The sequence below is a fragment of the Fuscovulum sp. genome (genome assembly GCA_035192965.1).
Taxonomy (GTDB): Bacteria; Pseudomonadota; Alphaproteobacteria; order Rhodobacterales; family Rhodobacteraceae; genus Paragemmobacter.
In genome coordinates this window covers 1555124-1611121 of sequence record CP136571.1, presented here as the reverse complement: position 1 = coordinate 1611121, position 55998 = coordinate 1555124, and the positions used below count along the sequence as shown (strand labels likewise).

Here is a 55998-nt window from a genome sequence, read left to right as displayed (position 1 = left end):
AATGATGACGCTCAGCGCCTCCACCACGAACAGCCCGCCCACGATGGCCAGCACGATTTCATGCTTGGTGCAGACCGCAATCGCGCCCAAAGCCCCGCCCAGCGCGAGCGATCCGGTATCGCCCATGAACACCGCCGCAGGTGGCGCGTTGTACCACAGGAACCCCATCCCGCCCCCGAACAGCGCCGCGCAGAAGATCAAGAGTTCCCCCGTGCCGGGCACGAAATGCACGCCCAGATATTCGGTGTAATTGGCATTTCCCACCACGTAGGCGATCACGCCAAAGGTGCCCGCCGCGATCATCACCGGCATGATGGCCAGCCCGTCCAGACCATCGGTCAGGTTCACCGCATTGGCCGCCCCCACGATCACCACCATGCCAAAGGGGATGAAGAACAGCCACATGTTCAACAGCAGGTCCTTGAAGAACGGAAAGGCCAGTTGGTTGGTCAGCGGCCCGGGATGAAAGCTCGCCGCCGCATAGGTGGCCAGCGCCGCGATTACCAGCCCCGCGCCGAACCGCACCCGCCCCGACACGCCCTTGGTGTTCTGCTTGGTCACCTTCGCATAGTCATCGGCAAAACCGATCAGGCCAAAGGCCAACGTCACCAGCAGCACGATCCAGACATAGGGATTGTCCCACCGCGCCCAAAGCAGCGTCGATACCATCAGCGCCGACAGGATCAGCAATCCCCCCATCGTGGGAGTCCCTGCCTTGGCGAAATGGCTTTGCGGGCCGTCATCGCGGATCGGCTGGCCCTTCTTCTGCTTGCGGCGCAACAGGTCGATCAGCGGCCGCCCGAAGACGAAGCCGAACACCAGCGCCGTCAGGAACGCGCCCCCCGCCCGCACCGTCTGATAGCGGAACAGGTTGAAGAAATCGCCGCCATCCGAAAAGGCCGTCAGCCAATAAAACATCTCACTCAGTCCCCGCGTTCTTTGGCGCCACCGCCTGCCCCAGTTTCCTCAGCGCGTCAACGACAAGACTGACCTTGGATCCCTTTGATCCCTTCACCAGCACGATATCCCCGGCATCGATGATCGACCGCGCCCGCGCTGCAAGGTCGCCCGCCGTCTCTGCCCAATCCCCCCGCTGACCGCGCGGCAAGGCCTGCCACAACGCGCGCATCCGGGGACCCACGCAATGAATTACTGTCACCGTCTCCAGCCCGGGATGGCGCGCAATGGCGGCGTGCAGTTCGCCTTCGGTCGGCCCCAATTCCAGCATGTCGCCCAGCACGGCAATCCGCCGCCCCGTCGCCAGCCGCCCGATCCCGTTCTCTGGCACGGCGGCAATCAGCACATCCAACGCTGCCGCCATACTGGCCGGATTGGCGTTGAAGGCATCGTCGATCAGGTCGAACCCGGTCTCTTCCAGCGTGTCCATCATGATCCGCTCGCGCGTCCCGCGCCCGACGGGCGGCGACCATTGCCCGATATCGCAGGCCGTGATTGCCGGATCGCAGCCCATCGCCTCGGCCACGGCCAGCGCGCCGGTCGCATTTGCCGCGAAATGCCGCCCGGGGGATCGCACCTTGAACAGCAGCGCCTCGCCCCTGCGCGTGGCGCGCACCACCGTCGTCTCGCCCGCAATCTCGACCGACAGAATGCGCCAATCCGCATCCGCCGCAGTCCCGAACATCACCGCCTTTGCCCCCACCGCCGCCGCCTTGGCGCGCAGGATCGGGGTCGTGGCGATATCGGCATTCAGCACCGCCACCCCACCGGGCCGCAGGCCGTCCAGGATCGACGCCTTCTCATGCGCGATCCCCTCGATGCTCTCGAATGCTTCCAGATGCGCAGGCGCGACGGTCGTGATCATCGCCACGTCAAGGTCGGCCATCCGCGCCAAAGGCGCGATCTCGCCGGGATGGTTCATCCCGATCTCGATCACCGCGAATTCCGTCTCTTCCGGCATCCGCGCCAGCGTCAGCGGCACGCCCCAGTGGTTGTTGTAACTCGCCTCAGCCGCATGCACCCGGCCCTGCCCGCCCAGAATGGCGCGCAGCATTTCCTTGGTCGATGTCTTGCCCACCGACCCGGTGATCCCGACCACCTTGGCCTTCGTGCGCGCCCGTGCCGCGCGGCCCAGATCCTCCAGCGCACGCAGCACATCCGGCACGATCAGCAGCGGCGCATCCGCCGCCACGCCCTCGGGGATATGCGACACCAGCGCCGCCGCGGCGCCCTTGTCCAGCGCGGCCTTCACGAAATCATGCCCGTCGCGCACATCTTTCAGCGCAACAAACAACTCCCCCGGCCGCAGCGTCCGCGTGTCGATCGACACGCCCGTCGCGGCCCAGCGCTTCGTCACGCGCCCGCCCGTGGCCGCCACCGCCGCATCCGAAGTCCACAACACCATCAGATCACCCCATCCAGCGCCGCCACAGCGATGCTCGCCTGTTCCACATCGTCAAAGGGATAGACATCGCCCTTGATGATCTGCCCCGTCTCATGCCCCTTGCCCGCGATCAGCAGCGCATCGCCCGGCCCCAGCGCATCCACCCCGCGCAAGATCGCCTCGGCCCGGTCTCCCACCTCATTGGCCTCGGGGCAGGCCGCCATGATCTCGGCCCGGATCGCAGCAGGCTCCTCGCTTCTCGGATTGTCGTCGGTCACGAACAGCACGTCGGCAAATTCCCGCGCCGCCGCCCCCATCAGGGGGCGCTTGGTCCGGTCCCGGTCACCGCCCGCTCCAAAGACGATCACGATCCGCCCCATCACATGCGGCCGCAGCGCGCGCAGCGCGGTCGCCACCGCATCCGGCGTATGGGCATAATCCACAAACACCGCCGCCCCGTTCCGGCGCGTGGCGGCCAACTGCATCCGCCCGCGCACACCCTGCAAGGATGGCAGCACCCGGAACACCGCCGCAGGCTCCTCACCCGCCGCGATCACCAGCCCCGCCGCCAGCGCCACATTCTCCGCCTGAAATCCGCCGATCAGATCAAGTCGCACCTGATGCGGCTGTCCCTGCCACTGAAACCGCACCTCCTGCCCCGTCGCATCATAGCGCTGGCCAAGCAGTCGCAGGTCACAGCCCGCGCCATGCCCCACGGTCAGCACGCGCTGCCCACGCGTCTGCGCCACCTCGGCCACCTGCGCGCCATGGGCATCATTCAGGTTCACCACCGCCACGCCCTCGGGCGGCAACACGCGCGCGAACAGCGCCGCCTTGGCCGCGAAATAGGCCTCCATCGTGCCGTGATAGTCCAGATGATCTTGCGTGAAATTCGTGAACCCCGCCGCCGCCAGCCGCACGCCATCCATCCGCCGCTGATCGAGCCCGTGCGACGATGCCTCCATCGCCGCATGGGTCACCCCCGCCCCCGCCGCCTGCGCCAGCATGGAATGCAGCGTCAGCGCGTCCGGCGTCGTGTGGCTCGACGGTGCCGCCCAGGCCCCCTCTACACCGGTGGTCCCGATATTGATCGCCGCATGGCCCAGCGCCATCCAGATCTGGCGCGTGAAGGTCGCGACCGATGTCTTGCCATTGGTCCCGGTCACCGCAACCATGGTGTCGGGCTGCGCCCCGAACCACAGCGCCGCCGCACCCGACAGGGCCGCCCGCGCATCCTCGGCCACCACCAGCGCCACGCTGCTGCCCGCCAAAGCCTCTGCCGCGATCCGTGCGCCCTCGGCATCGGTCAGCACTGCCGCCGCGCCCATCCGCAATGCGGGGCCGATGAACTCGGCCCCATGCAGCACCGCCCCTGGCAGGGCTGCGAACAGAAACCCATCCTTCACCGCCCGGCTGTCCGCCGTGACACCGGTCAGCACCGGGTCGCGCCCGCCCCGCGCCGCCAGACCGAGTTCCGACAGTTTCTTCGCCCCGGCCATGTCCCGCGCTCCTGCCTGCTTCAGTTCGCGACGGCTGTTAGCTCATCCACCGGCGGGGGTTCAACCACCGGCCGCAGTCCCAGAAGCGGCGCCGCCCGGCGGATGATCTCGCCCGCCACCGGCACCGCGGTCCAGCCCGCCGTGCGGCGCGGCTCGCTGCCCGATGTCTCCACCGGCTCATCCAACGTCACCACCAGCACATATTTCGGGTCATCTGCGGGGAACATGCTGGCAAAGGTGTTCACCACCTTGTCCTCGTCATAGCCGCCTTGCGCATTGGGCTTTTCCGCGGTCCCGGTCTTGCCGGCCACCTGATAGCCCGGCACATCACCCAGCGTCGCCGTCCCATGCTCCACCACACCGCGCAGCATATGCACCGACGCCCGCGCCGTTTCCTGCGTCATCACGCGCGGCCCGTTCTGCGGCACGCCCCCGCGCAACAGCGTGGGCGTCACCCGCACCCCGCCATTGGCAATCGCCGCATAGGCCACCGCCAGATGCATCGGGCTTGCGGAAATGCCATGCCCATAAGACGTTGTAATCGTCGTGATATCCGGCCACCGCTTCGGCACGATGGGCTTCGCTCCCGGTGCCTCGACCAGTTCCACCACCGTCGGATCAAAGAACCCGAGCGACTGGAAGAACGCCGCCTGCCGCTCTGCCCCGATCATCAGCGCCAGATTGGCCGTGCCGACGTTCGACGATTTCACGATCACATTCTCAACCGAAAGCAGCGGCCCATAGTTCTTGCCCTGAAATTCCTTGATCGTGAACCGGCCCCAGCGGCGCGGCGCATTGGCATCGACCATCGTATCCGGCGCCACCAGCCCAAGGTTCAACGCATTGGCCACGGTGAATATCTTGAAGGTCGACCCCAGTTCATACACCCCCTGCACCGCACGGTTGAACAGCGGGCTGTCGCCCGGATCGCCCTTCACCAAAGGGTTGGGCCGGTCATTCGGATCAAATGCCGGCAGCGACGCCAGCGACAGGATCTCCCCGGTCCGCACATCCATCAGGATCGCCGCCGCACCCTTGGCATTCAGCATGGTCATGCCGGTGCCCAGAATTTCTTCCACCGCCGCCTGCAATGTCAGGTCGATCGACAGTTCCAGCGGTGCCCCCGCCTGCGCCGGATCGCGCAGCCGCGCATCCAGCGCCTTCTCGATCCCCGCCGTCCCGATCACCTCGGCCGACGACACGCCCTCGGCCCCGAACGATGCCCCGCCCAGCACATGCGCGGCCAAGGTTCCGTTCGGATACAACCGCATCTCGCGCGGCCCGAACAGCAGGCCCGGATCACCAATCTCATGCACGCGCTGCATCTGTTCCGGGCTCATCACCCGCCGGATCCACAGGAAAGACCGCCCGTCCGTCAGCCGCCGCTCCATCGCCACCGGGTCAATCTCGGGGAAAATCTTCGCCAGTTCCCGCGACACCCGGCCCGGATCGACCATATCCTTGGGCTGCGCATAAAGCGCATAGGTCTGCATATTCGTCGCCAGAATGCGCCCGTTGCGGTCGGTGATATCCGCCCGCGTCGCAAGTATTTGCGCCCCCGCCGCGGCTGAACGCGGCTCGACCGGCTCGGTCGCCGCCAACAGGCCCATCCGCGCCCCGATGGTGGAAAACGCCGCCAGAAACCCCAGGCTCAGGAACAACAGCCGCACCTCGGCCCGCGCCCGCGTGCGGTCGCGAATTTCCTCATGCCGCAGGCGCAGGTTTTCGCGCTCGATCGTGTCGGGGTTCTCGCCCTTCTGACGGGCAAGCAGAATACGGGCAAGCGGGCGCAGGGGAGTGCGGATCATGGGAATTGTCCGTCAGCAGGAGGCGGAGCCATTTCATTGGAAATCTGCCCGGTCACATCCACCGGGTTCGAGATGTCGGGGAACATGTCATCCCCCGGCAGGATCATCGGCGCAGGATAGGACACTTGCGCCGCCGCCCCGAATTGCGTCGGCTCCAGCGGCAACAGCCCCAGCCGGTCAAAGTTCAGCGTCGCCAGTTCCCGCAGCCGCTCGGGCCGGTTCAAATAGGCCCATTCCGCCCGCTGCAACGCCAGCGCCTCGCGCAAACTTGCAATCTCATCCTGCAACCGCCCCATCTCGCGCAGCGCGCTCTGCGTCGCGTAATTCTCGCGATAGGCCCAAAAGGCCAATCCCATCACGGCGATGAAGGACAGAACGAAAAACACCGGGCGCATCAGCGGCGTCCTTTCTTCGGTTGTATCACAGGCAGGCCCAGCAGATCGGGCGCAATCGGGGCCGAGGGCGCATGGGTGCGCCGCGCTACGCGCAGCTTGGCACTGCGCGCACGCGGGTTCTCAGCCAATTCGTCATCATCCGGGGCAACGGCCTTGCGGGTAATCATCTCGAACCGCGCCGTGGTGTCGGCCTTGGCCGGGGCATAGCGGTTGGCATTGGATTCCGTCCCGCTGGCAATCTGGAAGAACCGCTTCACGATCCGGTCCTCAAGGCTGTGGAACGTCACCACCGCCAGCCGCCCGCCGGGCTTCAAGGCCCGTTCGGCGGCCTGCAGCCCGTCGGCCAGTTCCTGAAATTCGGTGTTCACCGCAATCCGGATGGCCTGAAAGCTGCGCGTCGCCGGATGGCTCTGGCCGGGCTTGGGGCGCGGCAGGCATTTGGCCACGATCTCGGCCAGCCGCAGCGTCCGCGTGATCGGCTCCACCGCCCGCGCCTCGACAATCGCCTTGGCAATCCGGCGCGAGGCGCGCTCTTCACCGTAATGATACAGGATATCGGCCAGCACGCCCTCATCTGCGCCATTCACCAGATCGGCGGCGCTCTCACCGTCCTGGCTCATCCGCATGTCCAAAGGCCCGTCCTTCTGGAACGAAAACCCGCGCTCGGCCCGGTCCAACTGCATCGACGACACGCCCAGATCCAGCACGACCCCGTCCAGCAAGCCGCCCGCATGGTTATCCAACTCGGAAAACGTCCCCGCCACCAGCCGCAGCCGGTCGCCATAGTCCCCCGCCCACCCTGCAGCCATCTCCAGCGCCAGCGGATCGCGGTCCACACCCGTCACCCGCGCCGCACCGGCCTCCAGCAACCCGCGCGCATAGCCGCCCGCACCAAAGGTGCCGTCCAGCCAATCCCCCTCGACCGGGGCCACCGCCGCCAGCAACGGGCGCAGCAGCACCGGGATATGGGGTTTGCGACCGATCTCCTGATCGCCGGGGGCCAAGGCTCAGGTCTCCTGAAGTTCGCCGCCCAGCAGCGACAGGATGTCCATATCGGCGGGCAAAGCCGCCAGTTCATCGCTCGCCGCGCGCAGGATCTCGGCCTGATAGGTCTCGGGGTTCCAGATCTGGAACGTGTCCAGCGCACCGGCAAAGACCGCCTCGCCCGCGTCCGAGCTGGACAGACCGGCCTTTTCGCGCACCTTCTGCGGCAGCACGATCCGGCCATCGTCATCAATGTCCAGCGTCACCGACAGGGTGATCATGTTGCGCTCCAGCAAACGGCGCTGCATCGATCCCAGCGGCAACCGCCGGATCATAGCCTCAAGCCGCTGTGCGCCTGCAATGGTGTAGCATTCGGCAAACTTGCGCCGCTCATCGCCATAGACGATCACGATACGCTTGCGGGTGCTGTCAGGGTCTCCGGCCTCCAGAACACGGCGAAAGTGCGCCGGGATAGACACCCGCGCCTTACCGTCCACCTTCTGGGTGAACTCGCCTCTGAACGCCTCCGACATGGGCCTTCCGGCCTCCTTTAACGCAGCTATTGCCCTGCTCCGTCAGGCCCCTGCCCGAGTATCGGGCCCTGAAACCAAGACCCGGATATCCGGGCCCTGAAAACGGAAACGGCGGATCGAGCTGCTGCCACTGCTCGATCCGCCGCCTGTCCCATCGCTGGGCGTCCAGCTACGCGCGCCACCTGGGGGAGATGTCTGCTCGCTCGCGCGCCGGATCTCTGGTTTCGATGAAGGCGGGTGCCTGTATGAAGCCTGCTATCGCCTGTTCGGGGTCTTGAGCCGCCCCTGCTTTCTCGTTGCCCGTCCTCATCTTCGTGAGACATGTATGCTCTGGGAATTTGCCCCATGCAACGGAAATTTTTGGGATAAAGCGGGCATATCTTGTTCAGGCAACCCGCCCGACACAGCATTTTGTGGGGTTATCCACAGCCTAAATCCCACAAATACGCAGAATAGCCTCACTCAATCACAATATGTAGTGATCGAAAGTGAGCGGGGGCTTTTCCCACAATTTCCCAACTTTTTTCGCACACTCCGGCATGGCCACTGCCTGGGGCCGCGAAAGCCCCCGCAGACAGCCCGAAACAGGCCCCATCAGGCCCATTTTCTCCGCCTTACCCATGATTTCCCGGCAAAGTGATTCGCGCCGAACCGGCCCAATCCGCCCCGGCAAAGGCCCGCAATCGCGGCCCCTGCCCGCCGCACAGTTGCAACGCCTAAGCAGCCAAAGGCCAACCCCGCCCGGGCCGGACCCGGGGCATCCCCAAACACGGGACAGTGCAAAATCTAAAGGAAGGTCAGTTCTGAACCGGATGGCAAAGCGGATTTCCCTGCGCATCAAAGGCCGCGACCACGCATTCCGATCCATCCGACAAGATCAGCACCGTACCGATCGCAATCGCCGTGTTGCGCCCACCGCGACTTTTCTTCTTCTCGGTCTCCTGCGGCGCAAGGAAAGGCGCAAGATCGGGGATCGGCGGCAGGTCGATGCTCATGGTCTTACCTCTTACAAAATCGGGATCAGAAACTGTCACCTCTATATGGTCACGCAAAGCGCCCGCGCCCAGCCCCCTCCGGCCCCTGCATCCGCGCACCATTAACCACTAATCCCGCGCCCACCCTGCCGGAATTTGTATGCACAGCCGTCTGCACCGGCATCTGCACCGGGCGCTGCACAGCCAAAATCAGCCAACCCCTTGCGGCAAAGCCAGAATTTACGCCATCCCCCCCGCAATCAACCGATGCGCCAACCGCGCATAAGCCTCTGAAATCGGCCCTTCGCCCGCCGCGATCGGCGTGCCGCTGTCCCCCGCAACCCGCACATCCAGGCTCAACGGGATTTCGCCCAGAAACGGCAAATCCAGCTTGGCCGCCTCCGCGGCCACCCCGCCATGGCCAAAGATATGCGCCTCATGTCCGCAGTTGGGGCAGATATAAGTAGACATGTTCTCGATCAGCCCCAGCACCGGCACCTTCAGCTTCACGAACATGTCCAGCGCCTTGCGCGCATCCAGCAGCGCCACATCCTGCGGCGTCGATACCACCAGCGCCCCCGTCAATTGCGTCCGCTGCGCCAGCGACAACTGAATATCCCCCGTCCCCGGCGGCAGGTCGATGATCAGCACATCCAGCTTGCCCCAGGCCACCTGACCCAGCAATTGCTGCAACGCCCCCATAATCATCGGCCCGCGCCAGATCACCGCCTCATCTTCCTTCAGCATCAAGCCGATGGACATCATGGTCACGCCATGTGCATGCAACGGCTCGATAATCTTGCCATCCGGGCTGGCCGGGCGCTTGTTCACGCCCATCATCCGGGGCTGGCTTGGGCCATAAATATCGGCATCCAGCAGCCCTACCCGCCGTCCCTGACGCGCCAGCGCGACCGCAAGGTTCGACGAAACCGTTGATTTCCCCACGCCCCCCTTGCCGCTGCCCACCGCGATGATCCGGTCCACACCAGAAACCTTCTGCGGCCCGCCCTGCTGCGGTGTCGGGTGCTGGCCGATCTTCAACGTGGGCGGCGCGGCAGGCTTGGCCGCCGGTCCATGCGCCGTCATCACCACCTGAACGCTGTCCACCCCGTCCAACTGCCGCACCGCTGCCTCGGCCGCGGCCTGCACCGGCCCCAGCGCCCGCGCCGCCTCGGGGCTTTCTGCCTCGATGACAAAGCGCACCGTTCCGCCGTCAACCGTGACCGCACGAATCAGGTCGCGCGACACCAGATCCCCCCCGCCCGGCAATCCGACACCGGCCAAAGCCCGCATGATTAACTCTCGCGAAACCGCCATCTGTTCTTCTCCTGCTCAAGGTTTCGGCAAACCTCGTTATCTTTGCGGCACTCGGCAAGTCCGAGTTGACCATTTGCTCAGGTTTTCAGCGAAACCCATGAAATTAATGACGTTTTCGTGACGGTTAGCCATGCGATTGCTGCATGGCAGCATTGCAGACCCGCGCTATTGTGCAACTGCAGCATATGCCCCATGTTTCCGGTAACAGCGCGACAGAACGTTGTTCAGATACGATGGTGTAACAAACTGAGGCTGATCGAAATGGCTTATATCAATTCCTCCCGCGCTGCGTCCTTCTCGCTGGCTGATCGCATCTCGGGCTTTGTGGCCCTGACGAAAGCGAACCTGGCCCGCCGCGCCGTGTTTAATCAAACTGTCCGCGAACTCAACACGCTGACGGATCGGGAGCTGGCCGATCTCGGCATCGCCCGCGTCGACATTCTTTCCGTGGCCCGCGAAGCGGCCTACGGCAAATAAGTTTCTTGCTGAACCCCACCTCCTCCCGGGGTTCTTGGCAAAAGCGGCGGCGCTTCTCCTCCTCCCTGGCGTCGCCGCACTTTGATCCGGAAGCCGCGCTCGTGCGTAGACTTCCATAATTGATCCGACGTCCCCCTCCTCCTCCCTGGGGACATACGGAAAAGCGGCGGTTCCGCTCCTCCTCCCAGGAACCGCCGCATCCGAATTCCGGGGCACACCTGCCCCACCGATGTACGAAGGGCCCGCTCCTCCTCCCTAGGGCCCGACGGACCAGCGGCGGCCTCTACCTCCTCCCAGAGGTCGCCGCGCAAAATTCAGGGGCACAGCTGCCCCACCGAAGTACGAAGGGCCCGCTCCTCCTCCCTAGGGCCCATCGGACCAGCGGCGGCCTCTACCTCCTCCCAGAGGTCGCCGCGCAAAATTCAGGGGCACACCTGCCCCACCGATGTACGAAGGGCCCGCTCCTCCTCCCTAGGGCCCATCGGACCAGCGGCGACCTCTACCTCCTCCCAGAGGTCGCCGCGCAAAATTCAGGGGTTAAGAAACCCTTAACGGCGTACGAAGGGCCCGCTCCTCCTCCCAGGGCCCGACGCACCAGCGGCGACCTCACCTCCTCCCGGGGTCGCCGCATCCCATTCGCGCCTGGCCTCTCCTCCTCCCTGGCCGGGTCGAACCTGCGGTCGGCCTCTCCTCCTCCCTGGCCGGACCGTCCGACAGCGGCGGCGCCCTCCTCCCTCGGGTGCCGCCGTTTTCATTTCTCCCCCCACCCGCCTTGCATCCCGCCACCGCCCCGCCGATAGTCGCGCCCGACCCGACCCAACGGCAGGCCCGATGCGCCCTTCCCTTCTTTCCGCCGCCTTCGTCGCCGCCCTTGTGGGCTATGGCTCCACCATTGCGCTGGTCCTCGCCGCCGCTCAGGCGCTCGGGGCAAGCCCGCCTGAGACCGCAAGCTGGGTCATGGCGATCTGCTTCGCCAAAGCCGCAGGCAGCGCCCTTCTCTCCACCTGGCACCGGGTTCCGGTCGTGCTGGCCTGGTCCACCCCGGGCGCGGCGCTCATTGCCGCATCAGCGGGCTACACCATGGCCGAAGGCGTGGCCGCCTTCCTGCTCGCGGGCCTGTTGATCGCAGCGACCGGCCTGATCAAGCCGCTGGGCGCACTCGTGGCCCGCATCCCCGATGCCATCGCCGCCGCGATGCTGGCGGGTGTCTTGCTCCCATTCGTCCTGAAAGGCGCCAGCGCGCTGGAAGCCGCGCCCCTGCTCGTCGCCCCGATGGTCGGCCTATTCGCCCTCGTCCGCCTCAAGAATCCCGCCGTCGCCGTGCTTGCCGCCCTTGCCGCAGGCCTCGCCACAGCCTTCCTGAGTGGAACCACCACCCTGCCGCCCCTGCCACCCCTGCCGCCGACACCCGTGCTGATCTGGCCCGAATGGCACTGGTCCGCCCTGATCGGCCTTGGCCTGCCGCTTTACCTGGTGACCATGGCCTCGCAGAACCTGCCGGGCTTTGCCACCATGCGCGCGGCGGGGTATGAGCCGCCCGTCGCCTCGGCCCTTACGGTGACAGGCGGCATCTCGGCCATCGCCGCATTGTTTGGCGCGCATACGGTGAACATGGCCGCCATCACTGCTGCCATCTGCATGGGTGACGATGTCCACCCCGACCGCAGCCAGCGCTGGAAGGTGGGGCTTGCCTATGCGGGGGTTTGGGTGATGCTGGGCCTGACCGGCCCGGTCGTCATTGCCATTCTGAACGCCTTGCCCCCCGCCCTGATGACCGCCCTTGTGGCGCTGGCCTTGCTCGGCCCGCTCATGGGCGCGCTGACCGGGGCCTTCGCCACACCAGACCAGCGCTTCGCCGCCACGATCACGCTGGCCGTCACTGGCGCGGGTGTAGCCTTCGCAGGCATCGGCGCGGCCTTCTGGGGGCTCTTGGCGGGGCTTGCGATCTGGGGGCTGGACCGTGCCGCGAGGTAGCGATTTCTAACGCAGAAATCGCGCCGTTTTCTGCACGCAGAAAACGCCAACCACCGGCATCGCCCCATCCGATTTCTGCGTGCAGAAATCGTCGCGTTTCCTGCGTCAGGAAACGCTTTCCTTAGAACGGTACCTCATCGGCATCATCCGCATCGACGATGAACCCCGCCACCACCTTCTTGATCCCGGCCTTGGAAAAATCGATCTCCAGCTTATCGCCCTCGATCCCGATCACGATCCCATAGCCGAACTTGCGGTGGAACACCCGGTCCCCTTCGCTATGCGCCGATACCACGGTCGCATCAATCACCATCCCCCGCGCCTCGCGCGGTTGCGACACGCCCCGCGACTGCACGCGGTCCTGCATCCGCTTCCAGCCGGGTGAGGCATAGACATCCGCCTTTGACACCCGGTCTTCCATCGCCGACACCGCATAAGGCGCCGCCGCGCCAAAGCCCCCGCCATACAATCCCGGCGGCGTCTGCACCTCCACATGGTCGGACGGCAATTCATCGATGAACCGGCTGGGCAACTGGCTTTGCCATTGCCCATAAACCCGACGGTTCGACGCGAAGGAAATGGTGCACAGCTCCTCGGCCCGTGTGATCCCCACATAGGCCAGCCGCCGCTCTTCCTCCAATCCCTTCAACCCGCTCTCATCCATGCTGCGCTGGCTGGGGAACAATCCATCCTCCCAGCCCGGCAGAAAGACGACCGGAAACTCCAAACCCTTCGCCGCGTGCAGGGTCATGATGGAAACCTTCTCGCCGCCCTCCTCCGTCTCATTGTCCATGATAAGCGAGACGTGTTCGAGGAAGCCTTGCAGATTGTCGAACTGTTCCAGCGCCTTGACCAGTTCCTTCAGGTTCTCCAGCCGCCCCGGCGCCTCGGGCGTCTTGTCGTTCTGCCACATCTCGGTATAGCCGGATTCTTCAAGGATGGTCTCGGCCAGCCGCACATGGTCGTAATCCACCACCCGCGTGGCGCGGTGCCAGCGATCAATCCCCTCGACAAAAGCCCGCAACTGCCCCGCGCCCTTGCCGCCGATGCCGCCATGCGCCACCAACTCCCGCGCGCCCTCGTGCAGCGAAACACCCGCCCCCCGCGCCGTGCGCTGGATGTCGGCCTGCGCCTTGTCACCCAGCCCCCGCTTGGGCAGGTTCACCACCCGCTCGAACGCCAGATCATCCTCAGGCGAAACCGACAGCCGGAAATAGGCCATCGCGTCCCGGATCTCCTGCCGCTCATAGAACCTTGGCCCCCCGATCACGCGGTATGGCAGCCCGATGGTCAGAAACCGGTCCTCGAACGCCCGCATCTGATGGCTGGCGCGCACAAGGATCGCCTGCCCGTCCAGCCCCACAGGGTGCAACCCACGGCGGCCTTGCTGCAAAGCCTCGACCTCTTCACCGATCCAACGCGCCTCTTCCTCGCCATCCCAATGGCCGATCAGACGCACCTTCTCGCCGTCCTGCGCCTCGGTCCACAGCGTCTTGCCCAGACGCCCGGCATTGCCCGCGATCACCCCTGACGCCGCAGCAAGGATATGCGGCGTCGATCGGTAATTCTGCTCCAGCCGCACCACATGCGCGCCGGGGAAATCCTTTTCAAACCGCAGGATGTTGCCCACCTCGGCCCCGCGCCAGCCATAGATCGACTGGTCGTCATCCCCCACGCAGCAGATGTTCCGATGCGCCTGCGCAAGCAGCCGCAGCCACAGATATTGGCAGACGTTGGTATCCTGATACTCGTCCACCAGAATGTAACGGAACCACCGCTGGTACTGCGCCAGAACATCGGGATTGGCCTGAAAGATCGCCACGCAATGCAGCAGCAGATCGCCGAAATCGCAGGCGTTCAGCGTGCGCAGACGTTCCTGATACTGGGCGTACAACTCTGTCCCGCGGTTGTTGTATCCGCTCGCCTCGCTTGACGGCACGCGCTCCGGCGTCAGCGCGCGGTTCTTCCAGCCGTCGATCATCCCTGCCAGCATCCGCGCAGGCCAGCGCTTTTCGTCGATATTGGCGGCGAGGATCAACTGCTTCAGCAGCCGCACCTGATCATCCGTGTCCAGAATGGTGAAGTTCGACTTCAACTCCACCAGTTCCGCATGCCGCCGCAGGATCTTGACCGAAAGCGAATGGAACGTGCCCATCCAGGGCATCCCCTCGGCCACCTCGCCCAGCAACCGACCCACGCGCAATTTCATCTCGCGCGCGGCCTTGTTGGTAAAGGTCACCGCCAGAATCTCGTTCGGGCGCGCCTTGCCCATGCGCAGCAGATGCACGATCCGCGCCGTCAGCGCCTTGGTCTTGCCCGTTCCGGCCCCGGCCAGCATCAGCACCGGGCCATCCAACGCCTCAACCGCAGCACGCTGCGCGGGGTTCAGATCATCCAGATAGGCCGCAGGCCGCGCTGCCTGCAAGGCGCGCTGCGACAGCGGCACCGCCGCCGCCTCAAAGGCTTCATTCTCATCCCAGCCATTCATGCGGGCGACCCTAGCGCGATCGGCGGCAAAGGAAAAGGTTCTTCAAATGTTCCACCCGCATTTTCCGCCCAACGCCCCAAACCGACTTCGCAACTGCAAATCCACGCCTGCATATTTCGCAAAATTTGCATCCCACGCCGGTTCCCGCACTTGCGCTGCATCGCAGCGCCCCTAGAGTGACGCGCTGATCGCACAATCGCGAAACCGTGAGTAGCCCGCCTGACCGCCCGTCTGACCGCCCGTCTGACCCAAGCCTGACCTGCCGCCATCCGGAGAGACCGATGCCCGAATTCCGCAAGATCCTCGTTGCAAACCGGGGCGAGATCGCCATCCGCGTCATGCGCGCCGCCAATGAGATGGGCAAGAAGACCGTCGCCGTCTTTGCCGAGGAAGACAAACTGTCGCTGCACCGCTTCAAGGCGGATGAAGCCTATCGCATCGGCGAAGGCCTCTCCCCGGTCGGCGCCTATCTGTCGATTCAGGAAATCATCCGCGTGGCCAAGATGGCCGGGGCCGATGCCATCCATCCCGGCTATGGCCTGCTGTCGGAAAACCCCGATTTCGTCGAGGCCTGCGATCAGGCTGGCATCACCTTCATCGGCCCGCGCGCCGAAACCATGCGCGCGCTTGGCGACAAGGCCTCTGCCCGCCGTGTGGCGATCGAGGCGGGCGTCCCCGTCATCCCCGCCACCGAAGTGCTGGCCGATGACATGGCGCTGATCAAGAAACAGGCGGCCGAGGTGGGCTATCCCCTGATGCTCAAGGCCTCATGGGGCGGCGGCGGGCGCGGGATGCGGCCGATCCTGTCGGAAGACGAGCTTGAAACCAAGGTCCGCGAAGGCCGGCGCGAGGCCGAGGCCGCCTTTGGCAATGGCGAAGGTTATCTGGAAAAGATGATCCAGCGCGCCCGCCATGTCGAGGTGCAGATCCTTGGCGACAAGCAGGGCAACTGCTGGCACCTGTGGGAACGTGACTGCACCGTGCAGCGCCGAAACCAAAAGGTGGTTGAACGCGCCCCCGCCCCTTACCTCACGCAGGCCCAGCGCGAAGAGGTTTGCGAGATGGCGCGCAGGATCTGCGCCCATGTCGAATACGAATGTGCAGGCACCGTCGAATTCCTGATGGATATGGATGACGGCAAGTTCTACTTCATCGAAGTGAACCCTCGCGTGCAGGTCGAACACACCGTGACCGAAGAGGTGACGGGCATTGACATCGTGCAGGCCCAGATCCTGATCGAAGAAGGCAAATCGCTGGCCGAGGCGACAGGTCTTCCCTCACAGGCGGATGTCAAACTCAACGGCCACGCCCTGCAATGCCGGGTCACCACCGAAGACCCGCTGAACAATTTCATCCCCGATTACGGCCGCCTGACCGCCTATCGTTCCGCCACCGGCAACGGCATCCGGCTGGATGGCGGCACGGCCTATGCGGGGGGCGTCATCACCCGCTATTACGATTCGCTTCTGGTCAAGGTCACGGCGCACGCCCAGACCCCGGAAAAGGCCATCGCACGGATGGACCGCGCCCTGCGCGAGTTCCGCATCCGGGGTGTGGCGACGAATATCGAATTCGTCATCAACCTGCTTAAACACCCCACCTTCCTGAACGATACCTACACCACCAAATTCATCGACACGACGCCCGAGCTGTTCGCCTTCAAGAAACGCCGCGACCGGGCGACCAAGATCCTCACCTATATCGCCGACATCACGGTGAACGGGCATCCCGAAACCGTCGGCCGCCCCAAACCCCCGGCCGAGGCAAAGATGCCCAAGCCGCCGAAACTGCACACCGAAACGCCCGCCACCGGCACCCGCAACCTGCTGGAACAAAAAGGCCCGCAGGCCGTGGCCGATTGGATGAAGGCCCAGAAAAAGGTGCTGATCACCGACACCACCATGCGTGACGGGCATCAGTCGCTGCTGGCCACGCGGATGCGGTCAATCGACATGGTCCGCGTCGCGCCCGCCTATGCCGCCAACCTGCCGCAGCTGTTCAGCGTCGAATGCTGGGGCGGCGCCACCTTCGACGTGGCCTACCGCTTCCTTCAGGAATGCCCTTGGCAGCGTCTGCGCGACCTGCGCGCGGCCATGCCCAACCTAATGACCCAGATGCTTTTGCGCGCCTCCAACGGCGTGGGCTATACCAACTACCCCGACAACGTTGTCCGGTCCTTCGTGTTGCAGGCTGCCGAGACGGGCGTCGATGTGTTCCGCGTGTTCGACAGCCTCAACTGGGTGGAAAACATGCGCGTCGCCATGGACGCGGTGATCGAGGCGAACAAGATCTGCGAAGGCACCATCTGCTATACCGGCGACATGCTCGATCCGGCGCGCAGCAAGTATGACCTGAAATACTATGTCGACCGCGCCAAGGAACTGAAATCCGCAGGCGCGCATGTCCTGGGGCTCAAGGATATGGCGGGGCTTCTGAAACCCGCCTCCGCCCGCATCCTCGTGAAGGCCCTGAAACAGGAAGTGGGCCTGCCCGTCCATTTCCACACGCATGATACCTCGGGTGCCGCCGCGGCGACGATCCTTGCCGCCTGTGACGCAGGCGTCGATGCGGTGGATGCCGCGATGGATGCCTTCTCGGGCGGCACCTCGCAGCCCTGCCTCGGCTCTATCGTCGAAGCGCTGCGCCATACCGAACGCGACACCGGGCTGGATATCGCCGCGATCCGCGACATCTCCAACTATTGGGAACATGTCCGCACCCAGTATGCCGCCTTTGAATCCGGCATCCCCGCCCCCGCGTCCGAGGTCTATCTCCACGAAATGCCGGGGGGCCAGTTCACCAACCTCAAAGGTCAGGCCCGTTCCCTGGGGCTTGAGGAGCGTTGGCCCGAAATCGCCCAGGCCTATGCCGATGCCAACCAGATGTTCGGCGACATCGTCAAGGTGACGCCGTCCTCCAAGGTGGTGGGTGACATGGCGCTGATGATGGTGGCCCAGGGCCTGACCCGCGCGCAGGTCGAAGACCCCGCCGTTGACGTGGCCTTCCCGGAATCGGTCATCGACATGCTCAAGGGCAATCTCGGCCAACCCCATGGCGGCTGGCCCGACGGCATCCTGAAAAAGGTGCTCAAGGGCGATGCGCCTCTGACCGACCGCCCCGGCAAGACCCTGCCTCCCGTCGATTTCGCCGCCACCCGCGCCTATCTCGAAAAGGAACTGACGGGCTACAAGGTGGATAATGAGGATATCAACGGCTACCTCATGTATCCCAAGGTCTTCCTTGATTACATGGGCCGCCATCGCCTCTACGGCCCGGTCCGCGCGCTGCCCACGAAAACCTTCTTCTACGGCATGCAGCCGGGCGAAGAGATCACAGCCGAAATCGACCCCGGCAAGAACCTCGAAATCCGTCTGCAAGCCGTGGGCGAAACGACCGAGGATGGCGAAGTTCGCGTGTTCTTTGAACTCAACGGCCAGCCCCGCGTCGTGCGTATCGCTAACCGGGCCATCAAGGCGAAAACCGCCGCGCGGCCAAAAGCACAGGACGGCAACCCTGCCCATGTCGGCGCACCCATGCCCGGCTCCATCGCCTCTGTCGCGGTGACCGTCGGCCAAAAGGTCCGCGCAGGTGACCAGCTGCTCACGATCGAAGCGATGAAGATGGAAACCGGTTTGCACGCCGACCGCGAAGCCACGGTCAAGGCGCTGCATGTGCACGCAGGCAGCCAGATCGAGGCGAAGGATCTGCTGATCGAATTCGAATGAACAGCGCGCCCCCCGGCCTAGGTCCGATCGGGGGGCGTCACGCCTAGAATTCGCCCAGCATGACGACCGCGCCGCGCATCAACCCGAAATTCGCGTTCGGCACCACGCCCAACCGCAGAGTCTTTCCGCGCAACTGGCCCTCCCAAGCCGCCGGCACCCCGCGAGCGGTCAGGTCAATCTGTTTCACGCCCTCAAGTCGTGTCGCGATCTCGGTGGCAAAGGCTGTCGCCGCCGCCGCGGTCAACCGCGATGATGACACAGCGCATCGGCTGGCGGTCTGTCTGCTCCCTTGCGTGGCAGCGACTGCGCGATAGCCATTTATTGTGTGGATCCGAAGCCCGTCTTGGTTCCCTTCATAGCGCCACCCATCGGCGGCAAGAGTCTCATGAATCGCGCCCACATCCGGAAACCGGGCAAGGCAAACCTCAAATGCCGCCTTCGCTGCGGTCCAATTTTCATCTGCATGGGCAATACCCGCAGGCGTGACCAGCACGATCAGCACCGCCAGTCGGCAGGCCACAATCCCTGCCACCACCCGCTTCCAAAGCCCCGAAACTATACGACGCAAAGTCATCACTCGCACTCCAATCACCTTTACGGCCCACGCGGCCAATCTTCCCAAACCGTAGCAAGACTGCCCATCGCAGACAACCCACGGGGGCAAAACGTCGCTGGCTGCACGCCTTGGATGCGTCAGTCAAAATTCCGATGTCTGCTGCACTTTCCCCTTGAACCCTGCGCAGGCCTTCAATAGATGAGCGACGTCCAACCGGCGCGGGCGTAGCTCAGGGGTAGAGCATAACCTTGCCAAGGTTAGGGTCGTGAGTTCGAATCTCATCGCCCGCTCCAGTCGGACCAGCGATAAGGCCGCCCACCGGGCGGCCTTTTGCTTTGTGCAACTCTGCTATCTTTGCAGAAATACGCGCAGCATCGCCCCCTACTCACCGTGTCCAACACCGCAAAGCAACCCGATGTTTCGCCGAAAAATCGCGCTTGGCGCACGACGCAACTTTCCCCTTGCGTGACCGCCCGCCCCGCACTATCACCCGGCCACGGAGTGCGGGCGTAGCTCAGGGGTAGAGCATAACCTTGCCAAGGTTAGGGTCGTGAGTTCGAATCTCATCGCCCGCTCCAGTTTACCAAAAAGCAGTTGTGTCTATGCTCGGGCCTTCCCGGCAGCAGGCATGCCGTGGGCAAAGTCTATCAACTGATCGCCCTACGCGGCAGCAGCCGTTGCCCCCACGAGGCACCTTACGCCTATTGTCGAAAGATCGCGTTGCGCCCGGCGCCGCCGCCAACTCCTCCGGATCGCGGGGCAGGCATGACGGCGTCGCCCGCCACCACCTGCATCCGTGCCGCCCGCAGCAGGCGCAGCGGCACCGCGCCCAGTATAGGCGCCTGCACTGGCGTACCCACCGCGATATCAGGTGCTGGAATGTCCAACTCACGATAGGCCGCCCACATCGGCCCCCGCGCGCTCTGCAGCGCAGTTTGCAATTCAACAGGGTCCGGCTTGGTGCCCCGATCCAGCACAGCGACGAAGTCCCCCGATCCGGCATAGGCCATCCGGTACTGCGCCGCTGGCAGCACGTCCAGGATCTGTTCCGCCGCCTCGGACAGGAAATCATAGTAATCCAGCCGCTCCAGATGCCCAAAGGCCCAAAGCGCATTGCGCAGCCGGAAACAGATCACTGCCGTGCCGGGCAGACCCGACCATCCCAGCGACACCAGATGTGTTTCCAGCACCAGATAATCGACCACGCCATCCTCGGCATTGGGCAGGACCGCATCCTCGAAGCCAAAGCCGAAGCCCTGCTGCGCGCGCAGTGTGCCGATCTCATCCTGCAAGGCGGCTGTCTGCCGTCGCTCCTGCAAGATACGCTCTACCATCGAAAGCCGTGCGCCCAGTTCCACGCTTTCCAGCGGCTTGTGCAGGAAATCATTCGCCCCCGCCTCCAGCGCCGCCTTCACCCGGTCCCGCTCGGTGACCGAGGAAATCATGATGATCGGCGTTGCCTTATGCGCCGCCGTCGCCCGCAACCCGGCGCAAAGCTCCGCCCCGGTCATTCCCGGCATCTCCAGATCCAGCAGGAACAGATCTGTCACGATCCGCCCCGCCTCGGCCTCGCGCAGCGCCTGTGTCGGATCGCCGAAGGTGGCCACCACCTCCATGTCCAGCGCGCGCAGGTATTCCGTCACGATGGCCAGAAAGATCGGGTCGTCATCGACACAGACAATGCGCATGGGAACTCCTTGATCCGTTCAGACAACGACCCGATGAGCCAAGGGGTCAACCTTTCAACCAGAACGGCAGCAGGCTGCGCCATTAAAGGGCCGCGTCGGCGCTTTCGGTAAGATTCATTTCCAATACAACCCAGACGAGAGCCACAATCGACCGCACAGCCGATGGTCACAAACTTGCGAACGCTTCTCATTACCATTGACTTTTGCGAACTATTCTCACATATGGGAAGCATTAGGTTTTCCCTGTCCCGCACGGTACAAGACCCAATGGAAAAAGGCCGACACCACATGATCGACCGCCGCTCTCTGCTTCTGACCCTGTCCCTTGCACCACTTCTTGGCAGCCGCGCGCTGGCACAGACGGGCCCCGCCGCCATCACCGCGACCACAGGCATGATCGCCGACATCGCCCGCCGCCTGACCGGGGGCGAAGTGGCCGCGCTGATGAGCGCGGGCATGGACCCGCACAGCTATCGCCCCACACGGTCCGATATCCTCGCCCTTTCGCGCGCCGACATCATCCTCTGGCACGGCTTGCACCTTGAGGCGCAATTCGCTGATGTCATGGCCGACCTCGCCCGTCAGCGCACAGTGGTGGCCCTTGCCGATAGCCTGCCCCGCGCCGACCTTCTCTCTGATCCCGCATATCCTGACCGCCCCGACCCCCATGTCTGGTTCGATCCGAAACTCTGGTCCGAAGTCGTGCGCAGCGCCGCCGATGTGCTGGCCACCGCCGGCTTCGATACCGCCGCCCCGGCCGAGGCTCTGCTTGCCGACATTGCCGCGCTTGATACCTACGCCCAGCAGGTTCTGGCCACGGTCCCCGATCCGTCGCGCATTCTTGTCACTGCGCATGACGCCTTCGCCTATTTCGGCCGCGCCTATGGCTGGCAAGTCGAAGGCATTCAGGGCATCTCGACGGAATCCGAGGCAGGCCTCGCCCGCATCACCGAACTGGTCGATCTGCTGGTCGCCCGCAACATCGCCGCAGTCTTTGTCGAAAGCTCAGTCTCTGACCGCGCCATCCGCGCCCTGATCGAAGGCGCGGCCGCCCAAGGCCACACCATCACTATCGGAGGCGAGTTGTACTCCGATGCGATGGGTCCGGACGGCACCTATGAAGGCACCTATATCGGCATGATCGACCACAACATCACCACCATCGCCCGCGCCCTTGGCGGCGATGCGCCCGAACGCGGCATGGTCGGCAAATTGAACGCAGGCACCTGATGGTAGACCCCACCCCGATCCCGGTTGCAGAAGCGGCGCTTGCTGTCACGGGGCTGACCGTGTCCTACGCGGCCCTGCCCGTGGTCGAAGGGATCGCCGCCCGCTTTCCCAAAGGGTCGATGACCGCCATCATTGGCCCCAACGGGGCGGGCAAATCCACCCTGCTGAAAGCCACGCTCGGCCTTGTTCCCGCCGTGACGGGCGATGTGCGCGCCTTCGGCCAACCGGTCGCCAAGGCTATGCCCCGCATCGCCTATGTCCCGCAACGCGCCGCGGTGGATTGGGAATTTCCGGCCCGCGTGATCGACGTCGTCCAGATGGGGCTATATCGCAAGACCGGCCTTCTGGGCCGCATCACCCCAGCACTGAAGGCGCAGGCGATGGATTGCCTCTCGCGCCTCGGCATGGCCGATTTTGCGCAACGTCAGATCGGTGCTCTTTCGGGTGGCCAGCAGCAGCGCGTCTTCCTTGCCCGCGCCTTGGCGCAAGAGGCGGACCTCATGATCCTTGATGAACCCTTCGCAGGCGTCGATGCCGCGACGGAATCCGCCATCATCGCCGTCCTTCACGGCCTGCGGGCCGAGGGCAAGACGGTGATCGCCGTGCATCACGACCTTGCGACGGTCGCCGCCTATTTCGACCGCGTGCTGCTTCTGAACCGCCGCGTCATCGCCGAAGGTCCCACTGCCACAACCTTCCGCCGCGCCACCGTGGCCGAGGCTTATGGAAACACCCTTCTCACCTCAATCCCGGCCTGACCCCCTGACCCAACCAGTCCCCTCAAGATGACCGCCGAACTCCTTCAGGCCCTGCTGTTTCAGGGGGGCTACAACGCCGCCCTCGTCAGCCTGGGCGCGGCGCTGCTTGGCCTTGCGGCGGGGTCGGTGGGGGCCTTCACCACCCTGCGCCGCCGCGCGCTGACCTCTGATGCCATGGCACATGCCACCCTGCCCGGCATCGGGCTTGCCTTCCTTGCCATGGCGGCCTTTGGCGGTGACGGGCGCAACCTCGCAGGCCTGCTCATCGGGGCCGGGCTGTCGGCAGCACTGGGCCTGTACTGGCTGCAACGCCTGACCGACATCACCCGCCTGCCCGAAGATGCCGCAACCGGTGCCATCCTTTCCACCTTCTACGGCGCGGGCATCGTGATCCTGACCGTGATCCAGAACCTGTCGCTGGGACGCCCCGCAGGGCTGGAGGGGTTTCTTCTCGGCTCCACTGCCGGGATGCTGAAATCCGACGCCATCCTGATTGCCGGGGGCGGGGCGATGATCCTGACCCTGCTCCTTATCCTGCGCCGCGTGCTGGCGATGACGGCGTTTGATCCGGGGCATGCCCGCCTCATGGGAATCAACACCCGCGCCGCCGACGTGGCGCTGCTGCTCTTGACGCTGGCCTGCGTCTTGTTGGGCCTGCGCGTGGTGGGTCTGATCCTGATCGTGGCGCTTCTGATCACCCCCGCCCTGACCGCGCGCCTCTGGTCAGACAGGATCGGCGTTGTGGCCTTGCTGGCGGGTGGGATAGGCGCTGTCGCGGGCCATCTCGGGGCTTCGTTGTCTCTGGTGCTGCCCGACTTGCCCACCGGCCCCGCCATCGTGCTGATCACCTTCACCGCCTTTATCCTGTCAGCTCTCTTCGCCCCCGGACGCGGCCTCATCGCCCGCGCATTGGCCCGCGCGCGACAGGCAAGTTTGGTGCGCACATGACCTTTGGCGCAGAGTTCGTCCCCCTCACCCTGCCGCCGCTCGTCATTGCGATGCTGGCCGCACTGGCCTGCGCGGCACCGGGCAATTTCCTGCTGCTGCGCGGCCAGTCGATGCTGGGCGATGCCATGTCACATGTCGTTCTGCCGGGTATCGTTGCAGCCTTCTTGCTGACAGGGTCCGCCTCCCAACCCGTCATGCTGGCGGGCGCATTGGCCGCCGCCGCCCTGTCTTCGGCCCTGATCGAAGGCATCCGGCGCGCCACCGGGGCCGATCCGGGGGCCGCCATGGGCGTGACCTTCACCGCCATGTTTGCCCTTGGCGTGCTGCTTTTGGAAACCTCCGGCGCGGGCGCGGTTCATCTTGATGTGGAACACGCGCTTTACGGCAATCTCGAAGGCCTGATCTGGATCGACGCCACAGGTTGGGCCTCGCTCGCCGATCCCGCAGCACTTGCCACCCTGCCCTCGGAACTGCCCGCGCTGGCCATCGCCACCGCCGCCATCCTTGCCGCCCTCACCCTGTTCTGGCGCCCGCTGACCATCGCCACCTTCGACGAAGGCTTTGCCACCAGCGCGGGCATCCCCACCCGATGGATTTCTGCCGGGCTGACCGGCCTTACCGCGCTGGCCGCAGTGGCGGCCTTCTCTGCCGTGGGATCGATCCTGACCATCGCCATGCTGATCTGCCCCCCCGCCACCGCGCGCCTGCTGACCGACAGCCTGCCGCGCCAGATGGCCCTGTCGCTTATCATCGCCGCCCTCGCCGCCGCCCTCGGCACCCTGATTGCGGGCTACCTGCCGCTGGCGCTGGGTCTTGGCTTTTCCGTGTCAGCCTCCGGCAGCATCGCCGTGCTGGCAGGCGTCTTCCTCGGCCTTGCCGCCACCTTCGGCCCGCGCCGCCGCAGGCTCGCCGCCTCTGCCTGACAGCTTTCCAAACCGCGCCCCAGCGCCTATAAGGCCGCAAAGCAAGGGGAAACCGCGATGCGTCAGGCCAAGATCCACCGCAAGACCGCCGAAACCGATGTCGCCATCAGCCTGAACCTTGATGGCACCGGGCAGTATGACTGCCACAGCGGCGTGGGCTTTTTCGACCACATGCTGGATCAACTGGCCCGCCACTCGCTCATCGACCTTAACGTCAAGGCCAAGGGCGATCTGCATATCGACGATCACCACACCGTCGAAGATTGCGGCATCGCGATCGGTCAGGCCCTGACACAGGCGCTGGGCGACAAGCGCGGCATCCGCCGCTATGGCCATTTCAACCTCGCCATGGATGACGCGCAGGTCGCCTGCGCGCTGGACCTGTCGGCGCGGCCGTTCCTCGTCTGGAACCTGCCCTTCCCGACGGCGAAGATCGGTACTTTTGACACCGAACTGGTGCGTGAATTCTTTCAGGCGCTCGCCACCCATGGCGGCATCACCCTGCATGTCGACCTGATCCACGGGGTCAACAGCCACCACATCGCGGAAGCCGCCTTCAAGGCCGTGGCCCGCGCGCTGCGGATGGCCGTTGAACATGACCCCCGGCTTGGCAACGCGCTGCCCTCGACCAAAGGCGCGCTTTAACCCAAGGCGCTGAAGAATTTTCCCGAAAATTCTTCAGCCGCCCCGCATGGTAAGAATTTTCCAGAAAATTCTTACCACCCTGTTTCCGAAAGATTTTCACTGAAAATTTTTCGTCACCCCCGCAATGAGGCCCCCATGCCCCTGACCGTTCTCGTCGATTATGACAGCGGCAATCTCCACTCCGCCGAAAAGGCGTTTCAGCGCATGGCGGCCGAGGTGGGCGGCGGCGATGTCCTTGTGACCTCGCATCCGGAAGATGTTGCCCGCGCCGACAGGATCGTTCTGCCCGGCGACGGGGCCTTTCCCGCCTGCCGCCGCGCCTTGGGCAATCTGGGCGGGTTGTTCGAGGCGATCTCCGAAGGCGTGGCGCGGGGCAAGCCCTTTTTCGGTATCTGCGTTGGCATGCAGATGCTGGCAACATGGGGCCGTGAATACGAAGACACACAGGGGTTTGACTGGATCGGTGGCGAAGTCACCCGCATCACCCCCGCCGACCCCGCGCTCAAGGTGCCGCATATGGGCTGGAACGATCTGGTGATCGACCGCCCGCATCCGGTTCTGCAAGGAGTATCAACCGGCGATCACGCCTATTTCGTGCACAGCTACCAGTTCCGCGTGGCCGATCCCGCGCATCTTCTGGCGCATGTGGATTATGCCGGTCCCGTCACTGCCATCATCGGCCGCGACACGATCATCGGCACCCAGTTCCACCCGGAAAAGTCCCAGGCCACCGGCCTGCGGATGATTGCCAACTTCCTGCGCTGGAAACCCTGATCTGCAGGCTTGCTTCCGGGCGCATCCCGGATCACCATCAATACATCCTGTGGTTGTTCATGGTGCCTTGATGTTCCCCCGGCTTCTGCCTGCGCTCGCGCTTCTTTGCGCCTGCGCCTCGCCCTCCCCGCAATTCCTCAACGCCTCCCGCCAGGACGTTGTGATCGACGGGCGCAGCTTCACCGTCTTTCGCAAAGACACCCGCGTGCAGGTCATCCGCCACGGCTATGCCCGCAGCGCCGAACGCCCGGACATCCCCGCGCAAATGCTGCGCGCCGTTGCGCAGGCCACCGGCTGCACCCCGATCGAGACCAGCTTTCAGGGTGACAGCGGCGAACGCCGCGGCCGCATCAGGTGCTGATGCGCCGCCACAGCCATGCCCCGGCCCGCCCGTCAATCGCCACCAGCCCCAATGCGATCAACCCAGCCCCCGCAATCTGCGCCGCCGCCAGCCGTTCGCCCAGAAAGACCACACCCAGCGCCACCGCGCTGACCGGCACCAGAAACGTGACCAAACCCACGTTCAACGACCCGACCGTTGCCAGCAGCCGAAAGAAGATGACATAGGCCAGCGCTGTCGACAGCACCGCCAATCCCGCAACGGCCAGCCAGACCTCAACCCCGCCGCTGCCGGTCTGCACGCCCCCTGTCATCATCATCGGCAGGATCAGCAGGCCGGTCGCACAAAGGCATTGCCCAAAGGCCACGCTCAAAGGGGCCACGCCCAGCACACGAAAGCGCCGCCCCCAGACCGATGCCAGCGCATAGCTGCACGCCGCCCCCAGACAGGCCAGCTTGGCCCAGATGGCCCCTTCCGTGGCCCCGCCGCCCATCATCACCAGAACCCCGGCAAAGCCGCAGACCACCCCCGCGATTCGCCCGAAACCCGGCCGCCGCTCATCGGCAAAGACCGCCAGCACCACCACTGTCAGGATCGGGGTCATCGCGTTCAAAATCGCGGCCAGCCCGCCGCCGATCTGCCCCTGCGCCAATGCAAACAGCGTAAAGGGCAGCGCGTTGTTCAACAGACCCATCACCACCAGCGCCCGCCAAACCGCCGCCCCGCGCGGCACGGGCAGGCCGGTCGCGGCCAGCGTCAGCGCCAGCACCCCCGCCCCCAACCCGACCCGCAACCAGACCACCGTCAAAGGGGCCATCCCTGCGGCCAAAACCAACTCCACGAAAAAGAACGACCCGCCCCACAGCACCGACAGGAGCAAAAGCAATCCCCAATCTCGTTGTCCCAATTTGGCCTCCGGTCATGGCAAGGGGGTGCAAGGTCACCCCTGCACCCCCTTTAATCCGTATCAGGGCCGAAGAACGACCCGAAATCTGCGCTTACTGTACCCGCGTCCAGGTGCCACCGTCGCGGCAGATTCCCAGAACGCAGCCCTTCACGCTCAGCCCGTTGCCCTGCAGGATCATGTAGGAGTTATAGGTCTTGTCCCGATCCGGCGACCAGACCTTGCCATCCTCGTAATTCCCGTCGCCCTTGGCCATCATGTCCCAGATGATCTGCCGCCCCACATTCGGGCTTTCGATTTGCGCGCCCGACCCATCAAAGGCCTTGACCAGCGTGCCGCAAAAAGCCGGGCCGCAGGGCTTTACATCGATATGGCCAAAATTGCCGTTGTCATCCGGCGCGGTCTTCCAGACCCCCTCGACCGGGTCCGCCGCCATGGCAGCCCCTGCAAAGGCAAGGCTTGCCAGCACCGTCATCATCATCCGCTTCATAGGGCCGATCCTCCCTGATTTGCCACCGTCTTGCGACATCTTGTCCAACCCCGCCCGCCGATCAAGCCTGACGTTAGGTCGCGCGCCGCGCGCCTCCCCCTTGCCCTGCCGCCCGCCCCATGCCAAAGCCCCGAAAACCCCTGCTGCGAAGGTGCGCGCGATGATCCTTTACCCCGCCATCGACCTGAAAGACGGCCAATGCGTCCGCCTCCTGCGCGGGGAAATGTCTGCCGCCACCGTCTTTGGCGACGATCCTGCCGCGCAGGCCGCCAAGTTTCAGGCGGCAGGCTGCGAATGGCTCCACCTTGTCGATCTGAACGGCGCTTTCGCCGGAACCCCCGTCAATGCCGCGGCGGTTGAGGCGATCCTCGCCCGGATCACCGTGCCCGCCCAACTCGGCGGCGGGATCCGCGACATGGCGACCATCGCGCTCTGGCTGGAAAAGGGTCTCGCCCGCGTCATCCTCGGCACCGTCGCCGTGGAAAACCCCGCCCTCGTGCGCGAGGCGGCCAAGGCCTTCCCCGGCAAGGTCGCCGTCGGCATCGACGCACGCCAAGGCCGCGTCGCCACCAAAGGCTGGGCGACCGAGACAAACGTCATGGCCACCGACCTCGCCCGCAGCTTTGAAGATGCCGGCGTCACCGCCCTCATCTACACCGATATCGACCGCGACGGCGCAATGGGCGGCCCGAACATCGAAGCGACTGAGGCACTGGCCCGCGCCGTCACCATCCCCGTCATCGCCTCGGGTGGAGTGTCCAGCATGGCAGACCTCATCGCTTTGCGCGACACCGGCATCATCGCCGGCGCCATCTCCGGCCGCGCCCTCTATGACGGCGCCATCGACCTCACCGCCGCGCTGAAGGCGCTGAAGGGCTGAAACCAACCAAACCGGAATGTGACTTGTGCGCTCATCAGCAATCAGCACATCTGCTGTTGCGCTGGGCCCCTCCAATCCTTGATCCACTCTTGCGACCCGGCTCGACGCAGGCTACCCTTCAGATTGTTGTGTTTTTTCAGTTTTGACCAACGTGGCACTTGGTCAGTAGGAGCGTGTTATGTCCATGATCGTCGTGGAAGTAGAAGGCCAGAACCAACGTATGAGTGGTTCCTACTTCAGAGGTGAAAAGCCTCAGTTCTATCCTGAAGACAAAACGCTTGAGCGCGACTATGTGATCGACCGCTTCTTCATGAAGGGGTGGGCCCCCCCGCAACCTTTCATAGATCACTCTACGCCGATCGTTGCTTTCGGATCGTGCTTCGCAAAGAACATTTCAAACTACCTTCATGCCAAAGGTTATAATGTTCTGACCAAAAAGGCCAACAAGGCTTACGTCACCTCAATGGGTGACGGCATGGTTCACACACATGCCATCCGGCAACAATTTGAATGGGCTTGGGAGAATCGTGTTCCGAAAGCAGATCTTTGGATCGGCTACAATCAGGAAGACTTCGGCTATGATGAAGAAGCAAGGCTTCAAACTAAGGAATTGTTTGATGAAGCGCGTGTGTTCATTATCACGCTCGGGCTCAGTGAAATTTGGTATGACGAAATAACAGGTGAGGTCTTCTGGCGCCAACCTCCCGAATCCAAACGCGACCCAGAGCGGCACAAGTTCCGCGTCGCATCTTACACAGAGACGCTTGAAAACCTTCGTGCGATTGTTGCGCTGATCCGCAAGTATCGACCTGAGGCCACAATCCTCTTTACAGTGTCGCCTATTCCACTCCGCGCAACCTTTCGCAATGTGTCCTGCCTTTCCGCAAACGCTGTCTCAAAGAGCATTCTGCGCGCCGCTGTAGATCAGGTTTATCGTGAGCTTGCGCATCACGATGGCAATCTGTTCTATTTCCCAAGTTATGACATCGTCATGTACGGTTTCGATAATCAATGGACCGCGGATCGACGTCATGTCTATCCCCATGTGCTCACGTTCAACATGATGACTTTCGAGCATTTCTTCTGCCTCGGCGATGTTGACGCCCAAGCCCTGCTAAAGAATTTCCGCCATGCACGTGCCTTGGACCAGAAGATTGCTCGGCTGGGGCACGAAGCTGTGGCAAAACTGAGCGGCGCTGTTAGAGAGGCACGTGTGGCCGATCGGCGACTTGCAGCTGAACAGGCGGCGGCGGCCCGCAAAGCCGCGCGGATTGCAGCACGACTTGCGGCGAGGCGAAAAGTGAACGACGGCTAACCAATGAACGCCGTGGATAGGGCAGATTGAGCCCTCTCGCATTCCTACCCCGGCCGCCAAGGCTAACTTAACCTATCTTGTTCATTGGACGACCCACCACCAACCACAGCCACAGCCCCAATCCCGCCGCCCCCGTCACCAGCGCGACAGGCACGTTCACTGCGACCCCGCCCAGCACTGCCCAGCCCGGCAATACCAGCAGCACCGTCACCACAGGGGCCAGCACAACCACGCTGCAGCGCGCCCAGGGCAACGGTGGCCCAAAACCAAAGCCTGCCCCCCGCCGCCCCAACCGCGCCATCGCCCAGACCGTTGCCCCCACCATCACCAGCCAGACCAGGCGCACCGGATCGGGCGACAGCACGCCACCGAGCATCCAAAGCGCCACCATCGCCACGGGTGCCAGCCAAAGCCACCATTTCCCCCAACGCAGCCTTGGCAACCGCGACAGCAGCCCCAACGCCACCCCGACCCCTGCGCCCGTCACCCCCAGATAGACCGCCAGCCCTGCCATTCCGGCCAGCACCTTCCCCTCCAGCGGCCAGTAAAGCCCCCAGACCGCCCCAAACACCCCTAGCGCCGCCATGCCCGCCACCTGCCGCCACACCGGCCCCCGCGCCAGCGCCATCCCACCGCCCAGCACCGCCAGCCCACTGATCAGCGCGTGCCAGGCCAGCGGCGTCCAGACCAGTTGCGCGGGAAGGGCTTCATACATCGTCCCCACGACCGCGCCCTCGATCTGAAACCCCAACAGCGCCCCGCCCAGAAAGGCCGCCCGCCATCCCTCCAGCCCCGACCAGATCACCGCCGAAAGGGCCGCTCCTGCCGCCACGGAATAGGCCGCCCAGGTCAAGGCCAGATCGACGAGGCGCAGGTCGGGGGCGGGCGTCGTCCAGAACAGGTTCTCCCCCGCCCAGACCGCGATCCACCCCAGACAGAGCGCCGCCAGACCATAGCCCACTCCTTCGCGCATCACGCCGCCCCCTCGCTACCCACTGGCCCTTTCTGCCGTCCACGGCTAGAAGGCCGCAAGCTTCTTGGTGACGCCATGCTGAAAACCCGCATCATCCCCTGCCTCGACGTGGCCGATGGCCGCGTGGTCAAGGGCGTGAACTTCGTCGATCTGCGCGATGCCGGCGACCCGGTCGAGGCCGCCCGCGCCTATGATGCGGCCGGCGCGGATGAGCTGTGCTTTCTCGACATTCACGCCACGCATGAAAACCGTGGCACGATGTTCGACCTCGTCACCCGGACGGCGGAACAATGCTTCATGCCGCTGACCGTGGGTGGCGGCGTCCGCACGCCCGACGATGTCCGCGCGCTGCTGCTGGCAGGGGCTGACAAGGTCAGCTTCAATTCCGCCGCCGTGGCCGACCCCGATGTCGTGGCGCGGGCCGCCGATCGGTTTGGCAGCCAGTGCATCGTCGTGGCCATTGACGCCAAGACTGTGGCACCGGGAAAATGGGAAATCTTCACCCATGGCGGCCGCAAACCCACCGGCATCGACGCGGTGGATTTCGCCCGCACTGTCGCGGCGAAAGGCGCAGGGGAAATCCTGCTCACCAGCATGGACCGCGACGGCACGCGGGCAGGTTTCAACCTGCCGCTGACCCGCGCCATCGTCGATGCCGTGGGTATCCCGGTCATCGCATCCGGCGGCGTCGGCACGCTGGACCATCTTGTTGAAGGTGTCACCGTCGGCGGCGCTTCCGCCGTCCTTGCCGCCTCTATCTTTCACTTCGGCGATTACACCATCCGGCAGGCCAAGGATCACATGGCCGCCGCCGGTATTCCGATGAGGCTTTCATGACCGCCCTCACCCGCCTCGCCGCGACCATCGCCGCCCGCAAGGGGGCCGATCCCGAAACAAGCTGGACCGCAAAACTGCTGTCCAAAGGCCCCGAGAAATGCGCCGAGAAATTCGGCGAAGAGGCTGTCGAGGCCATCATCGAGGCGGTCAAAGGCGACCGCGACCGCCTCACCTCCGAGGCAGCCGATGTGCTCTATCACCTCCTCGTCATGCTCGCTGCCCGCGACGTGACGCTGGATGAGGTTCTGGCCGAGCTTGACCGCCGCGAGGGCGTTTCAGGGATCACAGAGAAAGCCACCCGCCGCTAAGCCCAAAAGTTTTCCAGAAAACTTTTGGGCGGTTTCCGCCAAAATCTTTCACGGAAAGATTTTGGCGCGGACGGGCGAAAATCCTTCCTGAAGGATTTTCGCCGCTACGGAACCGCCGGGCGGATAAAGATCACATCCCCAATCTTGGAATCTCGATCGCCGGGCAACGGTCCATCACGGCTGTCACGCCCGCTGCTTCCGCCCGCGCCGCCGCCGCTGCATCCACCACGCCCAACTGCATCCATACGGCCTTCAGCCCCGGCAGCACCGCCAGCGCCTCATCCACCACCGCGCCCGCTTCTTCACTGCGGCGAAAGATGTCCACCATATCCACCGTATCCCCGATTTCGGCCAGCGAGGCGCGGACCGTCTCGCCCAGCGCGATCTGCCCCGCCTGCCCCGGATTGACCGGGATCACCCGATACCCCTGCGCCTTCAGGAAAGCCGCCACCCGGTGGCTGGGCCGGTCCGGCTTCGGCGACCAGCCGACAAGGGCAATGGTGCGCGTTTCGGTCAGCACGCGGCGGATCGTGGCGTCATCGGTCATGGCTCACCCCAAAAGAAAAAGGCGCCCGGGCCTCTGCGGCCGGGCGCCAAGTCGCGGAACGAGGGACAGTGAATGAGAGGCGGGTGTTCCGTTCCCGCTTCCTGCTATGTGACATAGAAGCCGCGTTTGGCATTTGAAGTTCCGTTCCCGCAAATGTGATCCGGTCACAGACGCCAAGCCCGCTCAGCGCTGCGCCGCCGCGTAAAGCCCCACTGCCGCCGCATTGGACACGTTCAGCGATCCGAACCCACCGGCAAAAGGCACGCGGGCGATCACGTCGCAGGTCTCGCGCGTCTTGTCGCGCAGCCCCGGCCCCTCGGCCCCCAGCACCAGCCCGACCGGGCGATTGCCCAGACCCGCCATCGCCTCGGCCAGAGTGACCGTACCATCGCCGTCGAGCCCCACCAGCACATAGCCCATGGATTTCAGCTCAACCATCGCATCGGCCAGGTTCGTCACCCGCAGATAGGGCTGACGCTCCAGCGCACCGCTCGCCGTCTTGGCAAGCGCCCCCGTCTCAGGCGCGGAATGGTGGCGCGGCGCGATCACCGCCCGCGCGCCGAACACCTCGGCAGACCGCAGCACGGCGCCCACATTATGCGGGTCCGTCACCCGGTCCAGCAGCACGACCAAGGGCGAACCCGCCCCCGAAATCGCCACATCTGCCAGCTTGCCCCAGTTCAGCGGCCGCGCCTCCAGCGCCGCCCCCTGATGGACCGACCCTTCGTCGATGGGCACGTCGAACCGGCGCGGATCCACCACCTCGGGTTCCATCCCGCTGGTCGCGATCGCCTCTTCCAGCCGGTCAAAGGCGTTCTTCGTTACCACCAGCCGCAGCTTTTCCCGCGCCGGATTGACCAGCGCGTCGCGCACGGCATGGATGCCGAACAGCCAGACCGTTTCTTTGGCCTCGGCCCGCTTGCCGCGTTCCTTGTCGATCACCCAGGTGGGTTTCTTGCTTCCCGGCTTCATCGCCACACCTCATGCATTTCCCCATCCATGGCCCCGGATCGCCCCCCGATGCAAGCCACATTTCCCCGCTTTTGCGCCCCCTACTTTTGCAACTTGACGCCCCTCCCCCCCTCGGCTATCCCCCGCATCGCGTCGGGCGACGTGCTGCAAGGTGCGGCAGCGGACTGTAACTCCGCCGGGGAGACCCATGCCTGGTTCGATTCCAGGGTCGCCCACCATCCTTTCCTCTGCTAAAGGATGGGGACCATGACAAAAGACGCTTCCTTCCGCTTCACCCATGCCATCACCCGCCGCCCTGCCGCGTCGATCATCGACGGGCTGCGCGCCGTCGATACTGGCAGCCCCGATCTCACTACGATGCAGGCGCACCACGCAGCCTATATCGCCGCCCTTCGCGCCACTGGCGCGACGGTGGTGGAACTCCCCGCGCTGGACGCCTTCCCCGATTCCGTCTTCGTCGAAGACACCGCCCTTTGCCTGCCGCAAGGCGCGATCATCATGCGCCCCGGCGCGCCGACGCGCCTTGGTGAAGCGGCCGAGATGGAACCCCATCTCCGCGCCCTCTACACCAGCATCGAACGGATCGAAGGCCCAGGCACCATCGAAGGCGGCGATATCCTTGTGACGGGTCGCGAAATCCTTGTGGGCCAATCGGCCCGCACCGATGCCGCCGGCATTGCGGAACTGCGCGCCATCACCACCCGTTGGGGCCACGCCCTGCGTGAGGTTCACACCCCCCCCGGCGTGCTGCATTTCAAGACCGACTGCTCGCTTCTGGATGCCGATACGATCCTGTCCACCGAACGCCTCTCCGCCTCAGGCTGCTTTGATGGCTACAAGATCATCCACACCGCCCCCGGCGAGGAAGCCGCCGCCAACACCATCCGCTTCAACGATGTGGTGCTGATGCCCGCAGGCTTTCCCGGCACAAAGGCCCGCATCGAACAGGCAGGCTTCACCGTGGTGGAAATCGGCAATTCTGAATGTGCGAAACTCGACGGCGGCATGTCCTGCCTGTCGCTCCGCTTCACCCCATCCTGAACCCATCCCGGGCCCGTCACCAGTGTCTGTGTTCAACATCCTCTGCATCGGCCAATCCGGACGGCTTCAGTATGAAGCCATCCTCCTTGCCGCCTCGCTGCGCGCACAATCCCCCGGCTTTCAGGGCCGCCTGCTGATCGCCACCCCGCGCCCAGGCCCGCTCTGGCCCGGCCAGAACCCGCAGCTTACCGATCCCGCCACCCTCGCCCTTCTCGCGGAACTCGGGGCCGAGGTCATCCCCTTCGACAGCCGCGCCTTCGGGGCCGCCTACCCCCATGGCAACAAGATCGAGGCGCTGGGTCAGATCCCCGACGAACCGTTCCTGTTCCTGGACACTGACACGATCATCACCGGTGATCTCTCCACCCTGACCCCCGATTTTGCCAAACCTTCCGCATCCATGAAGCGCGAGGGGACATGGCCGCAGATCGAGCTTTACGGCCCCGGCTACACTGCCATCTGGCAAAGCCTCTACACCCGCTTCGGGCTGGACTTCGCCTCCAGCCTCGACACCACCCAGCCCGATGAATACTGGCAGCGCTACCTCTATTTCAATGCAGGCTGGTTCCTGCACGAAAGCCCCCGCCGCTTTGGCGAATTGTTCCTGAAATATGCGTCCGAGATTGCCGCCAACCCCGGCCCCGCGCTGGCCTGCCAGCCTCTCAACCCCTGGCTCGATCAGGTGGCCTTGCCCTTGGTGATCCATGCGCTTGGCGGTGGCCGCCCCGGCCCGGAACTGGCAGGGCTGGACGGCACGCTTACCTGCCATTGGCGCATCCTGCCGCTGTTTTTCGCCCGCGAAAGCGATCGTGCGGTCGCGGTCATGGAACAGGTTGCCGCTGACCCGCGCGTCGAACGCGTGCTGCGCCACTACGCCCCGTTCAAGAAAATGCTTTATCGCGGCGAAGGTCAGCAGGTCCGCGCCCTGTTCGACCGTGCAGACCTGCCCCGCAAGGAACAGGCCATCCGCAACGCCATCAAGCGCGCGGGGTTGTGGACGCGGTAGACGCCACTCAGCGGTCCCACGGCGGCGGTCAAGGGCCGAACCGTCACAGTTCCAGCATCACCACCGGCCAAAGCGACGCCACCAGCAGCCCCGCCATCGTCCAGTTGAACACCCGCAGCCGCCCCGGCGCCTCCAGCCACCGCCGCAGCCCCTGCCCCGCCGCCGCCCAAACGGAAACCGACGGCAGGTTCACCAGCGCAAACACCCCCGCCACCGCCGCATAGGCTCCGACCGAAGGCTCCGGCACATAGGCCGCCACGGCGCCCAGCGCCATGGCCCATGCCTTGGGGTTCACCCATTGAAACGCCGCCGCCTGCAAGAACGTCATCGGTCGCCCCCCGGCCTTCCCCTCGCCCGGCGCACCAGAGCGGGCAATCTTCCATGCCAGCCACAGCATGTAGGCCACCGCCGCGACCTTCAGCACCGTCAGCGCCCATGGCACCGCCACAAACACCCCGGCCACCCCCAGCCCCACCAGAAACACCATCACCGAATGGCCGACCGAGATTCCGATCATATGCGGCACCGTCCGCCGCAGCCCGAAATTCACACCTGACGCCAACAGCATCATGTTGTTCGGCCCCGGCGTGACCGAGGTGACAAAGGCAAAGCCCAGCAGAGCAAGGAAAAGATCATGGGTCATGGCACAACTCCTAACACCCGAACCGCGCTTGAGGATTGCAAATTCAGCGTCAGACACGCATTATTCACAACAAATGACGAAGATTGATGACATAAACGCCCGCATATTGCGAGAACTGCGCCGTGATGGCCGGATCAGCAACCTGATCCTGGCCGAACGCGTCGGCCTCTCCCCCTCCGCCTGCCTGCGCCGCGTCCAGGAAATGGAACGCTCCGGCCTGATCAAGGGCTACCGCGCCGTGCTTGATCCCGCCCAGCTTGGCATCGGCTTTACGGCCTATGTGACTGTGGGCCTGAACACCCACACCAAGGCCAGCCAAGAGGCGTTTGAACGCGCCGTCGCCCGCGCCCCGCAGGTTACCGAATGCCACAACATCACCGGCACGGTGGAATATCTGCTGCGCGTCGAATGTGCCGACCTTGCGGCCTACAAGCATTGGCACACCGATGTGCTGGGCACCCTGCCGCAGGTGCAATCCATCACAACCTTTGTCGTGATGGGCAGCCCCAAGGACGACCGCGCCTGAACGCAAGGGTCTGGTAACCTCCGCGCCGGATTCTAGACGCTGCCGCAGCCCGCCGCCGGACAGGAGCCAGTTCCCTATTGTGCAACCACGCACCCTTAACCACGATTCTGCGCCACGCCCTGCGCAAATTTGTATGCACGTTTTGCTGCACAGCCATCTGCACAGGAAGCTGCACGCCGAAATCCACGCATCCAATTGAAATTAATGGGAAAACACCCCATCCATCGTCGGAAACCCCTTCACCTCAATCGGATTCCCCGCCGGGTCGCGAAAGAACATCGTCCATTGCTCCCCCGGTTCGCCCTCGAATCGCACTTGTGGCTCCAGCACAAAATCCACCCCCGCCGCCCGCAGCCGCCCCGCCAGCTGCTGCCACTCGGGCAGATGCAGCACCAACCCGAAATGCGGCATCGGCACCATCTTCTCGCCCACCCGTCCGGTCGCGGCATTGGCAAAGGGCGCGCCCAGATGCAGGCTCAGTTGATGGCCAAAGAAATCGAAATCCACCCAGGTCGGCGCTGACCGCCCCTCGGCACAGCCCAGCACCCCGCCATAAAAGCCCCGCGCCGCCTCAAGATCATCGACATGGATCGCCAGATGAAAGGGCGTCAGCATGGTCTTTCCTCCCGTCATTCCCCGTTGTCAGAGATTATCTTTCCCCCCGCCCCCGGCAAGGCGCAAAAGCGCATTCGCCAAACCCTTGAAAAACGGGCGAATCCTCTCTTCTTCCTTGGCCCCCTTCACAGCCCGCCCCCCATCCCCTAACCTCCGCGCATCTTATTCCTTGGGAGGGGATCGCCATGTCAGAAGACCGCAAACTCGCTTTTGAGACGCTCCAGATTCACGCCGGCGCCGAGCCGGACCCCGCCACGGGCGCGCGGCAGGTGCCGATCTACCAGACCACCGCCTATGTCTTCCGCGACGCCGACCACGCGGCGAAACTCTTCAACCTGCAAGAGGTGGGCTATATCTACTCCCGCCTGACCAACCCCACCGTCTCGGCGCTGGCCAACCGGGTCTGCGCGCTGGAAGGCGGGGCCGGGGCGATCTGCTGCTCTTCGGGCCATGCCGCACAGATCATGGCGCTGTTCCCGCTGATGGGGCCGGGTCTGAACATCATCGCCTCCACCCGCCTGTACGGCGGCACGATGACCCAGTTCAGCCAGACCATCAAACGCTTCGGCTGGTCGGCCAAGTTCGTCGATTTCGACGATCTCGCCGCGCTTGAGGCCGCAGTGGACGACAACACCCGCGCCATCTTCTGCGAATCCATCGCCAATCCGGGCGGCTACATCACCGACCTCGATGCCGTGGCCAAGGTGGCCGACAAGGTCGGTTTGCCGCTCATCGTCGACAACACCTCTGCCACCCCCTACCTCTGCCGCCCCATCGAACATGGCGCGACCTTGGTGGTCCATTCCGCCACCAAATACCTCACCGGCAACGGCACGGTGACGGGCGGCGTGGTGGTGGATTCCGGCAAATTCGACTGGACCAAATCCGGCAAATTCCCCTCTCTGTCTGAACCCGAACCCGCCTATCACGGGTTGGCCTTCCACCCGGCGCTGGGGGCCATGGCCTTCACCTTCCACTCCATCGCCGTGGGCCTGCGCGACCTTGGCATGACGATGAACCCGCAAGGCGCGCATTACACGCTGATGGGGATCGAAACCCTGTCGCTGCGGATGGATCGGCACGTCGAGAACGCCCGCAAGGTGGCCGAATGGCTGGAGAAAGACCCCCGCATCGACTATGTCACCTATGCGGGCCTGCCGTCTTCGCCCTACAACCACCGCGTCGCGCGCATCTGCCCAAAGGGGGCGGGGGCGCTGTTCACCTTCGCGGTCAAGGGCGGCTATGACGCCTGCGTCAAGCTGATCGACAATGTGAAACTGTTCAGCCACGTCGCCAACCTTGGCGATACCCGGTCGCTGATCATCCATTCGGCCAGCACCACTCACCGGCAACTGACGGAAGAACAGCAGATCAAATCCGGTGCCGCGCCGAATGTGGTGCGTGTCTCCATCGGCATCGAACATGCCGATGACATCATCGCCGATCTCGATCAGGCACTGGCCAAGGCAACGGCCTGATCCCCAACAAAAAAGGGGCGCCCTCGGCGCCCCTTTCCACCCGTGCCCCCCGATCAGGGCTGCACTATCTCCCAGGTGATGGTGACATTCGCCGTCACCCCAACCTCGCCACCCGCCACAGGCACCGGCGCATCGGCCATTGCGGCCTCCATCCGATACATCGGCATCGGGGATGACATCCCAGCCTCGCTGATCGACACGATCTTCCCAAGGCTTGCCCCCGCCGCACCCACCAGCAGCTCGGCCCGCGCCTTGGCCTTGGCCACAGCCGTCTTGCGCGCTTCATCCATCGCCGGGTCCGGCTCTGCCAGCCCGAAACTGATCCCGTTCAGCGTATTGGCCCCATCCGTGATCGCCGCATCCAGCACACCACCCAGCTTGGCAATGTCGCGTACCCGGATCGACAGAATGTTCGACGCGACATATCCCTGAATGACCGGCATTGAACTGCCATCAGTGTTCGACCAGTTGGGGTTCAGGTTCAGCGTCGATGTCTGAATGTCCCGATCCTCCACCCCCGCCGCCTTCACACGCTCCAGCACGGCCGTCAGCGCCTCGGCATTGGCCGCCATCGCCGCCGCCGCCGTATCGCCCTGCGTCGTCACACCCAGGCTGACCGTGGCCAGATCGGGGGCCGATGTCACCACGCCCTCACCTGTCACGGTAATGGTGGCGGGGGCGACATGGTCATCGGCCAAGGCCATGGTCGGGGCCAGACCCGGCACCATCAGCGCCGTGGAAAGCAGAACTGCCGAAAGAACGCGCATGGGAAAAACTCCTGTTAGGCGACCCTTGCCTTTTCCACCCGCCACCCTTCTGCGGCAAGTCAGATAACTGTGTAGTCTCCTTCCCTTCGGCAAAAACCTGCTGTAGGACGTTACGCACTCCCGCCTTGCATTCCCGCTGTCCCGGAAGCTGTGCTAGACCCGCCCCATGAAGCCGAACTTTGCCCTGAACTTCACCGATGACAGCATCACGCTGCTGCACCGCACAAAGCGTGGCTGGGCAGAGGTGGGACGCACGGCATTTGATGTCGATGATCTGCCCGCCGCGATGGCCGACCTCAAGGCCAAGGCCGAAGGTTTGGCCCCGGGCGGCATCACGACCAAGCTCGTCATTCCCAATTCGCAGATCAAGTATCTGACAATCGCCGCCCCCGGCCCCGACGCCGACAGCCGCAAGGCGCAGATCGTTGCCGGGCTTGAGGGTCAAACCCCCTATGACGTGGTCGATCTGGTCTGGGATCACACCGGTACCGGCGACAGCGCGCAGGTGGCCGTTCTGGCGCGCGAGACGCTGGACGAAGCCGAAGGCTTCGCCGCCGCCAACGGCTTCAACCCGGTCTCCTTTGTCGCCATCCCGCTGGATGCCAGCTTCGGCACGGAACCGTTCTTCGGGCAGACCAGCTTTTCGCAATCGGTCCTGAAGGATGGCCAGAAGGTCGACCGCGACGCCGATCCGATCCGGCTGCCGGACGCCGAACCCGCGCCGCAGCCGGAACCCGATCCGGCCCCGCAGCCCGAACCGGAGCCCCTTCCCGAACCCGAACCGCTGCCGATCCCGGAACCGCTGCCAGAACCTGCACCGGATGTCGTGCCGCAGCCGCTGCCCGAACCAGACCCGGTCCCCGCGCCGGAAGATCTGCCGCTGTCCGACCCGATGCCGGAACCCGAACCCGCCGGCATCCCGGGCGGTATCGATGAAAACCCCGATCCCTTCCCGATGGAATTGCCGCCCCTGCCGAATGATTTCGGCACGGACCGCCCCTCGACATCCCCCGCCGCATCCTTCGCGGATGAACTTGCCTTGGCCACCCAAGCCGCCGCAAAGTCCGAAGCGCCCGTCGATCCGGCCGCCATTGCCGCAACACTCAGCGCGGGCGATCCGCCCGCCACCGCATCGGTTCTGGACAACTCCATCCCCGATCTGGACGAAGCGCCGATGGCAATTGACGTCGGCGACGATCTCGCCGATGCGCCCACCGGGGCCAAAGCCGAACGCCGCCTGATTATCGACCCGTCGGTCGAGGATGATCTGCCGCCCATGCCGTCGGGCGCGGCGCTGTCGGCCTATGCCAGCCGCCCGCTGACCGGCGACGCACCGCCCCGCCCGGCCCCCACCGTGGCCGAGGCAGACCGCCCCGCCCCGCGCGGCGGCGCAAAGCCCGTGGCGGACAAGCCCGCCACTTCGCGCCCGGTGCCGAAGTTCAGCTATGAAACACCGGGCGAAAAGCCCCCGACCCCCGCCGCCAAAGCGCTGCGCGGCGTGACTTCGCTGGTCACCGCGCCCTCCATTCCCGGCGGGCGCAAGGCCAAGGTCTCGCCTCCTGCAACGGCGGCAAGCAATGCCGTGGCCAGTGCCGCCGCCGCTGCTGCCGGGGCCACGCCCAAAGGCAGTGATCCCGCCCGCCGTCCTGCCGGGCTGGGCAGCCGCCCCATGCCCGTACGCGGCAAACCCCGCCATCTGGGCCTGATCCTGACCGGCATCCTGCTGATCATGCTCGCCCTCGCGGCGGGATTGTCGTCTTTCTACGTCAGCTGGACGCAAGACGAACAAGCCACACCTGTCGAAACCGCCGCCGCCCCGGAAGCCGCAGCACCTAACGCCGCCGATCTGCCCGCCCCGGAAGACGAGATGCTGGCGGATCTGCAAGACCCTGCCGATCTTGCCCCCGAAACCCCGGTCGCGGAGGCCACCCCCGAAACGGCCCCCGCCGATGGCGTGGTGATGACGGCCGAAGATCCCAACGCCGCCCCCGCCGCCGAGGCGACGCCCGAACCCGCTCCCGCCACGGTGATCGCGGGTGATCCCGCCCCCGCCAATGCCCCGGCGAATGAGGCGCAGGACGAGATTTTCCTGTCTGGCTCCGACACGCCCCCGGCCCCGGTGGATGCCGCAGCCCTCCCTGCGCCCACGGCACGCGCCGATGCCGCCCCACTGCCGCAGCAGCCACCCCCTCCCTTCGGCACGGTCTATCAGTTCGATGAGAACGGCCTTATCCGGCCCACGCCCGAAGGGATCGCCACCCCCGAGGGTGTTTTGCTTTTCGCAGGCTCCCCCGCCCTTCTGCCGCCCAGCCGGCCAGAGGCCATCACCGCTGCTGCTCGCGCCGCCGAACAGGCTGCAGCACCGGCGATTGCACCGGGTACGACAGAGCCTGCCGCCACCGCCGCAGAACCCGCGGTGATCGTTCCGTCAGACCCGGCGCTTGCCGATGCGCGCCCGCTGCCGCGTCCGGCCGATCTGGCACCCGCCCCGGCGGAAACCGCTGGCGATGATGGTGCATCACTCGGCCCTGAACTCGATCCGCGCATCGCAACCATTCGTCCTGCCGTCCGGCCGGAAAGCATTGTCGCCGCCGCCGTGGCCGCAGGGGCCATCGCCCCCACAACGGCCAGCGCGAATGGCAGCCTCGCCCTCATCGCGCCCGAAGGCACGGTCACCCCGATTGGCCTTACCATTTCGCGCCGCCCTGCCGCACGCCCCGGCGACATGACCCGCGCAGTCGAAGCCGCCGTCGCCGCCGCGATCCGCCAGCCCGAACCCGAGCCGCCCTCGGCCGAGGTCACGCCGGAAACGGAAGAAGAACCCGAACTCGCCGCCGCCACCGCGCCGCGCATCCCCTCTAGCGCGAATGTCGCCAAACAGGCGACCATCCGCAACGCCATCAACCTGCGCGACATGAACCTGATCGGCGTCTACGGCACGTCATCCCAGCGCTATGCGCTGGTGCGCAACCCGAATGGCCGTTACGTCAAGGTCGAGGTGGGCGACCGTCTGGATGGTGGCCGCGTTGCCGCCATCACCGCGTCGGAACTGCGCTATGAAAAGCGCGGTCGCATGGTGGTTCTGGCCCTTCCGAACAGCTGATCCTACCGGCAGCCAAAGCCGGTTGCAGCCGGTCCGTGGTTCGGATCATGATATCGCGATACATGGCCCGGAACGGGCTGCACAAGGGGCGGTATGGAAGGGTTCCTTCTCGAAGCCAGCATCTATCTTGGCGCGGCGATCCTCGTCGTGCCCCTTGCGATGCGCCTTGGCCTTGGATCAGTGCTCGGCTACCTCGCCGCCGGGATTCTGGTCGGTCCGGTCTTTGGCATCGCCGGGGCGGAAACCGCCGATCTTCAGCATTTTGCCGAATTCGGCGTGGTGTTGATGCTGTTCCTGATCGGTCTGGAACTGGAACCCCGCACGTTGTGGGATATGCGTGACCGGCTGATCGGTCTGGGCGGCGCGCAGGTGGTGCTTACGACCACGGCCATCGCGCTTCTGGCCTATACACTGGGCTTTGCCTGGCAGGTCGCGCTGACCTTCGGGCTGATCCTGTCGCTGTCGTCCACCGCCATCGTCCTGCAAACGTTGAATGAAAAGGCGCTGATGCGCACCGCCGGGGGGCGGGCCTCCTTCTCGGTCCTGCTGACACAGGATATCGCCGTCATCCCGATGCTGGCCTTCCTGCCATTGCTGGCGCTTCCCGCCATCCTTGGCCCCACTGCCGACCTCTACGGTATCACAAACAGCGCCGAAGAGGCCGCCCATGGGGCAGAGAACGCAGCAGAGCCGCTCTTGACGCTGGTCGAGCAGCTTCCCGGTTGGGCCACCACCCTGCTCACCCTCGCCATCGTGGGCAGCATAGTGCTTGCCGGAAACTTCCTGTCGCGCCCCGTCTTTCGCTTTGTCCACGCCGCCCGTCTGCCGGAAATGTCGACCTTCTTTTCGCTGCTGATCGTGCTGGGCATCGCCTTTCTGATGATGCTGGTGGGCCTGTCCCCCGCCCTTGGCACCTTTGTCGCCGGGGTGGTGCTGGCCAACTCGGAATTCCGCCACCAGATCGAGGCCGATATCAAACCCTTCAAGGGCCTTCTCCTTGGCCTGTTCTTCATGACCGTCGGCATCGGCATCGACACACGGCAACTTTTCGGTCAGCCCGTCACTATCCTGTCGCTGACCCTTGGCCTGATCGCGGTCAAGGCAGCGGTGCTCTATTGCCTTGCGGTTTTGTTTAAACTCCGCGGGCATGACCGCTGGCTCTTCACCTTGGGCCTTGCCCAAGCAGGCGAATTTGGCTTCGTGCTGATCGGCTTTGCCCGCCAGCAGGGTATCTTGTCGCTCAATCAGGGGCAGGTAGCGCTTCTGGTGGTCAGCCTGTCCATGCTTCTGACCCCGGCGCTGTTCATCGCCTATGAACGGCTGGCCAGCCGCATGCGCGCCCGCACCCCCGACCGCGCGCCAGACCTGATTGATGAAAAGGGCCGCGTCATCATCGCGGGCATCGGCCGCTTTGGTCAGGTGGTGAACCGGCTTGTCCGCATGTCAGGGCTGTCCACCGTCGTGCTGGATTCCGACATGGCCACGATTGAAACCATGCGCCGCTTTGGCGTGAAGGGCTTTTTCGGCGATCCGTCCAACCCCGCCCTGTTAGATGCCGCCGGGTTGGCCGAGGCGGCCATTCTGGTGGTCGCCGTCGACAGCCGCGAAAACACCAACCGGATCGTGCGCTACGCCCGCAGCCAGCGCCCCGATCTTCACATCGTCGCCCGCGCCCGTGACCGGGTGCATGTGTATGAACTCTATCAGGCCGGGGCCAATGACATTGTCCGCGAAACCTTTGACAGCTCCATCCGCGCGGGGCGCTATGTGCTGGAAAACATGGGGTTCACGGAATACGAGGCGGCGAAACTGTCGCAGACCTATTTCAAGGTGGATCGCGCCGCGATGCGCGATCTGGCCAGCCTATGGGTTCCGGGCCAACCCGTGCATCTGAACGATGCCTATGTCGAACGGGCCAAGCAGCTTGATCGCGATCTGGAAACCGCCCTGATCGACGAGCTTTATGAAACCCGCCCGATGGAGGGCGAGGATGTCCCCGCCCCCTTTACCGAAGTGGCGGAGGAAGACGCCCTCGCCGATCCTGCACCGCGATCAGAATCCGTCTAGGCCCCCGACACGCCCGCTTCAGCAAATGTCGCCATGCCCGAATGGCAGGCCAGCGCGCCCTTCACCACGCCCAGCGCCAGCGCCGCGCCGGACCCTTCGCCAAGCCGCAGCCCAAGGTTCAGCAGCGGCTCTTTGCCCAAAGCCGCAAGCAGCCGCCCATGCCCGCCCTCGGCGCTGACATGCCCGGCGACGCAATGGTCCAGCGCTCCCGGCACCGCCCGCTCCAGCACCGCAGCTGATGCCGTGCAGATAAACCCGTCCAGCACCACGGGAACCCGTTCCACCCGCGCCCGCGCGATGGCCCCGGCCATGGCCGCCAGTTCCCGCCCGCCTAGGCACCGCAGCACCTCCAGCGGGTCACCCAGCGCCGCTGCGTGCAGCGCCAGCCCCCGCGCCACGGCATCGGCCTTGCGCGCCAGTCCGGCATCATCCACGCCTGTTCCCCGGCCCACCCATCCGGCAGGATCGCCGCCGAACAGGGCCGCGGCCAGCGCTGCCGCCGATGTGGTGTTGCCAATCCCCATCTCGCCCGTCACCAGCACATCAGCCGCCTGGTCGACCGCCGCCCAGCCACAGCCCAGCGCCGCCACCACCTCAGCCTCGCTCATCGCGGGGCCTGTGGTGAAATCCACCGTGGGGCGGTCCAGATCCAGCGCGTGAACGGCCATTTCTGCCCCAAAGGCCCGGCTCAATTGGTTGATCGCTGCCCCACCATGGCGGAAGTTTGCCACCATCTGCACGGTCACCTCGGCCGGAAAGGCCGAAATCCCCTGCGCCACAACCCCATGATTCCCTGCAAATATCAGAACCTGCGGCCGGTCGCAGCGCGGCTTTTCCTCGCCATGCCAGCCTGCAAACCAGATGGCCAGATCCTCCAGCCGCCCCAAAGCCCCCGGCGGTTTGGTCAATTGACCGTTGCGCGCAATGGCCGCGTCACGCGCGGTGGCATCAGGCGCGGGCATGTCTGCCAACAGGGCACGGAACTGGGACAGGGAGGAAAAGGGAATGGGCATCAATCGCTCTTTCATTGCAGGTCACGCATCAAGTGGCTACCGAAGGGCGCGGCCCTTGGCCAGACGGGAAAGGACATAGCAATGACCAACCGCGACAATGCGCCCCTGATCCGCGCGGATCTGATCTCGGCCTTCGGCCTGCTGACCCGTTTGCCGCTGCCATCCGGTCCGGTCACCCCGTCACCGCGTGCGGCCTGGGCTTGGCCGGTGGTTGGCGCCAGCATCGGCGCCCTTGCTGCCGCGGCGGCCAGCGTGGCATTGGCACTATCAATGCCAGCAGGCGTGGCGGCCGCGATTGCGCTTGCCACAGCAGCCTTGCTGACCGGCGGTCTGCATGAAGACGGACTTGCCGACACCGCCGATGGCCTGTTCGGCGGCTGGACGCGCGAAAGACGGCTGGAGATCATGAAGGACAGCCGCATCGGTAGTTATGGCATGCTTGCCCTGCTGCTCGTCACGCTGATGCGCTGGTCGGCCGTTGTGGCCCTCATCGCGGCGGGGCAGCACTGGGCAGGCCTGATTGCCGCCGGTGCCCTGTCGCGCGCGCCGATGGCGGTGCTGATCGCCACCCTGCCCAATGCGCGCGGTGCGGGCCTGTCGCACAGCACCGGCACCCCCCCGACAGGCGCGGTCACCGCCGCGCTGCTCATCGCGGCCACGTTTGCCTTGCTCTGCACCGGCCTTGGCCTGCTTGGCATGGCCGCCCTTGTTGCGGTCACGACCTTTGCCCTCGCCCATCTTGCCCGCGCCCGCATCGGCGGCCAGACGGGTGATATCCTTGGCGCGGCGCAGCAACTGGCCGAAGCGGCGGCGCTTGCCATGGCAGCCGCCCATTTTACCTGAACCTTTCACCTTGGCCCAAATACCCAAGCCCGGCCGCCAAAAAGGCACAGCGGCCGCATCAAGGCGGTGGGGGGGCACGGGGGCAATGGCCCAACTACTGTGCCAAAACAAAGGGCCACGCGGTTGCCCGCATGGCCCCTGAATAGCTTGGAAACAGTGGATCAGGCCGCGCGGCTGACCAGAACGTCGTCCACCTTCTTCTGCGCCCCGGCCTCGTCGACGCCGGACACGGCGGCGACTTCGCGGGTCAGGCGTTCCAGCGCAGCTTCATACAGCTGACGCTCGGAATAGCTCTGCTCGCGCTGGTCGTCGGTGCGATAGAGGTCGCGCACGACTTCGGCGATCGACAACAGGTCGCCCGAGTTGATCTTCTGTTCATATTCCTGCGCGCGGCGCGACCACATGGCGCGTTTCACGCGGGCCTTGCCCTTCAGCGTATCCAGCGCCTTGGTCACGATGTCAGGCGAGGACAGCTGACGCATCCCGATTTCGGTCGCCTTATGCGTCGGAACGCGCAGGGTCATCTTGTCCTTCTCGAACGAGATCACGAACAGCTCCAAATGGAGCCCAGCGATTTCCTGTTCTTCGATAGATATGATCCGGCCTACGCCATGCGCAGGGTAGACAACGAATTCGTTGGGGCGGAATTCGGGCTTCTTGGTCTTGGTCATTCAGACGAATCCTCGATGGGACGACCTGCCTCATGCGACAAAAAGATGGGCCGGGCCAAAGAGGGCCGCGGCGATCCGTTCCAATTGTCACAGAAAGACCCCGCTCAGGCGAGCAGCTCTGAGCCAGGCATCAGGCTTCCGTGTGGTTTGTAACGAATTCTATACCACAGAATCGCCCTGATTCCAACATCGGCGAAGGGGGGATCAGCGCGCAAATACCCGCAATTCGGGCAAAAACTCGGCGCTATGCCGAATCGGCAAGCCCGGTCTTCCGAATCGGAATGCCTGATCAGGGCCGTTTCCGGCTCAGTTCCCTTCGCCCGGCGCTTCCGAGAAATACTTCTCCAGCTTGCCGGTTTCGCCATCACGGGCCTCGGCCTCGGGGAGAGGGTCCTTCTTGACTGTGATCACCGGCCACATTTCCGAGTATTTGCGGTTAAAGGTGACCCAGGCATCCATATCCGGTTCCGTATCCGGGCGGATCGCATCGGCGGGGCATTCCGGTTCGCAGACGCCGCAATCGATGCATTCATCCGGATGGATGACCAGCATGTTCTCGCCTTCGTAGAAGCAGTCCACCGGGCAGACTTCCACGCAATCGGTGTATTTACAGGCGATGCAGTTGTCGATCACGACATAGGTCACGGCGGTCTCCTAAAATCCCGGAAGTCTGACTAGTTTGCTTTTCCGGATCATTCAAGCGGCTCCGGATCATCCCCAGATCCGTCAAGGTCAAGATAGAGCGTCTGCGCCTCAGGGGCAGGCCCCCGGCGCAGGCCCAATGCCAGAATTTTCACCAGCCGGATGCGCGCGCCTTGCGGAAAGGTGAGCACATCGCCCGCCGCGACCCCTGCCCCCGGTTTGCGGGTGGGTTGGCCGTTGATCCGCAAGTGGCCGCTTTCCGCCACCTCGGCGGCGAGGGCGCGGCTCTTGAAGAACCGCGCCTGCCACAGCCATTTGTCCAGCCGAAGCGTTTCCCGCTCCGACCCGCCCCGTGCCCCGATACGCTGCGCGCCGGGGCCTGCCAAATCAGGACTTGGTCTTCAATGCGGCCAGAACCGCAAAGGGATTGTCCGGATCGATGGGTTTTTCGGCCCGCGGCGGGCGTGCCTCAAAGGCCTTGGCCCCGCCCGGCTTGTTGCCATCGCGCCGTTCTGGCTTGCCGCCCTTGCCCTTGTTGCCACCCTTGAACCCACCTTCGCGGCGTTCGCCCTGCGGACGATCACCTTGCGGGCGGTCACCTTGGGGCCGATCGCCCTGCGGGCGGTCGCCTTTCGGACGGTCGCCCCCCTCGGCCCGTTTCGGCCGATCCCCGCCCTGCGGCCGTTCGGTACGGTTCGGGCGGTCGCCCCCGCGTTCAGGCCGCTGGAAGCGCGGCTTGGGGGCCCAACTGAAGCTGTAATAGGTTTCCATCTCGACCGGCGCCGGTTCGGCATCGGCATCAGCAACAGGCGCGGGCGGCGGTTCGACCGGCGGCGGAGACAACACGGATTCGCCTTCGGGAATCGGCGCCGTGGATACCGGCGCATCCGGCAGCGCGACAGGTTCGGCCACCTTGACCTTTACCCGTTCCGCTTTTTCCGCCTTGTAGCCAAGGCCCGTCATCAGATCGGCGAACTGTTCCAGCGTCATGCCGGTGATCGACAGCATGTCAGGCGTGGCTTCGAACCCGGCGCGGCTGTCCTTGGCGCGCAGCAGATCGGCCAACCGTTCCAGCATGTCGATGCGGATCGCCCGCGTCCCGGCCGGGTGATAGCCCGAGAGCGTGTAATGCTGCTTTGGCACTTCGGCGATGTTGGGGATCGTCACCAGACCCGGCGGCGGGCTTTCGGGGAATTCGTCCAGCCCATTGGCCAGCGACCACAGCACCAGCCGCAGCCGCGTGGGTGCAGGCTTCAGCAGAACAGGGAGGAATACTGTAAACTGACCGAAGCGGACGCCATGTTTGCGCAGCGCGCCACGGGCTTCCTGATCCAGTTGCTTGACCTCTTCGGCCACCGCCTCGCGCGGGAGCACGCCCAGGCCTTCGACAAGGCGGAAGGCAAAGCCGCGGGCAAGACCCGTCAGCGCCTCATCCCGGCTCATGGCGGCCAGTGGCTCGAACAGGGCGGCGATCTTGCGATCAATGAAATGTTGTAGGCGGCGCTTCACCTTTTCTGCGACGTCCGGCCCGGCCTCTTCGTCCACGAACCCCTCGACCGAGGGGCGCAGCGCTTCGGCGCCTTTCACCAGCTTGCCGACAGCCGTGGTTCCCCACATCAGCCCGCCTTGTTCGGTGAAATCCATTTCCGTATCCGGCGCGTTGTAGAACCGGTCCGCCCGCAGATGGAACTCTGGCCGCAGCGCCTGCACCGCGGCCTGCCGCAGCGTGCGCGCCTCATCGGGCGAGGCAGAGGCGTCTTGCCGGAAGCGGAACCCCTCCAACTTGCCGACGAACTCGCCTTCAACCATCACTTCGCCCTTGTCATTCACCTCGGCCACGAGGGTCTCCTTCTGCTTCAACCGGCGAAGCAGAACGCTGGTCCGCCGGTCAACAAATCGCTGCGTCAAACGCGCGTGCAGCGCATCTGACAGGCGGTCTTCTACAGCGCGAGTCTCGTCGCGCCAATGGCTTTCATCTTCGCACCAGCCGGAACGCTGCGCCACGTAGGTCCAAGTGCGGATATAGGCCAGCCGTTTGGAGATGGCGTCGATATCGCCATCGGCCTTGTCGATGCGGGCAACGGCGGTTGCAAGCCAATCCGACGGCACCCGACCGGACTTTAGAAAATCAAAAATCCGCGCCAGAAGCGACGCATGTTCCATGGTCGAGGATGACCGGAAATCGGGCACACGGCAGACATCCCATAGAAGGCGCACGTCTTGCGGGGATTTCACCCTGTCGCGCACTTCGGGCATTTCCGACAGGGTTTTCAGCGCGACCACGTCATCCGCATCGCGCGCCCGTGTCAGCCATTCGTTTGAGGTGGGCATCTCAAGCGACCGAACCAGCCGTTCCACGGTGCCGAATTCCAACCCCGCATTGCGCCAGTGCAGCTTTTTCACTGGCGAAAAGCGATGGTTTTCGATGGCGTCGATCATCTCTTCATCGAGCGGCCGCGCTTCGCCCGTGATGCCGAAGGTGCCATTTTCGGTATGCCGCCCGGCGCGACCGGCGATCTGCGCCAGTTCCTGCGGGAACAAGGCCCGCATCCGCCGCCCATCGAACTTGGCGGTAGAGGAAAAGGCGACATGCCGGATATCGAGGTTCAGGCCCATGCCGATGGCATCGGTTGCCACCAGATAATCCACATCGCCATTCTGATAGAGCGCCACCTGCGCATTGCGCGTGCGGGGCGAAAGCGCCCCCATGACCACCGCGCAGCCGCCCTTTTGTCGGCGGATCAGTTCGGCGATGGCATAGACGTTTTCAACAGAAAAACCCACGATTGCGCTGCGTGGGGGCATCCGGCTGATCTTTTTCGAACCTGACCAGGTCAGCGTCGACAGCCGGTCGCGTTTCGTGAAACTTACTCCCGGCACCAGCGCGGCAATCGCGCCGCGCATCGTGTCGGACCCCAGAAAGAGGGTCTCATGCAGGCCCCGCGCGCGCAGCAGGCGATCGGTGAAAACATGGCCGCGTTCAGGATCGGCGCAGAGCTGAATCTCGTCCACGGCCACGAAATCAGCCCCGATTTCCAGCGGCATCGCCTCGACCGTGCAGACCCAATACTGGGTGCGGTCGGGGACGATGCGTTCTTCGCCGGTCACCAGCGCCACGACCGATGGGCCGCGTTGGGCGACGATACGGTCATAGACCTCGCGCGCCAAAAGGCGGAGTGGCAGGCCGATCACGCCTGTTCGATGCGCCAGCATCCGTTCGATCGCGTAATGGGTCTTGCCGGTGTTCGTCGGTCCGAGAACCGCCGTAACCCGTCCGGTCATGGCCATGATCTTGCTGCCTTACAGGTCTTGCCCGGCGGTATCCGTTTCCAGACGTTTCACCGACTCGATTACCCCCTCAAGATGGGGATGTATAGCCAAGGCAGCCTTATAGGCCTCAAGCGCCTTTTCGGGTTGTTCGAGTTGTTCGAAGATCATCCCCAATCCGGACAACGCCCCGAAATGGCGCGGGTTTAGCGTCAATGTGCGGGCGATATCGTTCACCGACGGGCCAAGATCGCCCACTGTGAAATAAGCGGTTGCCCGCGCATTCCAGCCTTCGGCGAAATCGGGGGCGTGGTCTGTCAGGGCGGTGAAATGTTCGATGGCCGCAGCGGCATCGCCCGCCTCCATGGCATCGCGACCGCGCTGAAGCAGCAAGTCCATGGCAGGCGAGCCAGATTTGGACCATTCGTTCCAGATCTCGCGTTCGATCCGCGCAGCACCCTGCGCGTCGCTGTCTTTCAATTCCTGATACAACTCGTCCAGCGCAGGGGTTTGCGCGGCCAACTGGGCGGTGGCGCAGAAAAGCAGCACAAGTGCCGCAACGACATGATTGTGTAACCGGCGAAGCGCTTCCATAACCCGAAGGTAACGCAACCGCGCAGAAAGACCAGCCTTGTGCGGTCACGACCAAGCGATGGAGATGATGAATGAGCGAAGTGATTGACGCCGCAGTAACGGCCCTGACCGCCAAACTGAATGGCGGGTTTGACGGTGTGGCAAAATTCGTGATTCCCGGCGAAGGGGCGATCATGATGGATGCCAACGGGGTGCGCGCCGGGGATGAAGAGGCGGATGTGACGCTGACCGCCTCGACCGAGACGTTTCAGGCGATTCTGGCGGGCGATATGAACCCGACGATGGCCTTCATGACGGGCAAGCTGTCGGTCGACGGGTCGATGGGCCTTGCGATGAAGCTGGGTTCCGTTCTGTCGTGATGACTGCCGCCCCGTTCTTTGCCGACCTCGCCGATGGCCCCGAGGGCGGGCGGGCGGTCTGGGCGGAAACGCCGGATCGCGTGCGCGTGCGGATCGCGATTTGGGCGGGCGGGGAACGGGGGACGGTCCTGCTGCTGCCGGGCCGAACGGAATATGTTGAAAAATATGGCCGCACCGCCCGCGATCTGCTGGCGCGCGGTTATGCGACGGTTGCGATCGACTGGCGCGGCCAAGGGTTGGCGCAGCGCGCGCTGCCGGATCGGTTGGTGGGCCATGTCGGTGATTTCGACGAATACCAACGCGACGTGGACACGCTGATTGCGGTCGCGCAGTCGGAAGGATTGCCCCGTCCCTATTACCTGCTGGGGCATTCGATGGGGGGCTGTATCGGGCTGCGCGCGTTGATGCGCGGGGCGCCGGTGAATGCGGCGGTGTTTTCCGCGCCGATGTGGGGCATCAGCATGGCGGCATGGATGCGCCCGGTGGCGCATGTGGTATCCGCCTTGGCGCGACCCTTCGGGCAGGCGCATCGCTTTGCGCCAGGCACGAATGACAAGACTTATATTGCCACCGCCACCTTTCAGGGCAACGTGCTGACCACCGATCCCGACATGTGGGAGTATATGCACCACCAGATAAGGACCGAGCCTGATCTTGCGCTGGGTGGGCCTAGCCTTGGCTGGCTGCGGGCGGCGCTGCGGGAATGTGGGGCGTTGGCGGCGATGCCATCGCCCAAGGTTCCCTGCATCACGGCGCTGGGAACGGCCGAAAAGGTGGTGGACCTGGCCCCGATCCATCTGCGTATGGCGGCTTGGTCGGGGGGGCGGCTGGACATCTATCCGGGCGCTGAACATGAGGTGCCTATGGAACTGCCCGTGCATCGGGGCCGGTTCCTGGATGAGGCGGCAAAGCTGTTCGCGGCCCATCGGTAAGCCCGCGAAGGGCCTTTCAGATATTGATCTGGCTGAACCCGTCGCGCAGGGCGCGGCTCCAGGCTTCGGACATGGCGCGGAACTGTTCATCCCCCGCTTCGATCCGGCGGGTATAGGAGACCTGACAGGCATCCTTTTCGATGACGCAAAGATCCAGCGGCATTCCCACGGAAAGATTTGATCTTAAAGTCGAATCCATGGATAGAAGCACCGCCTTTTGTGCGTCTGCCAGCGAGGTGGATCGTTTCACCACCCGGTCGAGGATCGGCTTGCCGTATTTGTGTTCGCCGATCTGAAGGAAGGGCGTGTCTTCGGTCGCTTCGATGAAATTGCCTTCGGGATAGATGAGGAACATCCGCATCGCCCCGCCGCGCCGCTGGCCTGCCACGATCATCGACGCGGTGACGCCCTGCATGGCCGAGATCTTTTCGTCGATGTCTTCGCGCACCCGGGCCAGCATGTTGCCGATGATTTCGGCCACCTTCAGCATGGTGGGGGCCTTCATGATCGACTGGGTTTCATCTGATTCGGGGTCTTCGATCGCTTCGCGCAGGCGCGCGATGGTGGTTTGCGTGACTGACAGGCTGCCTGCCGTCATGATGGCAATCACCCGTTCGCCGCGTTCTTCATATAGAAACATCTTGCGATAGGTGGATATGTTATCGAGCCCCGCATTGGTGCGGGTGTCGGACAACAGCACAATGCCGTCATTGAGCATGAGGCCCACGCAATAGGTCATGATCTCTCCTTGATGATGCGCAGACCCTATTGCTGCAAGCTTTGGACCGCAACCGTAACATCGAGACTTTCGGTGCCAAGACCGCGCGCCGTGCCGCGGATCGGGGCTGCATCCTGTGCATCCAGACCCGAACCCAACCGGATGTAGCGTTCATCCGGGCAGCAGCGGTTGGCGGGGTCGAACCCGACCCAGCCCAGACCGGGGATGAAGATTTCACCCCAGGCATGGGCCGCCTCATGTGCGGTGCCATCGGATGTTGCGAAAAGATAGCCCGAGACATAGCGCGCGGGCATCCCGAGGACGCGGGCGCAGGCGATCAGGGCATGCGCGTGATCCTGACAGACGCCTTCGCCCAGAGCCAATGCCTCGGCCGCCGTGGTGTGGGCATGGGTGGCACCGGGCGTGTAGGCGATGGCGTCCGAGACCGCCGCCGACAGGCGATGTGCGGTGGCAAGCGATCCGTCGGCATCCTTTGACTGCTCCGCCAACGCGGTCAGCGCGGCATCCGCCGTGGTGGGCGGGCTGTCCACAAGATAGACTTCGGGCGGGACGATTTCCCGATGTCCGCGCAAAAGACCCGCCAGATCGAAGGTTTCAACGACGCCGCTGACATGCACCTCGATCTCGCTGACCGGGCCTTTCACTGTCCAGGCCTGGACACGGTCGCCCGCGCCATCGCGAAAGGTTCCGCCTTGCAGACCGTCGCTGACGGTGACCTTCCAGTTGCGCACTTTTTGCCCGTCAAAGACGGATGGCGTCAGGCGGTGGCTTTGCATCACTGCGCGCACCGGTTTGTCATAGCTGTAGCGGGTTACATGATCGACCGAGAGCAGCATCAGCGCATATCCCCACTGAGATAGGTTTCGTGGATCAGCGAGCCCAGACCGGCCATGTCGCGGATGAAGCGCGACAGGAATTCATGAAGGCCTTCATCAAAGATGTCATCTTCGCGCGTTTCGCTGAGCGCGATCAGCATCTGGCGCGCGCGGGCCTGTGCGTCTGTTGTGGTTCCATACAGTTTGGCCAGCCGGTCCAGATGCCCGGACAAACCTTCGACGCAGGTGATCAACGAGCGGGGGCATTGCGGGTTGAGGATCAGGAAATGGGCGATCTTTGCCGCCGTCACCTCACCCCCATAGGCCCAATGAAAGGCGCGATGGGCCGACATGGCGCGCAGCAGGGTGGACCATTGGTAATTGTCGAGGCCGGATCCCACAAAATCCACCCGCGGCAGCAGGACATAGTATTTCACATCCATCAGGCGGGCGGTGTTGTCGGCGCGTTCAAGGCTGTAGCCGATGTTAAGGAAATCCCAGCCATCGTTGCGCAGAAGGGTGGCCTCGATCGCACCGCGCACCATGGCGGCGTGGCGCATTGTCCATTCCGTGAGCCGCGACAGTTCCAACTCGCTGCGTGGGGTGCGTTCAAGCTGGCGCAGTTCCTGAAAGGCAGAGTTGAGCGCATCCCAGACCTGCGTGGTCAGGGCGGTGCGGACGATCCGCCCGTTTTCCCGCGCCGTGGTGATGCAGGAGGCCACGGAAGAGGGGTTGTCGTGATCAAAGAACAAAAACCCTTCAATGTCGCGCTGCACGGGATCGCCGTATTTCCGGGCGAAAGCATCGGCATTGCCGGATGCCTGCAACAGCGAGTCCCATTCGTTTCGGTATCCAGCGGCGGACGGTAGCAATGCGATGCGCGAGCCCACCTCAAGCAGGCGCGCGGCGGTTTCGGCCCGTTCCATGTAGCGGGCGATCCAGAACAGGTTGTCGGCGGTACGGCTTAGCATGTCATTCTCACTCCGCCAGCACCCAGGTGTCCTTGACGCCCCCACCTTGGGAGGAGTTCACCACCAGCGATCCTTCGGTCAGTGCGACGCGGGTCAGCGCGCCCGGGACCAGTTCGATGCGTTCCCCCACCAAACAATAGGGCCGCAGGTCGACATGACGCGGAGCCACCCCTTCGGCCACGAAGGTGGGGGTGGTGGACAGCGCCAGCGTCGGCTGGGCGATATAGTTGCCGGGATCGGCAAGCACCTTGGCGCGGAACATCTCCACCTCTGCCTTGCTGGCCTTTGGGCCGACGAGCATGC

At 64.5% G+C, this 55998-nt stretch carries 53 protein-coding genes and 3 tRNA genes (2 of these 56 only partly in view); 26 read left to right on the top strand and 30 right to left on the bottom strand.

What is annotated here, in order from left to right; translation table 11 throughout:
• The 9 genes from mraY to RSE12_07890 all read right to left on the bottom strand — a co-directional run.
• Window positions 1–918, bottom strand: the 5' portion of a protein-coding gene (gene mraY / locus RSE12_07930) for a phospho-N-acetylmuramoyl-pentapeptide-transferase (protein WRH64249.1). It extends 165 nt beyond the left edge of the window; the window shows 918 of its 1083 coding nt (coding positions 1–918); the start codon lies at window positions 916–918; the stop codon falls past the left edge of the window.
• A gap of 1 nt (window position 919) precedes the next feature.
• Complete coding sequence (gene murF / locus RSE12_07925) at window positions 920–2365, bottom strand: UDP-N-acetylmuramoyl-tripeptide--D-alanyl-D-alanine ligase (protein ID WRH64762.1); 1446 nt, start codon at window positions 2363–2365, stop codon at window positions 920–922.
• Window positions 2362–3840, bottom strand: a complete 1479-nt coding sequence (locus tag RSE12_07920; GenBank protein ID WRH64248.1) for a UDP-N-acetylmuramoyl-L-alanyl-D-glutamate--2,6-diaminopimelate ligase — start codon at window positions 3838–3840, stop codon at window positions 2362–2364. Before RSE12_07920 ends, murF begins: the two co-directional genes overlap by 4 nt.
• Before the next feature lie 20 nt (window positions 3841–3860).
• On the bottom strand, window positions 3861–5648 hold the full coding sequence (locus RSE12_07915; GenBank protein ID WRH64247.1) for a penicillin-binding protein 2: 1788 nt from the start codon (window positions 5646–5648) through the stop codon (window positions 3861–3863).
• Window positions 5645–6043 carry a cell division protein FtsL gene (locus tag RSE12_07910; protein ID WRH64246.1) on the bottom strand — a complete coding sequence of 133 codons (399 nt, stop codon included), beginning with the start codon at window positions 6041–6043 and terminating at the stop codon, window positions 5645–5647. Before RSE12_07910 ends, RSE12_07915 begins: the two co-directional genes overlap by 4 nt.
• Window positions 6043–7047 carry a 16S rRNA (cytosine(1402)-N(4))-methyltransferase RsmH gene (rsmH, locus tag RSE12_07905; protein ID WRH64245.1) on the bottom strand — a complete coding sequence of 335 codons (1005 nt, stop codon included), beginning with the start codon at window positions 7045–7047 and terminating at the stop codon, window positions 6043–6045. The genes RSE12_07910 and rsmH overlap by 1 nt, the downstream gene beginning before the upstream one ends.
• 3 nt (window positions 7048–7050) lie before the next feature.
• Window positions 7051–7560 (bottom strand): division/cell wall cluster transcriptional repressor MraZ, encoded by a 510-nt coding sequence (gene mraZ, locus RSE12_07900; GenBank protein ID WRH64244.1) that lies wholly within the window; start codon window positions 7558–7560, stop codon window positions 7051–7053.
• A gap of 797 nt (window positions 7561–8357) precedes the next feature.
• Window positions 8358–8555 (bottom strand): hypothetical protein, encoded by a 198-nt coding sequence (locus RSE12_07895; GenBank protein WRH64243.1) that lies wholly within the window; start codon window positions 8553–8555, stop codon window positions 8358–8360.
• A 219-nt stretch (window positions 8556–8774) separates the two neighbouring features.
• On the bottom strand, window positions 8775–9851 hold the full coding sequence (locus tag RSE12_07890; GenBank protein WRH64242.1) for an Mrp/NBP35 family ATP-binding protein: 1077 nt from the start codon (window positions 9849–9851) through the stop codon (window positions 8775–8777).
• A 261-nt stretch (window positions 9852–10112) separates the two neighbouring features.
• Here RSE12_07890 and RSE12_07885 point away from each other — a divergent pair, with 261 nt between their 5' ends.
• On the top strand, window positions 10113–10328 hold the full coding sequence (locus RSE12_07885) for a DUF1127 domain-containing protein (protein WRH64241.1): 216 nt from the start codon (window positions 10113–10115) through the stop codon (window positions 10326–10328).
• Between the two features lie 831 nt (window positions 10329–11159).
• Window positions 11160–12302, top strand: coding sequence for a benzoate/H(+) symporter BenE family transporter (locus RSE12_07880; GenBank protein WRH64240.1), 1143 nt, complete (start codon window positions 11160–11162; stop codon window positions 12300–12302).
• 121 nt (window positions 12303–12423) lie between these two features.
• Here RSE12_07880 and RSE12_07875 read toward each other — a convergent pair whose 3' ends face one another.
• Window positions 12424–14790: a UvrD-helicase domain-containing protein gene (locus RSE12_07875; protein ID WRH64239.1), complete on the bottom strand. Its 2367-nt coding sequence runs from the start codon at window positions 14788–14790 to the stop codon at window positions 12424–12426.
• A gap of 281 nt (window positions 14791–15071) precedes the next feature.
• Between RSE12_07875 and RSE12_07870 the strand changes: the two genes are divergently transcribed.
• Entirely contained in the window at window positions 15072–18515 is a 3444-nt protein-coding gene (locus tag RSE12_07870) for a pyruvate carboxylase (GenBank protein WRH64238.1), read from the top strand.
• Window positions 18516–18558: 43 nt separating this feature from the next.
• Here RSE12_07870 and RSE12_07865 read toward each other — a convergent pair whose 3' ends face one another.
• A complete protein-coding gene (locus tag RSE12_07865; GenBank protein WRH64237.1) occupies window positions 18559–19089 on the bottom strand; it encodes a hypothetical protein in 531 nt (176 codons plus the stop codon).
• Between the two features lie 200 nt (window positions 19090–19289).
• Here RSE12_07865 and RSE12_07860 point away from each other — a divergent pair.
• Window positions 19290–19364: transfer RNA gene (locus RSE12_07860), tRNA-Gly, on the top strand.
• A 210-nt stretch (window positions 19365–19574) separates the two neighbouring features.
• A tRNA-Gly gene (locus RSE12_07855) sits at window positions 19575–19649 on the top strand.
• A 123-nt stretch (window positions 19650–19772) separates the two neighbouring features.
• On the opposite strand, the gene RSE12_07850 is transcribed toward RSE12_07855, so the two are convergent.
• On the bottom strand, window positions 19773–20759 hold the full coding sequence (locus RSE12_07850) for a response regulator (protein ID WRH64236.1): 987 nt from the start codon (window positions 20757–20759) through the stop codon (window positions 19773–19775).
• A gap of 288 nt (window positions 20760–21047) precedes the next feature.
• Here RSE12_07850 and RSE12_07845 point away from each other — a divergent pair, with 288 nt between their 5' ends.
• The 7 genes from RSE12_07845 (at window position 21048) to RSE12_07815 (ending at window position 26398) form a co-directional block, all read left to right on the top strand.
• Entirely contained in the window at window positions 21048–21989 is a 942-nt protein-coding gene (locus RSE12_07845) for a zinc ABC transporter substrate-binding protein (GenBank protein WRH64235.1), read from the top strand.
• Complete coding sequence (locus RSE12_07840; GenBank protein WRH64234.1) at window positions 21989–22747, top strand: metal ABC transporter ATP-binding protein; 759 nt, start codon at window positions 21989–21991, stop codon at window positions 22745–22747. The genes RSE12_07845 and RSE12_07840 overlap by 1 nt, the downstream gene beginning before the upstream one ends.
• A gap of 27 nt (window positions 22748–22774) precedes the next feature.
• Window positions 22775–23695 carry a metal ABC transporter permease gene (locus tag RSE12_07835; GenBank protein WRH64233.1) on the top strand — a complete coding sequence of 307 codons (921 nt, stop codon included), beginning with the start codon at window positions 22775–22777 and terminating at the stop codon, window positions 23693–23695.
• On the top strand, window positions 23692–24618 hold the full coding sequence (locus RSE12_07830; GenBank protein ID WRH64232.1) for a metal ABC transporter permease: 927 nt from the start codon (window positions 23692–23694) through the stop codon (window positions 24616–24618). Before RSE12_07835 ends, RSE12_07830 begins: the two co-directional genes overlap by 4 nt.
• Window positions 24619–24675: 57 nt before the next feature.
• Window positions 24676–25263 (top strand): imidazoleglycerol-phosphate dehydratase HisB, encoded by a 588-nt coding sequence (gene hisB, locus RSE12_07825; protein WRH64231.1) that lies wholly within the window; start codon window positions 24676–24678, stop codon window positions 25261–25263.
• 135 nt (window positions 25264–25398) lie between these two features.
• Window positions 25399–26037, top strand: coding sequence for an imidazole glycerol phosphate synthase subunit HisH (gene hisH, locus RSE12_07820; GenBank protein WRH64230.1), 639 nt, complete (start codon window positions 25399–25401; stop codon window positions 26035–26037).
• 70 nt (window positions 26038–26107) lie between these two features.
• Window positions 26108–26398: a hypothetical protein gene (locus tag RSE12_07815; GenBank protein WRH64229.1), complete on the top strand. Its 291-nt coding sequence runs from the start codon at window positions 26108–26110 to the stop codon at window positions 26396–26398.
• On the opposite strand, the gene RSE12_07810 is transcribed toward RSE12_07815, so the two are convergent.
• Together RSE12_07810 and RSE12_07805 are read right to left on the bottom strand one after the other, a co-directional pair.
• Complete coding sequence (locus RSE12_07810) at window positions 26388–27263, bottom strand: DMT family transporter (GenBank protein ID WRH64228.1); 876 nt, start codon at window positions 27261–27263, stop codon at window positions 26388–26390. The genes RSE12_07815 and RSE12_07810 overlap by 11 nt on opposite strands.
• A gap of 112 nt (window positions 27264–27375) precedes the next feature.
• A complete protein-coding gene (locus RSE12_07805; protein ID WRH64227.1) occupies window positions 27376–27771 on the bottom strand; it encodes a DUF2147 domain-containing protein in 396 nt (131 codons plus the stop codon).
• A gap of 160 nt (window positions 27772–27931) precedes the next feature.
• Here RSE12_07805 and hisA point away from each other — a divergent pair, with 160 nt between their 5' ends.
• Window positions 27932–28651 carry a 1-(5-phosphoribosyl)-5-[(5-phosphoribosylamino)methylideneamino]imidazole-4-carboxamide isomerase gene (hisA, locus tag RSE12_07800; protein WRH64226.1) on the top strand — a complete coding sequence of 240 codons (720 nt, stop codon included), beginning with the start codon at window positions 27932–27934 and terminating at the stop codon, window positions 28649–28651.
• A 178-nt stretch (window positions 28652–28829) separates the two neighbouring features.
• Complete coding sequence (locus RSE12_07795; protein ID WRH64225.1) at window positions 28830–29966, top strand: GSCFA domain-containing protein; 1137 nt, start codon at window positions 28830–28832, stop codon at window positions 29964–29966.
• Window positions 29967–30033: 67 nt separating this feature from the next.
• Here RSE12_07795 and RSE12_07790 read toward each other — a convergent pair whose 3' ends face one another.
• On the bottom strand, window positions 30034–30939 hold the full coding sequence (locus tag RSE12_07790; protein ID WRH64224.1) for a hypothetical protein: 906 nt from the start codon (window positions 30937–30939) through the stop codon (window positions 30034–30036).
• A 75-nt stretch (window positions 30940–31014) separates the two neighbouring features.
• Here RSE12_07790 and hisF point away from each other — a divergent pair, with 75 nt between their 5' ends.
• Together hisF and RSE12_07780 are read left to right on the top strand one after the other, a co-directional pair.
• A complete protein-coding gene (gene hisF / locus RSE12_07785; protein ID WRH64223.1) occupies window positions 31015–31776 on the top strand; it encodes an imidazole glycerol phosphate synthase subunit HisF in 762 nt (253 codons plus the stop codon).
• Window positions 31773–32084: a phosphoribosyl-ATP diphosphatase gene (locus RSE12_07780; protein WRH64222.1), complete on the top strand. Its 312-nt coding sequence runs from the start codon at window positions 31773–31775 to the stop codon at window positions 32082–32084. The genes hisF and RSE12_07780 overlap by 4 nt, the downstream gene beginning before the upstream one ends.
• A gap of 130 nt (window positions 32085–32214) precedes the next feature.
• Here RSE12_07780 and RSE12_07775 read toward each other — a convergent pair whose 3' ends face one another.
• Window positions 32215–32631 (bottom strand): CoA-binding protein, encoded by a 417-nt coding sequence (locus tag RSE12_07775; protein WRH64221.1) that lies wholly within the window; start codon window positions 32629–32631, stop codon window positions 32215–32217.
• Window positions 32632–32814: 183 nt separating this feature from the next.
• Complete coding sequence (gene rlmB, locus RSE12_07770; GenBank protein ID WRH64220.1) at window positions 32815–33603, bottom strand: 23S rRNA (guanosine(2251)-2'-O)-methyltransferase RlmB; 789 nt, start codon at window positions 33601–33603, stop codon at window positions 32815–32817.
• A gap of 134 nt (window positions 33604–33737) precedes the next feature.
• On the opposite strand from rlmB, the gene RSE12_07765 reads away from it, so the two are divergent.
• The 3 genes from RSE12_07765 to RSE12_07755 all read left to right on the top strand — a co-directional run bounded on the left by RSE12_07765 (window position 33738) and on the right by RSE12_07755 (window position 35650).
• Window positions 33738–33821, top strand: a tRNA-Tyr gene (locus RSE12_07765).
• Window positions 33822–33849: 28 nt separating this feature from the next.
• Entirely contained in the window at window positions 33850–34644 is a 795-nt protein-coding gene (locus RSE12_07760) for an arginine deiminase family protein (protein ID WRH64219.1), read from the top strand.
• A gap of 22 nt (window positions 34645–34666) precedes the next feature.
• The gene (locus RSE12_07755) at window positions 34667–35650 is read left to right on the top strand and encodes a hypothetical protein (GenBank protein WRH64218.1); all 984 of its coding nucleotides are present in this window, start codon (window positions 34667–34669) and stop codon (window positions 35648–35650) included.
• A 43-nt stretch (window positions 35651–35693) separates the two neighbouring features.
• On the opposite strand, the gene RSE12_07750 is transcribed toward RSE12_07755, so the two are convergent.
• Complete coding sequence (locus RSE12_07750; protein ID WRH64217.1) at window positions 35694–36293, bottom strand: LysE family translocator; 600 nt, start codon at window positions 36291–36293, stop codon at window positions 35694–35696.
• A 73-nt stretch (window positions 36294–36366) separates the two neighbouring features.
• Here RSE12_07750 and RSE12_07745 point away from each other — a divergent pair, with 73 nt between their 5' ends.
• A complete protein-coding gene (locus RSE12_07745; protein WRH64216.1) occupies window positions 36367–36819 on the top strand; it encodes an Lrp/AsnC family transcriptional regulator in 453 nt (150 codons plus the stop codon).
• Window positions 36820–37020: 201 nt separating this feature from the next.
• On the opposite strand, the gene RSE12_07740 is transcribed toward RSE12_07745, so the two are convergent.
• Window positions 37021–37434 carry a VOC family protein gene (locus RSE12_07740; GenBank protein ID WRH64215.1) on the bottom strand — a complete coding sequence of 138 codons (414 nt, stop codon included), beginning with the start codon at window positions 37432–37434 and terminating at the stop codon, window positions 37021–37023.
• A gap of 185 nt (window positions 37435–37619) precedes the next feature.
• Between RSE12_07740 and RSE12_07735 the strand changes: the two genes are divergently transcribed.
• The gene (locus RSE12_07735; GenBank protein ID WRH64214.1) at window positions 37620–38912 is read left to right on the top strand and encodes an O-acetylhomoserine aminocarboxypropyltransferase/cysteine synthase family protein; all 1293 of its coding nucleotides are present in this window, start codon (window positions 37620–37622) and stop codon (window positions 38910–38912) included.
• A gap of 53 nt (window positions 38913–38965) precedes the next feature.
• On the opposite strand, the gene RSE12_07730 is transcribed toward RSE12_07735, so the two are convergent.
• Window positions 38966–39679, bottom strand: a complete 714-nt coding sequence (locus RSE12_07730; protein WRH64213.1) for an SIMPL domain-containing protein — start codon at window positions 39677–39679, stop codon at window positions 38966–38968.
• Between the two features lie 166 nt (window positions 39680–39845).
• Between RSE12_07730 and RSE12_07725 the strand changes: the two genes are divergently transcribed.
• A complete protein-coding gene (locus RSE12_07725) occupies window positions 39846–42782 on the top strand; it encodes a translation initiation factor 2 (GenBank protein WRH64212.1) in 2937 nt (978 codons plus the stop codon).
• Between the two features lie 93 nt (window positions 42783–42875).
• Window positions 42876–44849, top strand: coding sequence for a cation:proton antiporter (locus RSE12_07720; protein WRH64211.1), 1974 nt, complete (start codon window positions 42876–42878; stop codon window positions 44847–44849).
• Here the strand turns inward: RSE12_07720 and cobT are convergent.
• On the bottom strand, window positions 44846–45862 hold the full coding sequence (cobT, locus tag RSE12_07715) for a nicotinate-nucleotide--dimethylbenzimidazole phosphoribosyltransferase (GenBank protein WRH64210.1): 1017 nt from the start codon (window positions 45860–45862) through the stop codon (window positions 44846–44848). The two genes, RSE12_07720 and cobT, sit on opposite strands and share 4 nt — an antisense overlap.
• Window positions 45863–45943: 81 nt before the next feature.
• Here cobT and cobS point away from each other — a divergent pair, with 81 nt between their 5' ends.
• The gene (cobS, locus tag RSE12_07710; protein WRH64209.1) at window positions 45944–46705 is read left to right on the top strand and encodes an adenosylcobinamide-GDP ribazoletransferase; all 762 of its coding nucleotides are present in this window, start codon (window positions 45944–45946) and stop codon (window positions 46703–46705) included.
• A 161-nt stretch (window positions 46706–46866) separates the two neighbouring features.
• Here cobS and RSE12_07705 read toward each other — a convergent pair whose 3' ends face one another.
• The 5 genes from RSE12_07705 to RSE12_07685 all read right to left on the bottom strand — a co-directional run bounded on the left by RSE12_07705 (window position 46867) and on the right by RSE12_07685 (window position 51879).
• The gene (locus RSE12_07705) at window positions 46867–47376 is read right to left on the bottom strand and encodes a CarD family transcriptional regulator (GenBank protein WRH64208.1); all 510 of its coding nucleotides are present in this window, start codon (window positions 47374–47376) and stop codon (window positions 46867–46869) included.
• Between the two features lie 306 nt (window positions 47377–47682).
• Window positions 47683–48021, bottom strand: coding sequence for a ferredoxin family protein (locus RSE12_07700; protein WRH64207.1), 339 nt, complete (start codon window positions 48019–48021; stop codon window positions 47683–47685).
• 47 nt (window positions 48022–48068) lie between these two features.
• Window positions 48069–48404 (bottom strand): RNA-binding S4 domain-containing protein, encoded by a 336-nt coding sequence (locus RSE12_07695; protein WRH64206.1) that lies wholly within the window; start codon window positions 48402–48404, stop codon window positions 48069–48071.
• Between the two features lies 1 nt (window position 48405).
• Complete coding sequence (locus tag RSE12_07690) at window positions 48406–51306, bottom strand: helicase-related protein (protein WRH64205.1); 2901 nt, start codon at window positions 51304–51306, stop codon at window positions 48406–48408.
• 12 nt (window positions 51307–51318) lie between these two features.
• Window positions 51319–51879, bottom strand: a complete 561-nt coding sequence (locus RSE12_07685) for a tetratricopeptide repeat protein (protein ID WRH64204.1) — start codon at window positions 51877–51879, stop codon at window positions 51319–51321.
• Window positions 51880–51950: 71 nt separating this feature from the next.
• Between RSE12_07685 and RSE12_07680 the strand changes: the two genes are divergently transcribed.
• Both RSE12_07680 and RSE12_07675 read left to right on the top strand, forming a co-directional pair.
• Window positions 51951–52238: an SCP2 sterol-binding domain-containing protein gene (locus RSE12_07680; protein ID WRH64203.1), complete on the top strand. Its 288-nt coding sequence runs from the start codon at window positions 51951–51953 to the stop codon at window positions 52236–52238.
• Entirely contained in the window at window positions 52238–53170 is a 933-nt protein-coding gene (locus RSE12_07675; GenBank protein ID WRH64202.1) for an alpha/beta hydrolase, read from the top strand. Before RSE12_07680 ends, RSE12_07675 begins: the two co-directional genes overlap by 1 nt.
• Before the next feature lie 16 nt (window positions 53171–53186).
• On the opposite strand, the gene RSE12_07670 is transcribed toward RSE12_07675, so the two are convergent.
• The 4 genes in view from RSE12_07670 to RSE12_07655 are tightly spaced (at most 26 nt apart) and all read right to left on the bottom strand, a layout consistent with a single transcriptional unit that may run on beyond the window.
• Window positions 53187–53909: a peptidase gene (locus tag RSE12_07670; protein ID WRH64201.1), complete on the bottom strand. Its 723-nt coding sequence runs from the start codon at window positions 53907–53909 to the stop codon at window positions 53187–53189.
• Window positions 53910–53935: 26 nt separating this feature from the next.
• A complete protein-coding gene (locus tag RSE12_07665; GenBank protein WRH64200.1) occupies window positions 53936–54745 on the bottom strand; it encodes a transglutaminase family protein in 810 nt (269 codons plus the stop codon).
• A complete protein-coding gene (locus tag RSE12_07660; protein WRH64199.1) occupies window positions 54745–55695 on the bottom strand; it encodes an alpha-E domain-containing protein in 951 nt (316 codons plus the stop codon). The genes RSE12_07665 and RSE12_07660 overlap by 1 nt, the downstream gene beginning before the upstream one ends.
• 7 nt (window positions 55696–55702) lie before the next feature.
• On the bottom strand, window positions 55703–55998 hold the end of the coding sequence (locus RSE12_07655) for a circularly permuted type 2 ATP-grasp protein (protein WRH64761.1). Its footprint extends 1096 nt past the window's final position; only the last 296 of its 1392 coding nucleotides appear in the window; its start codon lies beyond the right edge, outside the window; it ends in the stop codon at window positions 55703–55705.

Bases quoted from the DNA above. Each gene is read 5' to 3' on its own strand.
- RSE12_07675 (WRH64202.1), top strand. From the start codon at position 52,238: ATGACTGCCGCCCCGTTCTTTGCCGACCTCGCCGATGGCCCCGAGGGC.
- RSE12_07690 (WRH64205.1), bottom strand. From the start codon at position 51,306: ATGGCCATGACCGGACGGGTTACGGCGGTTCTCGGACCGACGAACACC.
- RSE12_07920 (WRH64248.1), bottom strand. From the start codon at position 3,840: ATGGCCGGGGCGAAGAAACTGTCGGAACTCGGTCTGGCGGCGCGGGGC.
- hisH (WRH64230.1), top strand. From the start codon at position 25,399: ATGCCCCTGACCGTTCTCGTCGATTATGACAGCGGCAATCTCCACTCC.
- RSE12_07875 (WRH64239.1), bottom strand. From the start codon at position 14,790: ATGAATGGCTGGGATGAGAATGAAGCCTTTGAGGCGGCGGCGGTGCCG.
- RSE12_07845 (WRH64235.1), top strand. From the start codon at position 21,048: ATGATCGACCGCCGCTCTCTGCTTCTGACCCTGTCCCTTGCACCACTT.
- RSE12_07840 (WRH64234.1), top strand. From the start codon at position 21,989: ATGGTAGACCCCACCCCGATCCCGGTTGCAGAAGCGGCGCTTGCTGTC.
- rlmB (WRH64220.1), bottom strand. From the start codon at position 33,603: ATGAAGCCGGGAAGCAAGAAACCCACCTGGGTGATCGACAAGGAACGC.
- RSE12_07750 (WRH64217.1), bottom strand. From the start codon at position 36,293: ATGACCCATGATCTTTTCCTTGCTCTGCTGGGCTTTGCCTTTGTCACC.
- RSE12_07725 (WRH64212.1), top strand. From the start codon at position 39,846: ATGAAGCCGAACTTTGCCCTGAACTTCACCGATGACAGCATCACGCTG.
- RSE12_07915 (WRH64247.1), bottom strand. From the start codon at position 5,648: ATGATCCGCACTCCCCTGCGCCCGCTTGCCCGTATTCTGCTTGCCCGT.
- RSE12_07815 (WRH64229.1), top strand. From the start codon at position 26,108: ATGTTCCCCCGGCTTCTGCCTGCGCTCGCGCTTCTTTGCGCCTGCGCC.
- hisF (WRH64223.1), top strand. From the start codon at position 31,015: ATGCTGAAAACCCGCATCATCCCCTGCCTCGACGTGGCCGATGGCCGC.
- RSE12_07835 (WRH64233.1), top strand. From the start codon at position 22,775: ATGACCGCCGAACTCCTTCAGGCCCTGCTGTTTCAGGGGGGCTACAAC.
- RSE12_07850 (WRH64236.1), bottom strand. From the start codon at position 20,759: ATGCGCATTGTCTGTGTCGATGACGACCCGATCTTTCTGGCCATCGTG.
- cobT (WRH64210.1), bottom strand. From the start codon at position 45,862: ATGCCCATTCCCTTTTCCTCCCTGTCCCAGTTCCGTGCCCTGTTGGCA.
- RSE12_07660 (WRH64199.1), bottom strand. From the start codon at position 55,695: ATGCTAAGCCGTACCGCCGACAACCTGTTCTGGATCGCCCGCTACATG.
- RSE12_07880 (WRH64240.1), top strand. From the start codon at position 11,160: ATGCGCCCTTCCCTTCTTTCCGCCGCCTTCGTCGCCGCCCTTGTGGGC.
- RSE12_07895 (WRH64243.1), bottom strand. From the start codon at position 8,555: ATGAGCATCGACCTGCCGCCGATCCCCGATCTTGCGCCTTTCCTTGCG.
- RSE12_07885 (WRH64241.1), top strand. From the start codon at position 10,113: ATGGCTTATATCAATTCCTCCCGCGCTGCGTCCTTCTCGCTGGCTGAT.
- cobS (WRH64209.1), top strand. From the start codon at position 45,944: ATGACCAACCGCGACAATGCGCCCCTGATCCGCGCGGATCTGATCTCG.
- RSE12_07890 (WRH64242.1), bottom strand. From the start codon at position 9,851: ATGGCGGTTTCGCGAGAGTTAATCATGCGGGCTTTGGCCGGTGTCGGA.
- RSE12_07740 (WRH64215.1), bottom strand. From the start codon at position 37,434: ATGCTGACGCCCTTTCATCTGGCGATCCATGTCGATGATCTTGAGGCG.
- RSE12_07720 (WRH64211.1), top strand. From the start codon at position 42,876: ATGGAAGGGTTCCTTCTCGAAGCCAGCATCTATCTTGGCGCGGCGATC.
- RSE12_07665 (WRH64200.1), bottom strand. From the start codon at position 54,745: ATGCTGCTCTCGGTCGATCATGTAACCCGCTACAGCTATGACAAACCG.
- RSE12_07705 (WRH64208.1), bottom strand. From the start codon at position 47,376: ATGACCAAGACCAAGAAGCCCGAATTCCGCCCCAACGAATTCGTTGTC.
- hisA (WRH64226.1), top strand. From the start codon at position 27,932: ATGATCCTTTACCCCGCCATCGACCTGAAAGACGGCCAATGCGTCCGC.
- RSE12_07680 (WRH64203.1), top strand. From the start codon at position 51,951: ATGAGCGAAGTGATTGACGCCGCAGTAACGGCCCTGACCGCCAAACTG.
- RSE12_07910 (WRH64246.1), bottom strand. From the start codon at position 6,043: ATGCGCCCGGTGTTTTTCGTTCTGTCCTTCATCGCCGTGATGGGATTG.
- hisB (WRH64231.1), top strand. From the start codon at position 24,676: ATGCGTCAGGCCAAGATCCACCGCAAGACCGCCGAAACCGATGTCGCC.
- RSE12_07760 (WRH64219.1), top strand. From the start codon at position 33,850: ATGACAAAAGACGCTTCCTTCCGCTTCACCCATGCCATCACCCGCCGC.
- RSE12_07830 (WRH64232.1), top strand. From the start codon at position 23,692: ATGACCTTTGGCGCAGAGTTCGTCCCCCTCACCCTGCCGCCGCTCGTC.
- RSE12_07795 (WRH64225.1), top strand. From the start codon at position 28,830: ATGTCCATGATCGTCGTGGAAGTAGAAGGCCAGAACCAACGTATGAGT.
- RSE12_07730 (WRH64213.1), bottom strand. From the start codon at position 39,679: ATGCGCGTTCTTTCGGCAGTTCTGCTTTCCACGGCGCTGATGGTGCCG.
- RSE12_07685 (WRH64204.1), bottom strand. From the start codon at position 51,879: ATGGAAGCGCTTCGCCGGTTACACAATCATGTCGTTGCGGCACTTGTG.
- RSE12_07870 (WRH64238.1), top strand. From the start codon at position 15,072: ATGCCCGAATTCCGCAAGATCCTCGTTGCAAACCGGGGCGAGATCGCC.
- mraZ (WRH64244.1), bottom strand. From the start codon at position 7,560: ATGTCGGAGGCGTTCAGAGGCGAGTTCACCCAGAAGGTGGACGGTAAG.
- RSE12_07775 (WRH64221.1), bottom strand. From the start codon at position 32,631: ATGACCGATGACGCCACGATCCGCCGCGTGCTGACCGAAACGCGCACC.
- RSE12_07735 (WRH64214.1), top strand. From the start codon at position 37,620: ATGTCAGAAGACCGCAAACTCGCTTTTGAGACGCTCCAGATTCACGCC.
- RSE12_07670 (WRH64201.1), bottom strand. From the start codon at position 53,909: ATGACCTATTGCGTGGGCCTCATGCTCAATGACGGCATTGTGCTGTTG.
- RSE12_07790 (WRH64224.1), bottom strand. From the start codon at position 30,939: ATGCGCGAAGGAGTGGGCTATGGTCTGGCGGCGCTCTGTCTGGGGTGG.
- RSE12_07780 (WRH64222.1), top strand. From the start codon at position 31,773: ATGACCGCCCTCACCCGCCTCGCCGCGACCATCGCCGCCCGCAAGGGG.
- RSE12_07865 (WRH64237.1), bottom strand. From the start codon at position 19,089: ATGACTTTGCGTCGTATAGTTTCGGGGCTTTGGAAGCGGGTGGTGGCA.
- RSE12_07745 (WRH64216.1), top strand. From the start codon at position 36,367: ATGACGAAGATTGATGACATAAACGCCCGCATATTGCGAGAACTGCGC.
- RSE12_07805 (WRH64227.1), bottom strand. From the start codon at position 27,771: ATGAAGCGGATGATGATGACGGTGCTGGCAAGCCTTGCCTTTGCAGGG.